Annotated in this window: 49 protein-coding genes and 2 pseudogenes (2 of these 51 only partly in view); 23 read left to right on the forward strand and 28 right to left on the reverse strand. The window is 72.5% G+C overall.

The window, feature by feature from the left end:
• On the forward strand, window positions 1-691 hold the 3' portion of the coding sequence (locus tag AAH991_RS14465; RefSeq protein WP_346226312.1) for an MATE family efflux transporter. It extends 623 nt beyond the left edge of the window; the window shows 691 of its 1,314 coding nt (coding positions 624-1,314); its start codon lies beyond the left edge, outside the window; its stop codon occupies window positions 689-691.
• A gap of 200 nt (window positions 692-891) precedes the next feature.
• Here AAH991_RS14465 and AAH991_RS14470 read toward each other — a convergent pair whose 3' ends face one another.
• The 8 genes from AAH991_RS14470 to AAH991_RS14505 form a co-directional block, all read right to left on the reverse strand.
• A complete protein-coding gene (locus AAH991_RS14470) occupies window positions 892-3,132 on the reverse strand; it encodes a hypothetical protein (protein WP_346226313.1) in 2,241 nt (746 codons plus the stop codon).
• A 14-nt stretch (window positions 3,133-3,146) separates the two neighbouring features.
• Window positions 3,147-12,521, reverse strand: coding sequence for a calcium-binding protein (locus AAH991_RS14475; RefSeq protein ID WP_346226314.1), 9,375 nt, complete (start codon window positions 12,519-12,521; stop codon window positions 3,147-3,149).
• A 262-nt stretch (window positions 12,522-12,783) separates the two neighbouring features.
• Entirely contained in the window at window positions 12,784-13,236 is a 453-nt protein-coding gene (locus AAH991_RS14480; RefSeq protein ID WP_346226315.1) for a hypothetical protein, read from the reverse strand.
• Between the two features lie 234 nt (window positions 13,237-13,470).
• Window positions 13,471-14,388, reverse strand: a complete 918-nt coding sequence (locus AAH991_RS14485) for a TIGR03619 family F420-dependent LLM class oxidoreductase (protein ID WP_346226316.1) — start codon at window positions 14,386-14,388, stop codon at window positions 13,471-13,473.
• Window positions 14,389-14,601: 213 nt separating this feature from the next.
• Entirely contained in the window at window positions 14,602-15,213 is a 612-nt protein-coding gene (locus AAH991_RS14490; protein ID WP_346226317.1) for a hypothetical protein, read from the reverse strand.
• A gap of 185 nt (window positions 15,214-15,398) precedes the next feature.
• Window positions 15,399-15,842, reverse strand: coding sequence for a histone-like nucleoid-structuring protein Lsr2 (locus tag AAH991_RS14495; RefSeq protein ID WP_346226318.1), 444 nt, complete (start codon window positions 15,840-15,842; stop codon window positions 15,399-15,401).
• A 304-nt stretch (window positions 15,843-16,146) separates the two neighbouring features.
• Window positions 16,147-16,503, reverse strand: coding sequence for a nuclear transport factor 2 family protein (locus AAH991_RS14500; RefSeq protein ID WP_346226319.1), 357 nt, complete (start codon window positions 16,501-16,503; stop codon window positions 16,147-16,149).
• Window positions 16,504-16,660: 157 nt separating this feature from the next.
• The gene (locus tag AAH991_RS14505) at window positions 16,661-17,149 is read right to left on the reverse strand and encodes a nucleoside deaminase (RefSeq protein WP_346226320.1); all 489 of its coding nucleotides are present in this window, start codon (window positions 17,147-17,149) and stop codon (window positions 16,661-16,663) included.
• Window positions 17,150-17,192: 43 nt separating this feature from the next.
• Between AAH991_RS14505 and AAH991_RS14510 the strand changes: the two genes are divergently transcribed.
• On the forward strand, window positions 17,193-17,948 hold the full coding sequence (locus tag AAH991_RS14510; RefSeq protein WP_346226321.1) for a DNA-formamidopyrimidine glycosylase family protein: 756 nt from the start codon (window positions 17,193-17,195) through the stop codon (window positions 17,946-17,948).
• A gap of 38 nt (window positions 17,949-17,986) precedes the next feature.
• On the forward strand, window positions 17,987-19,054 hold the full coding sequence (locus AAH991_RS14515; protein WP_346226322.1) for a spore photoproduct lyase family protein: 1,068 nt from the start codon (window positions 17,987-17,989) through the stop codon (window positions 19,052-19,054).
• On the opposite strand, the gene AAH991_RS14520 is transcribed toward AAH991_RS14515, so the two are convergent.
• A complete protein-coding gene (locus AAH991_RS14520; protein WP_346226323.1) occupies window positions 19,042-19,587 on the reverse strand; it encodes a TetR/AcrR family transcriptional regulator in 546 nt (181 codons plus the stop codon). The two genes, AAH991_RS14515 and AAH991_RS14520, sit on opposite strands and share 13 nt — an antisense overlap.
• Window positions 19,588-19,610: 23 nt before the next feature.
• Here AAH991_RS14520 and AAH991_RS14525 point away from each other — a divergent pair.
• Window positions 19,611-20,342, forward strand: a pseudogene (locus tag AAH991_RS14525) (oxidoreductase); the annotation flags it as partial.
• A gap of 40 nt (window positions 20,343-20,382) precedes the next feature.
• On the opposite strand, the gene AAH991_RS14530 reads toward AAH991_RS14525, so the two are convergent.
• Complete coding sequence (locus AAH991_RS14530) at window positions 20,383-21,183, reverse strand: class I SAM-dependent methyltransferase (RefSeq protein WP_346226324.1); 801 nt, start codon at window positions 21,181-21,183, stop codon at window positions 20,383-20,385.
• A gap of 75 nt (window positions 21,184-21,258) precedes the next feature.
• Here AAH991_RS14530 and AAH991_RS14535 point away from each other — a divergent pair, with 75 nt between their 5' ends.
• Together AAH991_RS14535 and AAH991_RS14540 are read left to right on the forward strand one after the other, a co-directional pair.
• Entirely contained in the window at window positions 21,259-21,852 is a 594-nt protein-coding gene (locus AAH991_RS14535) for a TetR/AcrR family transcriptional regulator (RefSeq protein WP_346226325.1), read from the forward strand.
• A gap of 40 nt (window positions 21,853-21,892) precedes the next feature.
• Complete coding sequence (locus AAH991_RS14540) at window positions 21,893-22,447, forward strand: HAD family hydrolase (protein WP_346226326.1); 555 nt, start codon at window positions 21,893-21,895, stop codon at window positions 22,445-22,447.
• Window positions 22,448-22,551: 104 nt separating this feature from the next.
• Here AAH991_RS14540 and AAH991_RS14545 read toward each other — a convergent pair whose 3' ends face one another.
• Window positions 22,552-23,505, reverse strand: a complete 954-nt coding sequence (locus AAH991_RS14545) for a Gfo/Idh/MocA family protein (protein ID WP_346226327.1) — start codon at window positions 23,503-23,505, stop codon at window positions 22,552-22,554.
• A 183-nt stretch (window positions 23,506-23,688) separates the two neighbouring features.
• On the opposite strand from AAH991_RS14545, the gene AAH991_RS14550 reads away from it, so the two are divergent.
• Entirely contained in the window at window positions 23,689-24,258 is a 570-nt protein-coding gene (locus AAH991_RS14550) for an Ohr family peroxiredoxin (RefSeq protein WP_346226328.1), read from the forward strand.
• An 85-nt stretch (window positions 24,259-24,343) separates the two neighbouring features.
• Here AAH991_RS14550 and AAH991_RS40645 read toward each other — a convergent pair whose 3' ends face one another.
• The 3 genes and pseudogenes from AAH991_RS40645 to AAH991_RS14560 form a co-directional block, all read right to left on the reverse strand.
• Entirely contained in the window at window positions 24,344-24,607 is a 264-nt protein-coding gene (locus AAH991_RS40645) for a carbohydrate-binding protein (RefSeq protein WP_507185145.1), read from the reverse strand.
• A pseudogene (locus AAH991_RS14555) lies at window positions 24,596-25,102 on the reverse strand (lytic polysaccharide monooxygenase auxiliary activity family 9 protein); the annotation flags it as partial. The pseudogene AAH991_RS14555 and the gene AAH991_RS40645, both read right to left, overlap by 12 nt.
• A 227-nt stretch (window positions 25,103-25,329) precedes the next feature.
• Window positions 25,330-25,770, reverse strand: a complete 441-nt coding sequence (locus AAH991_RS14560) for a GvpU-like protein (RefSeq protein ID WP_346226330.1) — start codon at window positions 25,768-25,770, stop codon at window positions 25,330-25,332.
• A gap of 91 nt (window positions 25,771-25,861) precedes the next feature.
• Here AAH991_RS14560 and AAH991_RS14565 point away from each other — a divergent pair, with 91 nt between their 5' ends.
• The 8 genes from AAH991_RS14565 to AAH991_RS14600 all read left to right on the forward strand — a co-directional run bounded on the left by AAH991_RS14565 (window position 25,862) and on the right by AAH991_RS14600 (window position 33,782).
• Entirely contained in the window at window positions 25,862-26,266 is a 405-nt protein-coding gene (locus tag AAH991_RS14565) for an ArsR/SmtB family transcription factor (protein ID WP_346226331.1), read from the forward strand.
• Complete coding sequence (locus AAH991_RS14570; protein ID WP_346226332.1) at window positions 26,259-27,380, forward strand: cation diffusion facilitator family transporter; 1,122 nt, start codon at window positions 26,259-26,261, stop codon at window positions 27,378-27,380. The genes AAH991_RS14565 and AAH991_RS14570 overlap by 8 nt, the downstream gene beginning before the upstream one ends.
• 121 nt (window positions 27,381-27,501) lie before the next feature.
• Entirely contained in the window at window positions 27,502-28,335 is an 834-nt protein-coding gene (locus tag AAH991_RS14575; RefSeq protein WP_346226333.1) for a glycosyltransferase family 2 protein, read from the forward strand.
• Window positions 28,323-29,369, forward strand: coding sequence for a glycosyltransferase family 9 protein (locus tag AAH991_RS14580; RefSeq protein WP_346226334.1), 1,047 nt, complete (start codon window positions 28,323-28,325; stop codon window positions 29,367-29,369). The genes AAH991_RS14575 and AAH991_RS14580 overlap by 13 nt, the downstream gene beginning before the upstream one ends.
• Before the next feature lie 63 nt (window positions 29,370-29,432).
• Window positions 29,433-29,927, forward strand: a complete 495-nt coding sequence (locus tag AAH991_RS14585) for a hypothetical protein (RefSeq protein WP_346226335.1) — start codon at window positions 29,433-29,435, stop codon at window positions 29,925-29,927.
• A gap of 252 nt (window positions 29,928-30,179) precedes the next feature.
• The gene (locus tag AAH991_RS14590) at window positions 30,180-30,638 is read left to right on the forward strand and encodes a DUF6220 domain-containing protein (protein WP_346226336.1); all 459 of its coding nucleotides are present in this window, start codon (window positions 30,180-30,182) and stop codon (window positions 30,636-30,638) included.
• On the forward strand, window positions 30,635-32,797 hold the full coding sequence (locus AAH991_RS14595) for a multicopper oxidase family protein (protein ID WP_346226337.1): 2,163 nt from the start codon (window positions 30,635-30,637) through the stop codon (window positions 32,795-32,797). Before AAH991_RS14590 ends, AAH991_RS14595 begins: the two co-directional genes overlap by 4 nt.
• A gap of 196 nt (window positions 32,798-32,993) precedes the next feature.
• Window positions 32,994-33,782 (forward strand): SH3 domain-containing protein, encoded by a 789-nt coding sequence (locus AAH991_RS14600; RefSeq protein ID WP_346226338.1) that lies wholly within the window; start codon window positions 32,994-32,996, stop codon window positions 33,780-33,782.
• A 98-nt stretch (window positions 33,783-33,880) separates the two neighbouring features.
• Here AAH991_RS14600 and AAH991_RS14605 read toward each other — a convergent pair whose 3' ends face one another.
• The gene (locus AAH991_RS14605) at window positions 33,881-34,720 is read right to left on the reverse strand and encodes a GNAT family N-acetyltransferase (protein WP_346226339.1); all 840 of its coding nucleotides are present in this window, start codon (window positions 34,718-34,720) and stop codon (window positions 33,881-33,883) included.
• Window positions 34,721-34,837: 117 nt separating this feature from the next.
• On the opposite strand from AAH991_RS14605, the gene AAH991_RS14610 reads away from it, so the two are divergent.
• Window positions 34,838-36,445: a glycosyltransferase family 39 protein gene (locus tag AAH991_RS14610; protein WP_346226340.1), complete on the forward strand. Its 1,608-nt coding sequence runs from the start codon at window positions 34,838-34,840 to the stop codon at window positions 36,443-36,445.
• On the opposite strand, the gene AAH991_RS14615 is transcribed toward AAH991_RS14610, so the two are convergent.
• The 10 genes from AAH991_RS14615 to AAH991_RS14660 all read right to left on the reverse strand — a co-directional run bounded on the left by AAH991_RS14615 (window position 36,435) and on the right by AAH991_RS14660 (window position 47,632).
• A complete protein-coding gene (locus AAH991_RS14615; protein ID WP_346226341.1) occupies window positions 36,435-37,292 on the reverse strand; it encodes a carbohydrate ABC transporter permease in 858 nt (285 codons plus the stop codon). The two genes, AAH991_RS14610 and AAH991_RS14615, sit on opposite strands and share 11 nt — an antisense overlap.
• On the reverse strand, window positions 37,289-38,215 hold the full coding sequence (locus AAH991_RS14620; protein ID WP_346226342.1) for a carbohydrate ABC transporter permease: 927 nt from the start codon (window positions 38,213-38,215) through the stop codon (window positions 37,289-37,291). The genes AAH991_RS14615 and AAH991_RS14620 overlap by 4 nt, the downstream gene beginning before the upstream one ends.
• A 7-nt stretch (window positions 38,216-38,222) precedes the next feature.
• The gene (locus AAH991_RS14625; protein WP_346226343.1) at window positions 38,223-39,509 is read right to left on the reverse strand and encodes an extracellular solute-binding protein; all 1,287 of its coding nucleotides are present in this window, start codon (window positions 39,507-39,509) and stop codon (window positions 38,223-38,225) included.
• A 359-nt stretch (window positions 39,510-39,868) separates the two neighbouring features.
• Window positions 39,869-40,468 carry a GTP-binding protein gene (locus AAH991_RS14630; RefSeq protein ID WP_346226344.1) on the reverse strand — a complete coding sequence of 200 codons (600 nt, stop codon included), beginning with the start codon at window positions 40,466-40,468 and terminating at the stop codon, window positions 39,869-39,871.
• A complete protein-coding gene (locus tag AAH991_RS14635) occupies window positions 40,449-40,823 on the reverse strand; it encodes a DUF742 domain-containing protein (protein ID WP_346226345.1) in 375 nt (124 codons plus the stop codon). The genes AAH991_RS14630 and AAH991_RS14635 overlap by 20 nt, the downstream gene beginning before the upstream one ends.
• Complete coding sequence (locus AAH991_RS14640) at window positions 40,820-41,242, reverse strand: roadblock/LC7 domain-containing protein (RefSeq protein ID WP_346226346.1); 423 nt, start codon at window positions 41,240-41,242, stop codon at window positions 40,820-40,822. Before AAH991_RS14640 ends, AAH991_RS14635 begins: the two co-directional genes overlap by 4 nt.
• Window positions 41,239-43,491, reverse strand: a complete 2,253-nt coding sequence (locus AAH991_RS14645; protein ID WP_346226453.1) for a sensor histidine kinase — start codon at window positions 43,489-43,491, stop codon at window positions 41,239-41,241. The genes AAH991_RS14640 and AAH991_RS14645 overlap by 4 nt, the downstream gene beginning before the upstream one ends.
• 270 nt (window positions 43,492-43,761) lie before the next feature.
• Window positions 43,762-45,357, reverse strand: a complete 1,596-nt coding sequence (locus AAH991_RS14650; RefSeq protein ID WP_346226347.1) for a prenyltransferase/squalene oxidase repeat-containing protein — start codon at window positions 45,355-45,357, stop codon at window positions 43,762-43,764.
• The gene (locus tag AAH991_RS14655) at window positions 45,354-46,247 is read right to left on the reverse strand and encodes a terpene synthase family protein (RefSeq protein WP_346226348.1); all 894 of its coding nucleotides are present in this window, start codon (window positions 46,245-46,247) and stop codon (window positions 45,354-45,356) included. Before AAH991_RS14655 ends, AAH991_RS14650 begins: the two co-directional genes overlap by 4 nt.
• 17 nt (window positions 46,248-46,264) lie before the next feature.
• Window positions 46,265-47,632 (reverse strand): cytochrome P450, encoded by a 1,368-nt coding sequence (locus tag AAH991_RS14660; RefSeq protein WP_346226349.1) that lies wholly within the window; start codon window positions 47,630-47,632, stop codon window positions 46,265-46,267.
• A 598-nt stretch (window positions 47,633-48,230) separates the two neighbouring features.
• Between AAH991_RS14660 and AAH991_RS14665 the strand changes: the two genes are divergently transcribed.
• Window positions 48,231-49,307, forward strand: coding sequence for a cellulose binding domain-containing protein (locus tag AAH991_RS14665; protein ID WP_346226350.1), 1,077 nt, complete (start codon window positions 48,231-48,233; stop codon window positions 49,305-49,307).
• A 344-nt stretch (window positions 49,308-49,651) separates the two neighbouring features.
• Here AAH991_RS14665 and AAH991_RS14670 read toward each other — a convergent pair whose 3' ends face one another.
• On the reverse strand, window positions 49,652-50,566 hold the full coding sequence (locus AAH991_RS14670) for an SDR family oxidoreductase (protein WP_346226351.1): 915 nt from the start codon (window positions 50,564-50,566) through the stop codon (window positions 49,652-49,654).
• Window positions 50,567-50,683: 117 nt separating this feature from the next.
• Between AAH991_RS14670 and AAH991_RS14675 the strand changes: the two genes are divergently transcribed.
• Entirely contained in the window at window positions 50,684-50,896 is a 213-nt protein-coding gene (locus tag AAH991_RS14675) for an EF-hand domain-containing protein (protein WP_346226352.1), read from the forward strand.
• Between the two features lie 71 nt (window positions 50,897-50,967).
• Entirely contained in the window at window positions 50,968-52,122 is a 1,155-nt protein-coding gene (locus tag AAH991_RS14680) for a PucR family transcriptional regulator (protein ID WP_346226353.1), read from the forward strand.
• Between the two features lie 16 nt (window positions 52,123-52,138).
• Here AAH991_RS14680 and AAH991_RS14685 read toward each other — a convergent pair whose 3' ends face one another.
• Window positions 52,139-53,263, reverse strand: a complete 1,125-nt coding sequence (locus tag AAH991_RS14685) for an NAD(P)/FAD-dependent oxidoreductase (protein ID WP_346226354.1) — start codon at window positions 53,261-53,263, stop codon at window positions 52,139-52,141.
• A 99-nt stretch (window positions 53,264-53,362) separates the two neighbouring features.
• On the opposite strand from AAH991_RS14685, the gene AAH991_RS14690 reads away from it, so the two are divergent.
• Window positions 53,363-54,016 (forward strand): helix-turn-helix domain-containing protein, encoded by a 654-nt coding sequence (locus AAH991_RS14690; protein WP_346226355.1) that lies wholly within the window; start codon window positions 53,363-53,365, stop codon window positions 54,014-54,016.
• 3 nt (window positions 54,017-54,019) lie between these two features.
• Here AAH991_RS14690 and AAH991_RS14695 read toward each other — a convergent pair whose 3' ends face one another.
• Window positions 54,020-54,739 carry a nucleoside/nucleotide kinase family protein gene (locus AAH991_RS14695; RefSeq protein WP_346226356.1) on the reverse strand — a complete coding sequence of 240 codons (720 nt, stop codon included), beginning with the start codon at window positions 54,737-54,739 and terminating at the stop codon, window positions 54,020-54,022.
• Window positions 54,740-54,831: 92 nt separating this feature from the next.
• On the opposite strand from AAH991_RS14695, the gene AAH991_RS14700 reads away from it, so the two are divergent.
• The 3 genes in view from AAH991_RS14700 to AAH991_RS14710 are tightly spaced (at most 38 nt apart) and all read left to right on the forward strand, a layout consistent with a single transcriptional unit that may run on beyond the window.
• A complete protein-coding gene (locus AAH991_RS14700) occupies window positions 54,832-55,998 on the forward strand; it encodes a homogentisate 1,2-dioxygenase (RefSeq protein WP_346226357.1) in 1,167 nt (388 codons plus the stop codon).
• Window positions 55,995-57,086 carry a fumarylacetoacetase gene (gene fahA, locus AAH991_RS14705; protein ID WP_346226454.1) on the forward strand — a complete coding sequence of 364 codons (1,092 nt, stop codon included), beginning with the start codon at window positions 55,995-55,997 and terminating at the stop codon, window positions 57,084-57,086. The genes AAH991_RS14700 and fahA overlap by 4 nt, the downstream gene beginning before the upstream one ends.
• 38 nt (window positions 57,087-57,124) lie before the next feature.
• Window positions 57,125-57,289, forward strand: partial view of a L,D-transpeptidase gene (locus tag AAH991_RS14710; RefSeq protein ID WP_346226358.1) — the 5' end (the start) only. The gene runs 1,068 nt beyond the window's last position; only the first 165 of its 1,233 coding nucleotides appear in the window; its start codon is at window positions 57,125-57,127; its stop codon lies off the right edge, out of view.

The raw sequence follows: 57,289 nt of genomic DNA on the forward strand, positions 1-57,289 counted from the left end.
GCGGGCGCTGGCGGCCGAGGGCGTGCCGCTCGCCCCGGTTCCGTCCGCGATTCGCGCGCAGCTCGGCATGGCGCGTGACCTGGTGGTGCTCGGCCTGGCCTTCCAGACGTGCTGGGTGTCGGCGACCGCGGTCGCCGCCCGCACCTCCGCCGCGGCGGCCGGCGCCCACCAGGTGGTGTTCCAGCTGTGGATGTTCCTGGCCTTCGTCCTGGACGCGCTGGCCATCGCCGCCCAGGCGCTGGTCGGGGCCGCGCTCGGCGCGGACGACGCGGCGCGGGCGCGCCGCCTGGCCTGGCGGGTGACCGGATGCGGGCTGGTCTTCGGGAGCCTGCTCGGCGTGGTGTTCGCGGCGCTGGCCGGGTCCCTGCCCCACGTGTTCACCACCGACGCCACGGTGCTGGCCGAGATGCCGCAGGCGTGGTGGTTCTTCGTCGTCCTGCAGCCGATCGGCGGCGTCGTGTTCGCCTTGGACGGAGTGCTGCTCGGCGCCGGCGACGCGGCCTACCTGCGCACCGCGACGGTGAGCGGGGCGGTGCTGGGGTTCCTGCCGGTGGTGTGGGCGTCGCTCAGATTCGGCTGGGGGCTGGTGGGCATCTGGTCGGGGTTGTCGGCCTTCCTCCTGATCCGGATGGTCGCCTCGCTGGCCAGACTGCGATCCGGCCGCTGGGCGGTGCTCGGCGCCGAACGCTGACCGCCGCGCGTTCGCGACGGTCGTGCGAACCGTCCGGAGACCGGTTTTCCTCGTCCGATCCCCCTGATGCGGCGTGAGTTCGGCGGTCCCGACCGTGACGGCGGGGCCGGCCACCTCTGACCGCTGCGCGAGCACGTGCGCAATGGGAGCGGCGGCCCTCCCCGGGAGGAGGAAGGGCCGCCGCCCGGCTCCGGTGCCGATCAGGTGTGGGTGAGCAGGACGTTCCCCTCGCCGCTCTTCCTGATCACGATGACGGCGTAGACGCCGGTCACCTTCGGGTCCGCGATGGTGATCCGCTCGGCCTTGTTCGGCCCGCCGCTCGCCGAGCGCCGCGCGGCGGATCGTGGCAGGCCCCATCGGCCGGCGTCCGGCGCCATGACGAACAGGTCGAGGTCCTGGCCGTTCCGGGGGAGGACGTTGATCGTCGAAGGCACGCCCTTCTCGATCCAGGTCGTACGGATCTCCACCAGGCGGTCGGCGCCCATCCCGAACTCCATCGGCGTGCCCTTCTCCAGGTCGCCGTCGGGCGCCTTCGCCGCCTCCGTCACGAACTCCTGGTAGTCGGTGTCGGAGGTCACGGCGACGGAGAAGAGCTCGTCCTGCGGGGTGGGCTGCACGGCCACGAAGTCCGGGCCCGAGCTGCCCCACTCGGAACTGGTGACCGCGTCGTTCGGAGCGCCGGCGGGCGTCACCCGCATGTCGACGTCCGCGCCGCCGGCCCCCGAGGTGGCCGTGGCCACCACGGACCAGCTGCCGGCGGTGGTGCGGAAGTCCTGCGTGTACGGCAGGTTGGCGGGCCGGTACGCCGCCGTCCTGTCGTTGAGGATCTCGGAGTAGCCGGGAAGCACGGTGTTGTGGAACAGGACCTCGTCCGCGGCGGGCCGGTCCCGTGCCTCCAGCTGGCCGAGGAACTGGTGGATGTCGTCCGCCGGCGCCTTCCTGAAGGCGGTCACCATACCCGCGGGGCCCAGGCTGGAGGTGTCCCAGTACTTCTCGTTCCGCGTTCCGGAGTCTCCGAGGTCGATGAGGACACCGGCCACCCTGCCCTCGACCGCGTCCGTGCCGCTTCCGCTCGGCCAGCCCTCGGTGAACCAGCGCGGGCTCTCCAGGTCGATCGCGCCATCGGTGCCCCAGCGGTAGTGGGTGTCGCCGTAGACCTGGATCGCCACCCAGTCGGCCCACCCCTCGGTCCAGGCGCACCCCGGGGTGGTGATCTTCTGGGCCCAGTGGTCCTGGCAAAGGGGGCCGATGGGCGGCATGCCGTTGTAGGTGTAGTCCATGATGAAGTGCCCCAGCTCGTGGGCGACCGTCATCTTCCTGAGCTGGGCCGGCGCGCCCAGGTGGAGCTCGAAGCGGTTCGGGCACTCGGCGCCGCCTGCGTACGGGCAGTAGTAGGACCCGCCGGCCGTGTCGGGCGCCCACAGGATCCGCACGGATTGGCAGTTCACCTCGCCGGGCTTCCAGCACTCGTTCCCGGGCACGCCGAGCCAGCCCGTGTACGCCTTCCAGGTCTCGTACGCCGAGGTGAAGACGCGGAACCCGCCCTCCAGCGGGCTGCCGCGCCCGGACTCGTAGTCGATGGTCGTCAGCGTGCCGGCGGGCACGTCCCAGGTCACCTCGCTCACTCCGCTGTAGGAGTCCCCGGTGGCCGGGTTCACCACGTCCCACTCGTTGTTGATGGAGCTGACCTGGATGTAGACGTCCTGCGCGCCGCCGTCCTGGTCGACGCCGGGGAAGCAGATCTTGTAGTCGCCCGCGCCGTCGGTCAGCGTCCAGCCGAGATTGTCGGGGCCCTTCGCGTCGGTGTCCCACGCCTCCACGAGCGTCCTGGGCACGCCCCTGACCGTGCCGTCCTCCGACTGGACGTGCTTGACGCGCCCCTGTACGCAGGTGTCCCCGGCGAGGGACTTCGCCGCGGCCGGCATCCGCGCCTCGCGTACGGGGAGATCGCGCGGCATGCCGAAGATCGACGACCGCTCCCCGATCGTGAGGTAGGCGAGCCCCTCGCTGCCCGGGCCCGGGCGCCCGTCGCGGGCCTGGACGCGGATCGAGGCGGGACCGGGGGCGACGGCGGCGACCACGCCCTCGTACCGGACGGCCTTGCCGCGCCGGGCCCGCTCCGTACGGCTCGCGCGGTCCACGGGGCTGCGGCCGATCGTCGCCGCACCGCGGTCGAGCCCGGCGGGCGGGCGCACCCAGCGCAGCGTCTCCGGCAGCTCGATGACGGTCGTGGCGTCCGGCAGGTCCTCCTTCGCGGTGACCTCGACCGTGAGCGTCGCGGTCTGTCCCACGGCCGGGGCGCGGTCGAGTTTCACGTCGACGGTGAAGCAGTACCCCGGATCACACGAGGGCGGCTTCGCGGGGGCCGCGTGCGCGGCGGGCACGGGGGCCGCGACCAGTCCGGTGGCGACCAGGGCGGCCGCCATCAGTCGGCGTAACATCCTTTTTCTCCTGATCAGCCCGCGCAGGCGACGGGCGAGTCGAAGTGTCCGGGTGAGGTGGGATAGGGCGAGCCGTTGTCGCCGGCGGGGATCGCCAGCTCACGCTCGGCCGAGGGGTCGCCCTGGACACGGCCCGCGCCGGAGCCCCAGGCCACCTTGGCGAGGAAGTCGCGCATCGCGGGCGAGTGCTGGCGGACGATGTTGTGCCCGCCGTTGGCCGGACCACAGTGGGTGTACAGGTTGAACGACCCGTTCCAGTCGATCATCTTGTCGCCCGGGTTGGGCCCGTTCGCGGTGCGGTCGCCCTGCAGCACGTCCCGGCCCTCGCCGCCGTACTGCCAGTCGACGCCCTGGTGGTGCTGGTCGTCGGCGGCGGACGCGTTGTCCTTGCCGGTCATCCGGAACCACAGGCACGGGTCGACGACGGTGGTGAGCGTGCCCTCGGGCATGCGGCCGGGGGCGCAGTCGTCCGGGAAGGAGCCGCGCGGGTTGTAGTCGAGCAGGTCCGCCCCGGCTCCGCCGAAGACGTGGTCGACGAACCGGTCGCCGGTGCCCCGGGCGGCCGGGTCGAACGCGCCGCCGCCGAGGCAGTCGGCGGTCGCCGCGTCCAGGACGGGGTCGCAGCCCTTGCCGCCCCAGATGACGTCCGCGCCGTCGTCGCCGAAGACCTCGTCGCCGCCGCTGTCGCCGTTGATCAGGTCGTCGCCCGCGCCGCCGTGCATGCTGTCGCGGCCCGGCCCGCCGCGCATGCGGTCGTCGCCGCCCTTGGCGAAGCCGTCGTGCGGCATGGCCGCGGTGACCCAGGTGTCGCCGTCCGCGTCGTGCAGCAGGTCGGTACGGCGGTCGTAGGAGCCCGCCGGGAAGCCCCGGTAGGTCTCCTTCGGCGGGGCGTTCAGGCTGACGGTGAAGCCGAGCCGCTGGGCGTCGCCCGCGTCGATGCGCTCGTCGACCACGCCGCCGCGGTCGCCCAGCATGGCGTCCTCGCCGTCGCCGCCGTCCATCTCGTCGTCGCCGAGCTCGCCGAACAGGTCGTCGTCGCCCGCGCCGCCGTACAACCGGTCGTCGCCGTCCTGTCCCCACAGCCCGTCGTCGCCCTCGTCGCCGTACAGGCGGTCGGCGCCGAAGGCCCCCGCCGGCTCGCACGTCGGCTGGGCCTGGGTGCAGAACCGGGTGGAGTCGCCGGGCAGCGCCGGGTCGTGCGTACGGCTGCGCGTGGCGTCGGCCGGGGCCTGGCCCGCCGCGTAGCGCTCGGTGTAGACCCGCTCGGTGTTCCCGGTCAGCGTGCGGACGAGCGAGCCGTTGTCGCCGAGCAGCACGTCGGCCGCGCCGCCGCCCTCGATCGCGTCGCCCTTGTCGGCCGCGCCCGGCGTGGCCGAGCCGCCGATCAGATCGTCCTGGCCGGGGGTGGTGTCGCCCTCCAGCTCCGCTGGCTCGCTCGCGACTCCCTTCCACCCGGGGTCGCCGAGCGGCTCGCTCTCGGTCTGGGTGGACTCGGCCGACAGCGGGAGGTCGCCGCGGATCTGGTCGGCGCCGCCGCCGCCCTCGGCGTAGTCGCCCTGGCCGCCGCCGGAGAGGTGGTCGTCGCCGTCCTGTCCCCACAGCGCGTCGACGCCCGACCCGCCGGAGACGCGATCCTCGCCCGCGCCCTCACCCAGGAGCTTCACCGCCCGCGGGGTCATCGGCGCGCCGGCCGAGCCCAGCCGGACGGTGGCCCGGGTAGGCGTGCCCGCCAGGGTCACCACCGCGTTGTCGCCCGTGACGACGTCGTCGCCGGGGCCGCCGAACAGCGCGTCGGCGGCGTCGTCCGCCGCGACGTGCGAGCCGCCCACCACGTCGTCGTCGCCCCGGTCGCCCTCGACCCAGTCGACGCCCGCGCCTCCCTCGGCATAGTCGTCGCCGTCCTGGCCGCGGAGCCGGTCGGCGCCGCCCTGGCCGAAGATCGCGTCGTTGCCCGCGCCGCCGTCGGCGACGTCCGCGCCGGAGCCGCCGGCGAGCGGCTCCACCCGGTGGGTGTGCGCCTGACCGGGCCGTACGGCGACGGGGGTGGCCGTGCCGGTCGTGCTCAGGACGGCGTTGTCGCCGGCGATCACGTCCGGTCCGTCCCCGCCGAGCAGGGTGTCGCCCGCGTCGGGGTGCGGCCCGGAGCCGCCTCCGGCGAGCTCGTCCTCCCCGGCCTCGCCGAAGACCTGATCGGCGCCGTTGCCGCCCTCCAGATGGTCGTCACCGGCGTCGCCGTGCACCTCGTCGGCCCCGATCCCGCCGAAGGCGGTGTCGTCGCCGTCACCGCCGTGGATCACGTCGGGCCCGCCGGCCTTCTCCGGCGTCCCGTCGAGGTCGGACGAGCCGGTGGCGTCGCCGTTGTCGCCGACCAGGCGGTCGGCTCCGGCGTCGCCGTAGAGCGTGTCGCCCGCGTCGTCCCTGCCCGCCGTACGGCTGCCGCCGACGAGCAGGTCGTCACCGAGGCCGCCGAACGCGGTGTCCTCGCCGGCCTCGCCGACGACCACGTCGTCCTGGGCGCCGCCGTACAGGGTGTCGTCGCCCGGGCCGCCGGTCACCTCGTCGGCTCCGTCGTCACCGTAGGCGGTGTCGTCACCCGAACCGCCGCTGACGTCGTCGTCGCCCGCGCCGCCGTACAGGGTGTCGTCGCCCTTCTCACCGCAGACGCGGTCCCTGCCGCCACCGGCCTCGACCCGGTCCGCGCCCCCGCCGGCCGAGACGGTCTCCGTGCCGGAGCCGCCGAGGACGAGGTCGCGGCCGTCGCCGTCCGCCCCGGCATCCGTGCAGGGCTCGTCGCGCCGCCTGTCGCCGAAGATCGTGGCGCCGCCGTCGCCGCCCACGACGTGGTCGTCGCCGTCACCGCCGACCAGCAGCTTCACCGAGGGCTGCACGCCCGCGGGCAGCGGCAGGTGCCGCACCCGCCTGGCCGGGCCGTAGTCGTCGCGGCCGTCGGCCTCGCTCACGTCGGACGGTTCGGCGATCACCCAGTCGTCGCCGGGGCCGCCGAAGATCTCGTCCTTGCCGTGGCCGCCCGCGAGGACGTCCTCGCCGCCGCCGCCGAGGATCCGTACGGTCTCGCCGGGAGCGGAGTGCCCCGCCACCAGGTCCACCGCCCGGCCGCCGTACACCGTGTCGGCGCCCGCACCGGTGTCGACGTAGTTCGGCCCCGAGTCGGCCGGTCCCGCCTCGTCGGGCCCGAACTCCTCCCGCGGTCCGGTGTGGATCTCGTCGGCGGCCGATCCTCCGGTGAGAGTGTCGGCGCCGGGCCCGCCGACCAGCAGGCTCGGCTGGGCGCGGTAGCGGGGCGACGGGTCGGTCTCGGCGAGAGGGCTGTCGGAGGCGACGCCGATGGTGTCGTTCCCGCCGTTGCCCCACAGCCGGTTCGCACCGAGCCCGGCGGCGATCCGGTCGTCTCCGTCACCCGGGCCGTCGTCCGGCGCGCCGGGCAGGCCGTCGGCGGTCCAGTCGGCCACCTCGGCCGTGCCGACCTTGCGGACGGCGGGAGTCAGGCGGCCGTCGCCGGCGACCCAGCCCCCCGCGCCGCCGATCGTCAGGTAGTCGTCGCCCGGGCCTCCGGCCAGGATGGCGGCCGTACCGCCCTGCTCGTCGTAGGAGTCGCCGCTGGTGATCTGGTCGTCGCCCCTGCCGCCGTCGATCACGTTCTTTCCGGCGCCGGCGAGGATCATGTCGTCGCCGTCGCCGCCGAAGGCGACGATCTTCCGGTCGAACGGGAACGGCGCGCCGGAGTCGTCGGCGTACCCCTGGAAGACGAGCTTGAGGCCGCCCTTGGCGCCGCGGCCGTCGGCCAGCACCCGGTCGAGGCCCGCCGTGTGGTGCTCCTCGCGGACGCCGAGGGCGTTGACCACGAATCCCTCGTCGCCGGGGAGCTGGCTGACCGTCCACTGCTCGGCGTCGTCGCCGGGCTTGGCCGTGCTGCCGCCCCTGGCCGCGCGCATCGGGCCGATGTGCAGCACCAGCGCCTCACCGCTGACCGTGGCCAGCTTGGGCGGGGCCTCGTCGCACTTCGGCTTGGCCGAGAAGTCGAGCAGCGTGGCCTCGACGATCGTCCAGTCGAACCGCTTCTTGAAGATCGAAATGCCGATCTCCACCCAGGCCTTGAGATAGACCTTGAGCTTGCCCTCCATGGTGAACAGGCACAGCGGGTTGCGCAGCAGGACGCCCGCGAACTCGAAGAACCTGAACTTGCCGTCGTTGGTCGGGTCGGCCCAGAGCATCGAGATGCCCAGGGCGATTCCTCCGCTCACGCCCGCCTTGACGAGCAGCAGGTCGACTCCGGCTCCCGCTTCCAGCGTCCCGTACAGGCTGATCGCCGGCAGCGGCCGGCCCCGCTCGTCGGTGGTCTTCAGGTAGAGGCTGTCGAGGATCTGGAGGTCGGCCTTGCCCTGCTCGATGGCCTTGCGGATGCCGTAGGTGTCGAAGCCCGCCCTGATCCGCGCCTCGACTCCGGCGGTGCCGGAGATGACGACCATGATGGGCGGCGGCGCGTAGACCGGGCCGAACGACTGGCTGTAGGTGAAGCCGAGGCGCAGCGGACCGGAGTCGAAGGCGACCAGCTCGACGTCCTTGCCCATGAGCAGGCTGAAGATCGACCGCCCGGCGTTGTCGAGCACGGGGAAGCTGAAACCGGCCTTGCCGGACTGCTGCATCGGGCCCTGCTCGTCCGCGGCGGCCTTCGCGGCGGTGGCGGCCTTGCCCTTGTCGCAGCTCCTGGCGCCCTGGTCGAGCGCCGCGAGCAGGTTGTCCGTGGTGGGCGACACGTCGGCGATCAGCGAGTCCGCCACGTCCGGCGAGTTCTCCGTGGTGAGAGCCCTGTCACCGGCCACGGTGAAGCTGCCGATGGGGATGTGCAGCTCGCCCCGGCAGTCGGGCAGCGAGGTCACCAGCTTGGTGATCTCGATCATCCGCTCGATGAACTGGGTCGTGCTGTTGCCGCCCAGGGTGTTGAACTTCTTGGCGATCGTCATCAGGTTCACGTCGCCGCCGCCCGCGGCCCGGCTGAGGTCCGAGAGCACCGGGATGGGCGCGTAGAGCTGGTCGACGACCGGACGCACCGGGTCGGTGACCCGCTTGACCTGCGTCACCACCGGCCCGAGGACCGTACGGAAGAAGTCGCCGGCCTCCAGGTTGACGTCGGTGAAGGCGATGGACAGGTTCGCGGGGTCGGGCGAGCCGCCCTTCGTGAGGTCCCATGCCAGGTGGAAGTCGCCGAACAGACCGGGCAGCATCGGCGATCCGGGCGTCACGGTGAAGCGCCAGTCGACGGCCGCGTTGGCGTGCAGCGACGTCTCCACCAGGTCGGAGGCGTCGGCGAGCTGCGCCAGCCCGATCTTGCCGACCGGCTTGAGCCCGACGGTGAACGTGCCCGCGAACAGGTCGGGAGACTGCGGCGAGCGGTTCTTCACCGTGACGTCGAGGATGGACAGCTTGGCGTTGATCTCGTCGGGCAGCGACACGTTCACGCCCACGGTGGCCTGCGGCCTCTTGTCGGGCGTCGCGTCGATGTAGAAGCCGTTGACGCGGTCGAGGCCCACGGTCACGTCCACGTGCCAGCCGAGCTCGGCCCGCACGCCCTTGCCCGGGCCCTGCCGCAGCGCGAGACCGGGGACGCCGATGTCCAGCTGCCGTTCGAGGGCCGCGCAGCCCTCCACGCAGCCCTGCCGCGGGTCGACCGTGCCCTTGCCGATGCTCATCGTGAACTTCACGCCGGTCAGCTCGGTGCCCTTGGCGGCGTCGCAGGCGGTGGGGTCCGCGGGCTCCGGCGCCTGCACACAGGTGATCAGCGGTTGCACGCCGGGGCCGACCTTGGGGGCGAGCTCGGCGTTGTACCACTCGCGCAGGTCCTTGCCGGTGGGCACCCGGCCGCCGTTCGGCAGCGTGGCGATCGCCGCCTTGATCTCCTGGCGCTTGGCGCCGACGAAGTCCGCGCCCTGCTGCAGGTCGTCGCCGACCAGGGGCAGTCTGCCGCCGTAGGAGACCGTGCGCATGCCGGCCTCCAGCGCGGTGAGGTAGCGGTCGATGCCGTCGCCGAGGTTGGTCCAGTCGAGCTCCAGCCCGGCGGGCAGGGTGGAGAAGTCGAACTCGGGCACCTCCAGCCGGTCGATGTCGCCCGGCAGCTTCTTCGTCAGGTCGAACATCTCGGCAAGCGGAGCGGCCCTGGGCAGGCGCAGCACGAGCGCGTGCCTGCCGTCCGCGGTGATCGGGCTGCCGTTCACGTAGGCGGGCAGCACCGCGCACAGCGCGAGGTCGGTCTCGTCGCGCCGGGGGTCGCGGTCACAGGTGACCGACTCGGTCGTCTCGTTGAGCGCCAGGTCGAGCCCGGCGAAGAAGTCGGCCGGCGGCACGGCCTCCTGCGACTCGCCGTCGTACCGGAGGGTCACGCCGTACGCGAGCCTGGCCTGCATCGGGTCGTCGTCGTCCGCCTTGCCGACCGAGACGGGCAGCGGGCCGATGTTCGCCTTGATCGCGCCGTCGAGCCGGGCGTTCGCCTCCAGGTCGAGGCCGGAGTCGGTCTCGACGAGCAGGTCGCGGGCGAGGTCGAAATCGCGCTTGAGCGCCACCCGCAGCCCCAGCCGGATCTGCCCGCCGACGGAGGCGTCGAGCGTGCCGGAACCGGAGGCGGCGACCAGGCTGCTGTCCCCGAAGGAGAATCGCAGCGGCTCCTTCAGCGCCGCCTTCTTGTCGTACGCCAGCGACAGGCGCAGCGCGCCGTCCTCGTAGCCGATGCGGACCTGGCCGCCCAGCGCCTTGTTCAGCTCGGCCACCAGCGCCTGGACGGTGTCCGGCGGGGCCGCGGTGAGCCGGTCGATCGCGTCCCTGAGCGGTGAACGCAGCGCGTACGCCGTGCCCGGCTCGGGACGGACCTGCCCGAACTTCGCGGTGAACGCCATGGTGTGCTCGCCGCAGACGGCCGCGACGGTCATCACGCGGGTGCCGATCACGACGCCGCGCCCGATGTGCGCCTGGGTGAACGTCCGCGACGGGTCGGTGACGAAGCCGTTCTCGCTGCCGCAGGCGCCGTCGCCGTACACGACGCCGGGGCCGGAGCCCATCTCGTCGGCGGCGACGAGGTCGGACAGCGAGCGGCCGAGGAGCGGCAGCTTCGCCGTCATCGCCGTGCCGACCGGCCCTTCGGGCTTGACGCGGTCGAGATAGGTGGCCAGCGCGCCCAGCGACTTGACCAGCGCGCCGAACAGCGCCTGCGGGTTGTCGGGGTCGAAGGCGAAGTCCTTGACCTTGCCGATCTGGTCGAAGCCGCGGAAGACCACGGTGCCGGGCGTCCGGACATCCGGCATCTGCACGTCACCGGTGACCTTGCCGCCGAAGAAGTCGGCCAGTCCGGGGACGCCGAGGGTCAGCCTGGCCGTGGCGGTGGCGTCCACCTGGGTGGTGAGGACGTCCGCGGGGTCGCTCGCCAGGCGTTCGAACAGCCGCGTCAGCGGCACGTCCCCGGCGTCCTTGAGCGCGACCTTCACCACGTCGCCACCGGTCTTGCTGCTCATGGACAGGTCGCCGGTGAGCCGTACGCCGAGGTAGCCGACGACGGCGTCCACGTTGACCGAGGTGAGGACCGACACGCGGGCGCCGAACAGGTCGCGGCCGGTACGCAGCATGATCCGGTCGGCGGGCCGGGGCAGCTCGGTGACCACGGTCGCGCTGCCGTCGGGGTTGGTGTGCTTGTAGGGGCACGCCTTCCGCTGCCCGTCCGGGCGGGTGGCGCACGCCTCGCCGGTGGCCGGGTCGCTCAGGTCGAGCACGACCGTGGCGGCGGCGTGGTAGCCGCGCATCACCCCGGCGACCGAGGTGGTCGCGTTGGCCTGGGCGAGGCCCGAGCGGGCCTTGAAGGCGTCACCGAAGGTGATCTGGCCGATCATCGGGTCGGCGGCGGCGATCCGGTAGGCGGTCCCGGCCGCGGGCACGCCGCCGCGCCAGCCGTCGCCGGTCAGCGTGACGACGTCGGCGGTGTTGCCGGCCACCATGCCGGTCGACGTGCCCGCGGTGATCGTGCGGCCGGTGAACTCTCCGGGCGTCCACTTCTGGCCGGCGTGCCTGAGCGTCGTGGCCGTGTAGGTGACGCCGGTGCCCGCGCCGCTGTTCGCCTGCCCGCCGGGGTTGAGCGGCTCGGGCACGGGGTTGACCGCGCGGTCGATCACGAGCGTGAAGGCGATCTTCTTGGTGGCGTCGTCGTAGCCCGCGTCGGCGACCTTGATGATCGCGCCGCCGGGAAGGCCGCGCGCCCTGCCCAGCGCGGCGAACATGTCCTGGATCGAGGTGAAGGTGGGCTGACCGGTGTCGCGGTCGACGCTGTCGGCGACGAACTTGTCGAGCGCCTCGGAGATGCGCACGGCGTCGGCCAGGGAACCCCGCATGAACGGCAGGTCCAGGTCGCCCTGGCCGCCCTGATCCCCCTGGGTGCCCCAGCGGGCCCGCTGCACGGCGGTGATCGCGCCGGACAGATGCGTCAGCCCGTCGAGCAGGTCCTTCGGCGTGAGCGTCTGGAAGCGGTTCAGCCGGTCGAGGTCGGGCTGGCTCACACTCACCTGCGGTCCGCCCGTGGCGAGGTCGGGCCAGCTCACGTCGACGGTCGCGGTGGCGCCCTCGACCTGGGCTCCGGCGAACGGCTGCGCGGTGACCGCGAGCCTGGCGGTCGCCGAGCCCTTCTTGCCGAAGGTGAACAGGCCGGCCGCCGCGCCGTCCGCGCCCAGCTCCCGCAGGTCGAGCCGGCCGTCGCCGTCCGGGTCGGCGGCGGTGGAGGTGAACGTGGAGGTGAAGGAGAGCGACGAGCCCGCGGACAGGTCGACGCCGAGGATGCCGAAGGCGGCCGTGGGCTTGGCCCCCGCCGTCAGCCGCCCGTCGGCCTGCACCGTCACGACGGCGTCCTTGCCCAGCCAGGCCGTCTTGGTGGCGGGGTCGTAGGCGAAGGGCAGCTTCGCGCCCAGCTTCAGCGTGACGTCGACCCCCCCGGAGGTCGTCAGCGAGATTTTGGGCTGTGCGCTGCCGATGGAGACCGGCCGGTCGGCGACCGTCCTGGTCACCTCCAGGGTCAGGTCGAGGTGCCTGACGCCGCCCTGGGTGCTCGCCTCGGCCAGCAACCGGCCGCTGCGCGGACCGGACAGCGGATACTCGTCCTCCAGATCCGACAGGCTGGTCAGGTTCTTGAGCCGGTCGTGGACCGCGACGTCGAACAGGTCGCGCAGGCCCAGGCCGTCCTCCCCGCCGGGTACCAGGCCGACGAGGGGCAACTGCTCGCCCATCGGGCCGAGCGCCGCCATCCCCCTGCCGACGGCGGCGAAGCGTTCGACCGCGGACACGAGCGCGGCGGTCTCCGCGTCCGGTTGCGCGGCCGCGGACGCGGCCTGTGGCAGGCCGGTCACCAGACCTGACATCATCCCCACGACGCACAGCGCGCTGATCAATCGCCGCCTTGACACCGGACCCCCAGAACCGACGGGTTGCATACCGACGGTCTGTTCTAGTGACGGCGACTTGTGATCCGGTTGGATCTGACTTCAGCAGGACGCGTGCGCAGGTCCGGGCAGGTGCCCCTCCACGTACGTCGCGTGGACGCGGAGGGGCACGCCGAGGCGTGCGGCCGCCGCTCCGGCTTCCCGCCGGACCGCGGTCGCGGGAGACGGCCTAGTTGTAGCAGCAGTCGTTCCAGTAGCGGTTGGCCCAGAAGCAGTTCTCCCACCAGCAGTCGTCCCAGTAGGGCGTGTTCCAGGCGCAGTTGTTCGCGTAACCGTCGACGGGGCCGGCGACGAGGTTGTTCGAGACGTTGTTGAAGGTGTTGTTGACACCGTTGTCGAAATAGTTCTCCGTCGGACCGGCGCACCCGTTTCCACACGTTCCGCCGCAGCGGTTGTCACACGGGTTCGTACAGGTGTTACACGGATTGCTGTAGAGGTTATTGCCGGTGTTGTCGAAGGTGTTGTTGTATCCGTTCGTGAACTCGTTCTCCGTCGGGGTGGCATAACCCGAGCCCGTTGGGGCGGTCACCGCGCCCGCCGCCGTGGCGCCCGCGACGAGGGCGCCACCGCCGAGCGCGGTGGAAAGTGCGAGTCCGGCGATGACCTTCTTGAGCTTGGGCATTCTATGTCCCCCTCTAAAGGCTCAACTGCCTAATTTGTGCGGCACGCCGAAGAATGCCGTCTAATGACCGTTAAGTGGCCATTGCCCCGCGACGTCATGTTTTCCAGGCCGGACAAGCGACAAACGGCGATTGAGGGTGTTTAACGACTTGTTTATGGATAAGGGGCGTTAGCTGGGCACTTATGCCGCCTTTATCCCTGAATGTCCGATTTCATCGGGCGGTCGGACATGGCCTCAGCCCGCCCGCACCATGCCGACCAGCGCGTGCGCGACGTCGAGGAACTGGTCACGCGACGAGGTCGTCGTCTGCAGGTCGACGAACGCCTCGTGCGCCCCGGTCTCGGCGAGGGTCAGCAGGTAGTCGGCGACCTGCCGCACGGTCCCCGCGTGCGGCACCTGGTCGGCGGGGGCCGGTGCGTCCGTGATCGCCGGGTTGACGCGCACCACCATGCGCAGCGCGGACGGGTCCCGGCCCGCGCCGGACGCGGCCCGCAGCGCCATGTCCCACAGGCCGGTCAGGTACGGCATGGGCATGGCCGCGCTCAACCAGCCGTCGGCCCGCCGGCCGACCCTCTCCAGCGCCCCGGGCGTGTAACCGGCCAGCAGGATCGGAGGACGCGGCCGCTGGCGGGGCTTGAGGTCGATGTGCGACGGCGGCACCGTCCAGAGCGCGCCCTTGTGCTCGACCACCTCGTCCGTCCAGACGGCCTCCATCAGGTCGAGCGTCTCCTCCAGCCGGTCTCCCCTGCCCCGCCAGGGCACCCCGGTCGCGGTGTACTCGTCGCGCAGCCAGCCGAGGCCGATGCCGACGTCCAGCCGTCCGTCGCTGAGCAGGTCGAGCGAGGTCAGCGTACGGGCGAGCAGCACGGGCGGCTGCCACAGCGCGTTGAGCGTGCTGGTGCCCAGCCGGATCTCACGCGTGCTGACCGCGGCCAGTGTCAGCGCGGTGAGCGGGTCGAAGAACGTCCCGAAGGCCGGCGGAACCGTCCCGTCTCCTCCCGGGTACGGGTCGCTGGGGGCCAGCGGCAGCAGGACGCGGTCGCCCGCCCACAGGCTGTCGTAGCCCATCGCCTCGAGATCCGCGCTCGCCTGCCGCATGAAGTCCGGGTCGGCGAACGCGCCGTACTGGGGAACCGTGTATCCGAGCCGCATGAGTGTCTCCTCGCACTTCGCCATGGCGGAATCGCCCTGTCCGGGCGTCGGCGGAGACGCTAGAAAGGCCCGCTTGCGGAAAACTTGGACCTCTCCAGTGCCGGTACGGAGTCGAAATCGTGCTGTCGCGCGCTCACCCGCACCGGTAGGTCATCTCGTGCGGCGTGCCCGACGGCACCCGGCCGAAACCGAGCGGGCACGCCGCCGTCGCGGTCAGGACAGCTGGATGGCCCTGACGATTCTGCCGAGGTCGGGGACGAGGGGCTCGCTGGCCATCACGGTGATCACGATGCCCTCGCGCTCGACCCAGCCGACGTACTTCCCGTGCCCGAGTGCGCCGTCGCCCTGCCTGCTCATCACCCTGCGGCCGCCGATCTTCTCGATCTTCGTGTTCCACCGGAACGTGCCGATGTCGACCGGGAGCCTCCTGAGCTGCGAGAGCTTGTGCGCGCCCGGCCTGCAGACGACCCGCACCCACAGCGCGCGGTGCTCGGGGTCCACGTCGTCGCGGTCGTCCCACCACGCATAGCCGTACTCGCTCCAGCCCTTGTGCTTCGCCGCGGCCACCCCACCGTGGGCGAGGCCCGTGGGGATGTAGCCGGTGACGAGCCCCTTGACGGCCGTGGAGCCGCGCGGCGGCTGGTCGGCCTTCCCCGCTGTGGACCGCTTGATCTCGGCTTTGGAAGCCGTCGGGCAGGCCGTCTCGGCGAGGACGGAAGCCTGGGCGGGAGAGGCGGCCACAGAGGCGGCCACAGAGGCGGCCACAGCGCTGACCGAGGTGACGACCAGGGAGGAGAGGGCGAGCAGATGCCGGAAACGATTCATGCGCCATTGGATGCGGGGCCGGCGGCATGAGTTCTCCTGGGCGGACCCGTTTCGCCCCGCTTCCCGACGCCGGGGTGTCGTCCGGGAACGGCCACGGGCGAAGGCGCGGAGACGGGCGGAGCCCGGGCCCGGACGCCCGTCACGGCGGGCCGGGCCGGGCGGAGAGTCCGCTCCGAGGCGTCCGTTCAGACGCCGGCCGTCGCCTCCGCGTGCGCGGCGGCCGTCTCCGCGGAGTCCTCCGCGGACTGTCCGGCGGGGTCCTCCTGGCCGGCGTCGGGGGCGGCGTCGGGGTGCGCCGCGACGAACCGCTCGATGACCTCGTCGGCCATCTTCCCGCGCGGGGGCACGTCCAGCCCCTGCTCGCGGGCCCACTCGCGGACGTCCGTCAGGGTGTAACCCCGCAGGCGCGGGGAGGTGTCGGCGGCCTTCTTGGACCGCGACGCCTGCTTCACCTCACGGGCGTTCTCCAGCACTTCCTCGATGAACGCGAGAGCCTCGCTCAGCCGCTGCTGGTTCGCGTCGGACAGGTCGATGGCGAAGGTCCGGTTCAGCAGCGGGAACTCCCGTCGCGCCACATCGTCGCCCTCGGAGTGGTCGAGGTCGTCAACCAGAATCACCTTCTGCGCCACGTGCAGCCCTTCCAGGGTGGATCTCCGTCTAACTGGACCGTGGCATCTTACTGGTGCTCCGCTCACCGGCCCGCCTTCCCCGGTTCCTCCCCCCCGAGCACGAGCGTCACCGCGGCCACGCCGTACGACCGTCGTCAGCGGGGCGGGCGGGAAGCAGCCCGGACCGGAGAAGTCGGGCTGGCCGCCCGCGCTCATGCCCGCCGGAGTCACCGACACCCCCAGGACCAGCCACGGCCATGCTCGGCGGGCCCTCGCCTCATGCGTCACGGCGTGCTCGGACACCGCCGAAGTATCCCCGGACCGATCACTCGGCGCCGTGCGTGCCCCACCCGGAGACGATCAGGTCGTCCTCGAGAACCAGCACCTCGCTGGCGAGTGCCCCCGTCTCCTTCCTGAAGTTGATGACGACACAGTCGATGCCCGCGTAGACGCCGACGACCTCGAACCGCAGATCCGGGTTGCGCCGCAACCCCTCGGCCCAGTAGGCCCGCAGCGCGTCCTTGCCGCGGATCACTCCATCGGAGCCCTCGATGAGCCGCGCCGCGATCGGGGAACGGAACACCACGTCGTCGGCGTAGTGCCGCATGACGCGGTCGAGGTCGTGGGCGTTCCATTCGTCCGCCCAGGTGGCGGCGAACGCGCGGGCCCAGTCGAGATCCATGGTGCCATCCAAGCACTCCCCGGCGCCGCGGCGTCTGCGCCTGCGCCTGCGTCCCGCTGTACGGCCCCGGGCGCCGGGGCGCAGCCGGGCGCCGACCTCACCCAGGTAAGACCGGGCGCGGACGGCACCGGGGAACGGTTCCGATGCGGGAGCAGGTTCAGGAGCCGGTGTGGAGGCGGCGGTGCAGCGCGCGGACCTCGTCGGCCAGCGCGGGCACGGGCCCGGCCACCCGCACGCCGGGCGCGACCTCTTCGACCGGAAGGGTCCGCACCGGCGGGGGTGGCACGTCCCACTCGGCCAGCCACCGCGCGAGCTGCGCCGACGACGCGACGTAGACGATCCGGCCGAGCCCCACCCACCCGTGCGCCGCCGCGCACATCGGGCAGTGCTCGCCGGAGGTGTAGACGGTGGCCTTCGCGCGCTCCTCCGGCGTCATGTTCGCCGCGGCCCAGCGCGCCAGCTCGAATTCCGGGTGCCGCGTGTGGTCGCCGCCCGCCACCCGGTTGCGGTCCTCGGCCAGCACCTCGCCGTCCCCCGCGACCAGCACCGAGCCGAACGGCTCGTCGTCCGCCTCCAGCGCTTCCTTCGCCAGCTCCACACAGCGGCGAAGGTGGCCCATCTCCTCGGGCGTCGGCTCGTAACTCATGATCGATACGGTAACTCCGGACGGGACGGGTAGGGCGAGGGGCATGCCGGAGGGGCATCTGGTCCATCGCTACGCGGACGAGCAGCACGAGGCGCTCGCCGGCCGGGTGGTCAGCGCCACCAGCCCGCAGGGCAGGTTCGACGCCGGCCCGTACGACGGCAGGGTCGTCGAGGGCGTGGAGGCGCTCGGCAAGCACCTGCTCTACCGGCTGGAGGGCGCCCCGGCCATCCACGTACACCTCGGCATGCGGGGTCTCTTCCTGCGCTACGACGACCCGGCGGCCGAACCCCGCAAGGGCACCCGGCTGCGTCTGGCCACCGGAGAGGCGGCGTTCGACCTGATCGCGCCCGCCCGCTGCGAGCCGATGGACGAGCGGGCGCTGGCCGCACTGCGGGCCGCGACCGGCCCCGACCCCCTGCGGGGTGACGTCGGCAGAACCGAGGCCGTACAACGCCTGCTCGCGGCCCACGTCCCGGTCGGCGCCGCCGTGCTCGACCAGGGCGTGTGGTCGGGGATCGGCAACGCCTGGCGGGCGGAGCTGCTCTTCCTCACCGGCCTCGACCCCGGCGCCCGCGACATCGGCGCCGAGGCCGCCGGGCGGCTCTGGGACGCCGCCGTGCGGTACCTCGCGCTGGGCCGCGACGCCGGGCAGGTGGTCAGCGACCCGGAGGCGCCGGACGAGCGGTGGGTCTACAAACGTGAGCGCTGCCGCCGCTGCGGGACCGCCGTCCGGACCTGGACGCTGGCCTCGAGGACGGCGTACGCGTGCCCGGCCGACCAGCACCTCGATGCCCTCTGACCTGGGAAGTCATGCCGTTACGGGCTTGTTATACATAGGTGAACGAAGGCCAGAGACTGCTGGACATCCGCCGAATCTACGTCGAGCCCGCCGCCGCCGGACTGCCGCGCGGCAAGGAGATCCTGGAGCGGTTCCCCGAGGCCGAGCGCATCGAGATCGAGGCCCACCACCGCATCCCCGAGTTGTACGGGGACGAGGCGAACGTGGCCCGCTGGGTCAGGATCAAGACCGAGGCGCTCGTCCTCGGCGTGAAGAAGTCGCTCACCGCGCGGCCCAACGGCCGGTCGAGCGACTTCATCGCGCCCTCCACCGCCAACGGCTGCGCGATGGCCTGCGCGTACTGCTACGTGCCGCGCCGCAAGGGCTACAGCAACCCGATCACCGTGTTCGCCAACATCGACAAGATCACGGGTTATCTCGCCAGGCACGCCGGGCGCCAGGGCGTCAAGCCCGAGCCGAACCAGGTCGATCCGCACGCCTGGGTCTACGACATCGGCGAGAACTCCGACTGCTCGGTGGACGCGACCGTCTCCGACAACGTGCGCGACCTCGTCGGCCTCTTCCGCGGCCTGCCGAACGCCAAGGCGAGCTTCGCCACCAAGTACGTCAACCGCGACCTGCTCGACTGGGACCCGCGGGGCCGTACGCGTGTCCGCTTCAGCCTGATGCCGGCCGCGGACGCCAAGCTGCTCGACATCCGCACCTCGCCCGTCGCCGACAGGATCGCGGCGATCGACGACTTCGTCGAGGCGGGATACGAGGTGCACGTCAACTTCAGCCCGGTCGTCGTCCGTGACGGCTGGCTGGAGGACTGGGCCGAGCTGCTCGGGCAGCTCGACGACGCGCTCAGCCCGGCCGCCCGCGCGCAGCTCGCCGCCGAGGTCATCTTCCTCACGCACAACGACCGGCTGCACGAGGTCAACCTCGGCTGGCATCCCAAGGCCGAGGAGGTGCTGTGGCGTCCCGACCTCCAGCAGCCGAAGCGCTCGCAGACCGGCGGCTGGAACGTCCGCTACAAGACCGGCCACAAGGGCCGCTACGTCACCGCGCTCACCGACCTGATCGCCGAGAAGATCCCGTATTGCACGGTCCGTTACGCCTTCTGACCGCCGTCCGGCAGCGCGGGAGCGCGTACGGCGAGCTCCACCCACCGTCTCCGGGCGCGCTCCGGCGCCCCGGCGTCCGGTGAGGTGGTCAGGAGCAGGGCGACGTCGTCGGCCGTGACGTCGGGCCGCAGCGTGCGGTCCCGGTGGGCGGCGGCGACCAGGATCTCCAGCGAGTGGACGGCGCGCTCCTGGATCCCGCGCAGCGATTCGCCCGCCAGGCCCGCCACCGCCTCACGGAGCAGGCGTTCCTGTCCCATGTCCACCACCACCCGGTGCAGCAGCCCGGCGATCTCGTCCAGGGCCGCGCTCCGGCCGTCGCCCACTCTGCCCACGGCGGCGTCGAGGGTCTCGGCGATGGTCGCGCCCAGCTCGGTCACGATGGCCTCGACCAGGTCGTTCTTCGTGGGGAAGTGCCGGTAGAGCGTGCCCACGGCCACCCCGGCCGCCGCCGCGATGTCGTCCATCCCGGCCTCCGGCCCGTGCGCCGTGATGAGCTCGCGCGCCGCGCGGACGATGGCGGCCCGGTTGCGCACCGCGTCCGCACGGGGCCGCTTGGGCCGCCGGGATCCGCCGCGACGCGCCGCAGGCCACCGTCGACGTGGTGCGCCTGGACCTGGCCTCGCTCGCGTCGGTGCGGGAGGCGGCCGGCGAGATCCGCGCCCGCCACGACCGGATCGACCTGCTCGTCAACAACGCCGGCGTGACCGGGCTCTCGGGCCGCAGGGAGGACGGCTTCGAGATCCAGTTCGGCGTCAACCACCTGGGGCACTTCGCCCTCGCCGGGCTGATGCTGGATCTGCTGCTGACCGTGCCCGGGTCCCGCGTGGTGACGGTCAGCAGCATCGGCCACCGGTTCGGCCGCATCGACACCGACGACCCCGGCTCCGGCGCGGGCGCCTACGCCCGGTCGAAGCTCGCCAACCTGCTGTTCACCTACGAACTGCAGCGGCGGCTGCGGGCGGCCGGCGCGTCCACCGCGGCGCTGGCCGCGCATCCGGGCGGCGCCGCGACGGAGGTGTTCCGCTACTCCTCGCCATGGTTCCGGGTGCCGAACCTGCTGATCGCCCGGCTGTTCGGGCGAACCGCGGCCATGGGTGCGCGGCCCATCCTGCGCGCGGCGACCGATCACGAGGCCGTCGGCGGCGACTACTACGGCCCGGGCGGCCTGTTCGAGATCCGCGGCCATCCCGTGCGGGTCAGGGCGGCGGCCCGCGCCCACGACCGCGGCCTGGGCGAGCGCCTGTGGGAGGTCTCCCAGCGGCTCACCTCCGTGACCTATCCCGTCTGAGCGCCGTCGTCGTCCTCAGGACGATCGCGGCGGGTGACGGTCAGACGCGCGCGGCGGTGACCACCACCGTGACGTAGGACATCGTGAAGCCGCCGCCCATCGCGTCGATCGCGTCCCCGACGCCCGCCAGCACCTCCGCGAGCGTGTCCGGGGGAAGCCGGGTGAGGACGCCCGACGTGGGCATCTGGTCCAGCCACTCGTCGCGGGTGTAGAACCGCTGCCAGCCGTACCGCCACTCCTCGGGGTCGCCGAACGCGCCCGCGTCCCTGATCCCGTCGGCGGCCTTGTCGAACAGCGGCCGGTAGCCGTCGAGGGCCGACCCCGCGGGCCGGTCCTGCGCGGGAAAGCCGGGCATCACCCGCCGGTAGACCTCGGCGTGGGTGTCCGCCACGGCGGGCGGGGGTTCGAACACGTGCCAGAACGCCGCCAGCCGCCCGCCGGGACGCAGTACCTCCGCGGCCTTGACCGCTCCGGCGACGGGATCGACCCAGTGCCAGGCCGTCCCGGCGACGACCGCGTCGAACGTACGGCCGGCGGGATCCCACGCCTCGAAGGTCGCCACCTCCGCATCGATCCCGCTCCGGCGGGCGAAGCCGGCCATCCGCGCGTCGGGTTCGACGCCGAGCACCGTGCAGCCCGCCGCCCGGAACTGCCGGGCCGCGATGCCGGTGCCGCAGCCGACGTCGAGGACGTCGCGGCCGGGGCTCGCGGCGACGATCCGCTCCACCATCGCGCCGGGATAGGGCGGCCGGGTGCGGTCGTAGCGCTCGGCGTCAACGCCGAACGACTCCGCCATCCCTCGCGCCTTGTGCGGTTCGTGTTCGAAAGAGTTGGTGGGCATGCGCCCACTATGAGTGGGCACACGCCCACTCGTCAAACGGGATAAAGTCGGCGGACGGACAGGAGGAACGGAACGGTGCCGACGGGGGTTGCCCTCCACAACGCGCGGGAGCAGTTGTTCGCCGCCGCGGAGCGCGTCCTGCTCAGGGACGGACCGAGCGGGCTGACCAGCCGGGCGGTCACCACCGAGGCGGGCTGCGCCAAGGGCGTCCTGCACCGGCACTTCGCCGACTTCGACGCCTTCCTCGCCGAGCTCGTGCTCGACGGCATCGCGAGGATCGACGCCCAGGCCGCCGCCCTGCGCCGGTCCGCCGGGACCGGCACCGTCGCCGGCAACCTCACCGGCGTGCTCACCGAGCTCTTCGGGTCGGTCGCCGTGGCGGTCGTCGGCCTGATCATCTCCAGGGACGGCTTGCGCGCCCGGCTGCGTCAGGCCAGGCCGGGCCCCGGCCTCCCGCTCCTGACGGAGGCCGCGGCCATGCTCGCGGCCTACCTCGCCGCCGAACGCGACCTGGGCCGCATCGCGGCGGACGCCGACGTCGACACGCTCGCTCCCACGCTGCTCGGAGCCTCGCACCTGCTGTTCGCCGACCGGGACGGCGGCCCGCCGCAGGCCGACGCCGTCCACAGGATGGTGACCACCGTCATCTCCGGCGTCGTACGCGACTGACCGACGAGCGCCGGATGCGCGGCGGGTAGCGTGATCGGATGTGACGAGGCTCGCGCTGTTCGACCTGGACAACACCCTGATCGACCATGACGAGGCCTTCCGCGGGTGGGCCGTGGAGTTCGCGGACGACCGCGGCCTGGGCGCCGTGGCGGTGGAGCGGCTGGTCGCCCTCGACGGGCACGGCTACCTCCCGCGCGAGACGCTCTTCGCGCAGATCAAGGAGGACTTCGGCGTCGAAGGTCACGTCGAGGACCTGTGGGCCGCCTACCGCCGCCGGATGCCTGAGCTCGTCCGCTGTCCCCGGGAGGTGCGCGACGGCCTGACCCGCCTGCGTACGACGGGCTGGCGGGTGGCGATCGTCACCAACGGGCTGGCGGACAACCAGCTCGGCAAGATCCGGCGGACCGGTCTGGACGAGGTCGTGGACGCGTGGGCCGTCTCGGGCGCCGAGGGCGTCCGCAAGCCCGACCGGGGGTTGTTCGAGATCGCCGCGGCCCGCGCGGGCGCCGGCCTCGGTGCGGGCGGATGGGTGATCGGCGATCACCCGGTGCACGCTCCAGCTCGGTCAGCTCGGTGTGGTCGAAGAGGCGGATGACGCCGTCGAGGTCGCACAGCACCGCGTCGTACGGCCGGGGGTTCGCCATCGCCCATGCATACCACGGGTGGCCGCCTCCCGGATGGGTGACCGTCGTCGGCGGGTCAGCGCAGCATGTCGAGGGCGCGGGCGGTCCCGAGGGAGTCGTCGGCCGCCGTGTGCCGGGGCTCGGCCTCCCCGCGCAGCACCTCGTGGATGTGCCGGATGCCCCAGGAGAACGCGGTCCCCTCACCCGGCTCGTGCCGTTCGGCCAGGCGTCCCTCACGCCACACTTCGAGCCCGTCGTCCGGCCCTGGGTGGAACGGGTTGCTCAGCCGGATCTCCCCGCCGGTGCCGACCAGCCGGGTGTACGTCGTGAACGGCAGGTCGAAGCCGCAGCTCATCATCAGGCGGCCGGTGCCGAACTCCAGGAGCCCTGCCGTCTCGATGTCCACGCCCGCCTCGCCCTTGACGACGACGGCGTGGCCGGCGACGGCGTCACCGCCGAACAGCAGCTGCGCGAGCCGCACCGGGTAGCAGCCCACGTCGTAGAGCGCGCCGCCGCCGAGGGCCGCGTCGAGCCGGATGTTCTCGGTGCCCTCCATGGTGAAGTGGAAGGTCGACCAGATCTCCCGCAGGTCGCCGATCGCGCCCTCGGCGAGCAGGTCGCGCAGCCGCGCCGTCTGCGGATGGAAGGGGAAGACGAACGCCTCCCAGAGCGGCCGGGCCGACCGGCGTGCCACCTCGATGACGTCGCCGGCCTCGGCGGCGGTGAGGCACAGCGGCTTCTCGCACAGGACGGCCTTGCCCGCCTCCAGGGCGGCGATCGTCCACGGCGCGTGCAGGGCGTTCGGCAGCGGGACGTAGACCGCGTCGATGCTCGGGTCCTCGATGACGGCCTCGTAGCCGTGTACCGCCCGGCCGACGCCGTTCCGCGCGGCGAACTCCTCGGCGCGGGACAGGTCGCGGCCCGCCACCACGGCGGCCGTGCCCCCGCCGGCCTCACGCAACGCGGGCAGGAACGCCCGCGCGGCGATGCCCGCCGTCCCGAGGACGCCCCATCGGATCGCCCCACTCATACCGAACCCACCCCTCGCCGCCATGACAGAGATTTCACTGTTTACAGGGGAATGCCTGCCGGGACGGTAGCACAGGGACACTGATGGGAACTTTTGCCTCCGGAGTCCGGTATCGGGCCGCTCAGGGGGTACGTGACCGCCGATCCCGACCGGGACGCGACGCGAGCGGACGAGGGATGCGTTATGAGCGAGGAAATACGGCGATTCACCCATATGCCGAGCGATCGGGCGCCCGGGCCCGACTACTCGGGGCCGGGAGTCGAGGCGGAGCTGACCGGGGAGTTACTCGGAGACCAATCCGCGGACCGGCCCGGACGGCAGGCGGCCCGCGAGGGCGGCGAATCCTATGACGACCTGTACACGGCCCGGGCCTCCTCCGCCCTCGGCAAGGTGGCCTCGGACGACGGCATGCTCGACGTCCGCATCAAGGCGCCCGGGGAGCTCGGCGGGCCGGGCGGGGCGACCAACCCCGAGCAGTTGCTCGCCGCGGCCTACGCCTCGTGCTTCCACAACTCGCTCACCCTGGTGGCCGGCCGGCAGGGCGTCCGGACCACCGACGCCACCGTGGACACGGCGGTCACCCTGCGCAAGCGGGGCACCGCCGACGACTACACGATCACCACGGACCTGACCGTACGCCTGCCGGGGGTGGAGCCCGAGGCGGCTCGCAGGCTGGTGGAGCAGGCGCACGGCGAGTGCCCGTACTCGCGGGCCTTCATGCAGGGCGCCGAGGTGCACCTGCACGTCGCCTGACCCCGCGCCGCCCCGGCCGAGGCGTCCGGGGTGAGGGCGGGGAGCGGACCCGCGGCCGCGCACACCACGGGTCCGCCCGCTCATTTCAGATCCTCTGCCACAGCGCGGGGACGTTCGGCGGCTCCCAGCCCACGAGCGCCGTGTGGGCCTGCCAGCACTGGTACGTCGCCCCGCCGTAGGTGACCCGGTCGCCCACCTTGTACGCCGTGCCGGCGGCCCAGGTGCCACCGGCAACGGTCGGGGTGGGCGTGGGGGTACGCGTCGGCGTGGGAGACGGGCTCGGAGTACGCGTCGGCGTCGGGGAGGGAGTCGGCGTCGGGCTGGGCGTCCCGCCCCCGCCGACCTGCAGGTCGACGCAGGCGTAGAACGCGTTGGGGGTGTCGGCCACGTTCCAGATCGCGAGGACCTTCTGCCGGCCCGTCCGTCCGCTCAGGTTCACGGTGTGGCTGACGGTGGCGGGAGGCTGGCGTCCCTGGTCGTCGAAGACGGCGACCCGCGTGCCTCCGATGTAGTACTCCCACGTGCTGGTGGCGTGGCGGGCGGTCAGCGACCAGGTGAACGTGACGGTGCCGCCGACGCTGGTGGCCGGCCACGGCCTGCTCTCGTCGTCGAGCTGGGCGAATCGGGCGTTGCCGCCGCTGCAGCTGCGCAGCCCCTTCGGCCCTTCCACGCTTTGGGGCTCGTAGACGATCTCGCCGCAGTTGGGGACGCGGCCCTGGGCGCACATCGCCTGGCGGCTCGGGGGCGACGAGATGTAGCCGTGCGCCTGCGCCGGTGCGGCGACGAACACCGTGGCGCCGATGGCGATCGCCGCTGTCGCGAGGAAGGTCAGCGTTCTTCGCATGTGTGCTCCTCACTGCTGGGGGGTGGCGCAAATATAAAAGAAAGTTTCCTAACAGTGAAGGCCCAATGACTGCGTCTGTCAGATCGTCGGCGGCGGGATCGTTCCAGCGTGGGAGCTCCGCACGGCCCTGCCCGCGTGAGAGCAAGGCCCCCGCTTCGAGAGAGCACGCCCCCGCCCCCCAAAGAGCACGGCCCCGCTCCCTCGGGGAGCAGGGGCCGTGCGGGACGTCACGCCGTTCGCACGTCCGGCGTGCCGACCTGAGCGAGTGACCAGCCGCTGACGTCTTCGAGGCGGATCCGCCAGGTCGCTCCGGCGCCGCCCGCCGGGCGGTCGCCGGCGAAGGCGTCGACGAGGTGAAGGTAGTCCGGGAGGTCCTGCTCGGAGCCGGAGTCGAAGTCTCCGGCGAGCGCGGCGGCACGGTGGCGCTCCCGGCGCTCCTTCGCGCTCTCGGCGATGCGCAGGAAGAAGCCTTCGGGGCCGCCGCCCGCGGGTACCTCCTCGGCGCGCGACCGGCGGATCTCTTCGATCACCGCGGTGGCGTACTCCTCCGGGGAGACGAGATGGCCGGTGATGATCGTGCCGTTCACGGCGAGGGCGACGCCCATTCGCTCCTTCGCCATGGACACGGCGAAGACCAGGGCCCGCAGTACTGGATCGGTGGTGCTCATGCGCCGATCTTGTCATCCGCCGGACGACGGCCGTACGGGCCACCGGGTGGGAGGCGTTGACATGCGCCGGCCGTCGCCTACACTCTCACACGTGAACGATCGTTCAAGTGTTGTGGATTTCGTGACGGCCGACTCCTGCGCGCTGCCGGTCGTGGACGCGAGCCGGGTGGAGACCGTCAGGGGGGCGATGCCGGCCGCGGAGACGGTGGAGGGTCTGGCGAAGATCTTCGGGCTGCTTGCCGACCCCGGGCGCTTGCGGCTGATCGCGGCGCTGCTGGAGGGCGGCGAGATGTGCGTGTGCGACCTCGCCGCCGCGACCGGCCACAGCATGTCGGCCGCGTCCCACGCCCTGCGCCTGCTGCGTGCCCACAACGTGGTGAAGGTGCGGCGCGCGGGAAGGATGGCCTACTACCGCCTCGCGGACTCGCACGTGCGACTGCTGTTCGACCTGGCGATCACGCACATCGGACATGAGGAGAAGGACCGGGATGGGTGAGACCGGGAGGGACGCGGGCCGCGAGCACGCGCGCGAGCACGGTCACGGGCACGGTCATGGGCACGGGCACGCGGTCAGCGCCGAGGCCGACCGGCGTCTGCTGACCGGCGCGCTGGCGCTCATCGTCGGCTTCATGGCGGTCGAGGTCGTCGTCGGCGTCATCGCGCACTCCCTGGCCCTGATCAGCGATGCCGGGCACATGCTCACCGACGCCATCGCCATCGCCTTCGCGATCGTGGCCATGCGGATCGCCGCCCGCCCGCCGCAGGGCGGCTTCACCTACGGCCTCAAACGCGCCGAGATCATCAGCGCCCAGATCAACGGGATCACGCTGCTGCTGCTCAGCGTCTACTTCGTCTACGAGGGCGTACGCCGCCTGATCGAACCTCCCGAGGTCCACGGCGCCTACGTGGTCGCCACCGGCGTCGCCGGGATCGCGGTGAACCTGGCCGCGACCTGGCTGCTGAGCAGGGCCAACCGTGCCAGCCTGAATGTCGAGGGCGCCTTCCAGCACATCCTCAACGACCTGTTCGCCTTCATCGCCACCACCGCCGCCGGCGCGGTGATCTGGGCGACCGGCTGGGGCCGGGCCGACGCCCTGGCCGCGCTGGTCGTGGCCGCCCTGATGCTCAAGGCCGGGTGGGGCCTGGTGCGCGAGTCCGGCCGGGTCTTCATGGAGGCGGCTCCCGCCGGGATGAACCCGGCCGAGATCGGCCGTAAGGCCGCCGCCCTGGAACACGTCGTCGAGGTGCACGACCTGCACATCTGGGAGGTCACCAGCGGCTACCCCGCCATGTCCGCGCACATCCTGGTCGCCCCCGGCGCCGACTGCCACGCCGTACGGCAGGCGGCGCAGCGGATGGTCCACGACGAGTACGGCATCGACCACACCACCCTGCAGGTCGACCACGCCCCGCCGGAGCTCCTCGCGATAGGCGAGCCGTCTCCCGAAGCCGCCGAGCCGCACTGCACCGACGCGCACGGCCCCGCGCACACCAACGGGCGGTGGCGGCCGGCGGAGGAAACGGCGCCGGAGCGGCGCGCGGCCGGGTGCGCCGGCCGCCGCTACATCAGGTTCGCCACCCCCGGACGCCTCTCCGACCGCCGATCCTGACCGTCCCCCCTCACCGGCGGGTGGACACGAACGGCCACGTCGCCTCGAGCCGGCGCTCCCCGGCCGGGACAGGCGACCGGCGGCTCTGTTTGCCGTATCGCCCCAGGGGTATCAGGCGCGCATGTTCGCCCCGTCCGACCTGGATGTACTCGTGCCCACGAAGGACCGCCCGGGCGCGCTGGGCGTGACGTTGGCGGGCCTCGCGGCGCAGACCGTGGCCGGATTCCGCGTCGTGCTCTCCGATCAATCGGACGCGCCGGTCGCCGACGACCCGCTGGTGGCGGCGCAGCTGCGGATCCTCTGTCACCGCGACAGGCCGGTGACCGTCCACCGTCACCTGCCCCCACGCGGCATGGCGGAACAACGCGCCTTCCTGCTCGACCGGGCCGAGCGGCGGCTGGTGCTCTACATCGACGACGACGTCTGGCTGGAGCCGGAGGCGATCGAGGTCCTGCTGTCCGCGATGAGCGACCTGCGCTGCGGCTTCATCGGCTACGCCCTGCACGGCCTGTCCTACCGCGACGACGTACGCCCCGCCGAGCTGGCGCCGTACGAGGAGTGGACGGACGGCGTGCGGCCCGAGCGGGTGCGCCGGGAGTCACCGGCCTGGCGGCGCCACACCCTGCACAACGCCTCGAACCCGCTGCACCTCGCGCGCGAACACCTGGGCACTCCGGGCCCCGGGGAGTGGCGGGCGTACAAGGTGGCCTGGATCGGCGGCTGCGTGCTGTACGACCGGGAACGGCTGCTGGAGTGCGGCGGCTTCGACTTCTGGCGGTCGGTGCCGCCCCGGCACGCGGGTGAGGACGTCGCGGCGCAGCTGCGCGTCATGGAGAGGTACGGCGGCGCGGGCCTGCTGCCGAGCCGGGCCTACCACCTGGAGCTGCCCACGACGGTCACCGACCGCAGCGCCGAGTGCTACGACTATGTGTTCGAGCCGGCATGGGCGCCCTGATCGAGGACGTTCACCGCATCGCGGTGCTGCGGGCCAACGCCCTGGGCGACCTGGTCCTCGCCATGCCCGCCCTGGAGGCGCTCCGCCGGGCCTATCCGCAGGCCCGGCTCACCCTCCTCGGCACTTCCTGGCACGCCGGGTTCCTGGACGGCAGGCCGGGCCCGGTCGACGACGTCGTCGCCCTGCCGCCGATCTCCGGGGTCTCGTCGGCGGAGAGCGGGCACGAGGCGCCGGAAAGCCTGTTCGCGGAGCTGCGCGAGCACCGGTTCGACCTCGCCGTGCAGATCCACGGCGGCGGGCGCTACTCCAACCCCTTCGTGAAGGCGATCGGCGCCCGGGTGACCGCGGGCCTGCGCGCGCCGGACGCCGAACGGCTCGACCTGTGCGTGCCGTACGTCTACTACCAGCACGAGACGCTGCGCTATCTGGAGGTCGCCGCGCTGGTCGGCGGGACGGCCGAGGTGTACGAGCCCAGGATCGCCGTGACCGGCGCCGACCGCGCCGAACTCGCCCGCGTGTACGGCGAGCCGCCCCGCGGCCTGGTCGCGCTGCATCCGGGGGCGAGCGACCCCCGCCGGCGCTGGCCGGCGCGCGCCTTCGCGGAGGCGGCCGACCGGCTCGGCCGCCCGGTCGTGATCACCGGCATCGAGAAGGAGCGGGAGGTGGTCGAGGAGGTCGCGGCGGCGATGCGGCGGCCCGCCCTCACGGCGGTCGGCACGCTGAGCGTCGGCGGCCTCGCCGCGCTGTACGAGCGGTGCGACCTGGTCATCTCCAACGACACCGGCCCCCGCCACCTCGCCGCGGCGGTCGGAACGGCCACCGTCGGCATCTACTGGTCCGGCAACCTGATCAACGCGGGGCCTCTCACCCGCACCCTGCACCGCCCGCTGATCTCCTGGACCGCGCGGTGCCCGGTCTGCGGCGTCAGCGGGCACGATCCCCGGGCGGGGCGGTGCCCGCACGACGAGTCGTGGGTGGCCGAGGTCCCGGTCGACGACGTGGTCGAACAGGCCGCGGACCTGCTCCGGAGCTGATCGCCGGAGGAGACCAGCGGACGACAAGGAGTCTCCAAGTCGGTGCCCCTAGGGTCGGCGGACATGAGCAAGAACCTCGTCATCGGCGGCCTGCTGGCCGCCGCCTTCGCCCTGGGCCTGCCGGCCGCCTCCGCCCACGCCGCCACGAGCCACACCGGCACGGCTCAGGCCGCCGCGAACCGGGCCGCGGCCGCGCCGCCGATCCACTGGGGTCCGGTGCAGTCCCGGTCCGGCCACCACGGCTACGCCAAGGCCGACGTGTGGACCACCCGTTTCACGGCGGAGACGTTCGTCGTCTCGGGCACGCTGTACGACCGTGACGCGCACAGCGGGCACTGCGCCTACGTCCGGGCCCGCTTCCACTACGTCGGCGGCGGCACCGGATGGGCCCCGCCGAAGACGACCTGCGCGTCCCGCGCTTCCTTCCGGCTGTCGTCCGACGGCCGGATCAAGCGCGTGGACGTCAAGGTCTGCGTGCTCGACCGGCCGCGCCGTACGACCCTGAAGTGCTACGCCGACGCCATCACCCCGGCCATCATCGCGAACTGGCCGCAGTGACCGTACTCCCCTCGCGGTAGCGGCGTACGGCGCTGATCCCACGGCGGTAGGCCCGACAGCCTCCGGGCGTGCGACGACGCGGACGGGCCCCGGCGGCCACCATCGAGACACCGCCAGGGGACGGACGGCGCCCCGGCCCGCGTACTCCCCCAGCGGTAGCCGACGTGTCTCTCGACGAGGGACGCGCCGCAGGCCCACGTGGGACACGATCCCCGTGATCCCCGCAACCGCTGACCGAAGGGAGCAAAGAGCGTGCGCAAGGTCTACGCCGCCATAGCGGGACTGCTGCTCACCGCCGCCGCCGTGCAGATGTACTTCGCGGCCGTCGGCGCGTTCGACAAGCCGCGGGACGACTCCTCGTTCGTCCTGCACAGCATGAACGGCATGATGGTCATCCCCGTGCTGTCACTGGTGGCGGCCGCCGCCGCGGCGGCCGCCAAGGCGCCGGGCCGCCAGATCGGACTGACCGTCCTGCCCCTCGGCCTGGTCGTCGTGCAGGTGCTGATCGTCGAGGTCGGCGGGCTGTTCGACGACAGCACCGGCAACACCACACCCCTTTCCCTGGCGATCCTCGGCCTGCACGCCGTCAACGGCATGGCGGTCATCGGCGCCTGCGAGCTCGTGTTCCGCCGGGCCCGGCAGTTCGCCTGGCCCAAGCCCGGGCCACGGCCGCAGGACGCCTCGGAGGGCCGCCCGGTTCCCGCCTCATGACGACCGACCGGCTCATGGCGCTCGACCTGCTCGTCTCGGTCCTGACCGCGGCGGCGTGGGTGAGCGCGGGCGTGGCCGCCGCGGCCCGCCGTACGAGGACGACCGCGGCCCTGTTCGCCGTGGCCCTGGTCGCGTCCCTGGCCCGGGTCTGGTCCGTCCTCGCGCTGGCCGGCGCCGGCTGGTGGTTCGTGCAGGAGAAGGTCACCGTCGCCCTTCCTCTCCTCTTCGCGGCGGCGGCCGTCGCCACCGCGGTCGCCGGGCCGCGCGTCCTGCGCGCCGCCCGGCGGCCGGACGCGGTCCCCCACTCCGTACGGACGCCGGCGGTGGTGGTCACGCTGCTCGGCGCCGGGTACGCGGCGGCGGCCGGGCTCGTGCAGACCTTGCTGATCGGATATCCGGCGGACCCCGGCACCGCTGTCCTCCTCCTGGCCGTCGTCGCGGGGGCCGTCCTGGTGACCTGGCGGGCGTCCGGCGGGATCGTCCCCGGCCTGCGGACGGCGACGGCGGCGACCGCCGTGGCCGCCGTGCTCGGGGTGGCGCTCACGTTCGTCCCGGCCACGGAGGGGACCGCCGCGGCGCGAACCCCCGGGGAGGGGGCGGCTTCGGCGGGAGCCGGTGCGGCGGGGGCCGCCGGCTCCGCCGCCGGGGCGGACTCCGCTCACGGGGGCCACCCGGCTTCCGCGGACCACTCCGCGGCGCACGCCGGCTCCGGCGGCCACGCCGCCGCGGAGGCGCCGGCCTCCGTCGTGGGCGGGCCGGTCCGCCCGGTGACGGCCCTGCGCGGCCCGGCCGTGCCGCCGCCGGGCGGCGCCGTCCGCCGGTTCACGCTGACGGCGCGTACGGCGACCGTCACGCTGTCGTCGGGCCGGAAGGTGGCCGCGTGGACCTTCGACGGCCGGGTCCCCGGGCCGCCGATCACCGCCGTCCAGGGCGACCTCGTCGAGGTGCGGCTGCGCAACGCGGACATCGCGTCGGGGGTGACGCTGCACTGGCACGGCTACGACGTTCCTTCGGGCGAGGACGGCGTGCCCGGCCTCACCCAGGAGGCCGTGCCACCCGGCGGGGAGTTCGTCTACCGCTTCGTCGCGGCCCAGGCGGGGACGTACTGGTACCACACGCACGAGGTGTCCGACCTCGGCGTGCGGATGGGGCTCTACGGCACGCTCGTCGTCACGCCGAAGGGGGCCGCCGCCACCGGGACGGACCTCACGCTGCCCGTCCACACCTTCTCCGGCACGACGGTGACCGGCGACCACGACCAGCCCCTGGTCCGGCAGGTCGCGCCCGGCACGCCCGTGAGGCTGCGCCTGATCAACACCGACAACACCCCGCACCGCTTCACCCTGGCGGGCACGCCCTACCGGTTGGTGGCCGTGGACGGGACGGATCTCACCGGTCCGGGCACGCTGGGCCGGGCCGGCCTCCGGCTCGCCGCGGGCGGCCGCTACGACCTCGCGTTCACGATGCCGGCGGGCCCCGTCGTCCTGCGGACCGACGACCGGTCCGACGCCGTACGGCTCGCTCCCGGACCGTCCGGCAGCGGCACGGACGCGGGCACGGGCACGGACGCGGGCACGGGCACGGGCACGGGGGCGGGCACGGGCGCGGGCACGGGCACGGGCGCGGGGGCGGGCACGGACGGCGGAACCGCCGCCGGAGGCCGCACGGAGGACTGGCCGGAGCTCGACCTCACCCGGTACGGCACGCCCGCCCCCACGCCGTACACGCCGCGGAGCCGCTTCGACCGTGACTTCACGCTCGTCCTCGACCGGGGGCTCGCGCTCGCCGGGGGGAAGCCGGCCTACGCGCACACGGTGAACGGCCTCGCCTTCCCCGACATCCCCACGGAGGTGGTCAGAGAGGGCGACCTGGTCCGGCTCACCGTGGTCAACCGTGGCCGGGACACCCACCCCTGGCACCTCCACGGCCATCGGGTGCTCGTGCTCTCACGTGACGGCCGCTCCCCCACCGGCAGCCCGCTGTGGCTCGACACCTTCGACGTGCGGCCGGGCGAGGTGTGGGAGGTGGCCTTCCGCGCCGTCAATCCCGGGCTGTGGATGAACCACTGCCACAACCTCAGCCACGCCGACCTGGGGATGATGCTGCATCTCGCGTACGAGGGGGTGACCACCCCCTTCCACGGCGCGCACGGCGGATGACGCCTGCGGTCGGAGCGCGTGCGCGAGGCCGAGGACTGTGAATCATCCCCTTTTCCCTGGTGTGTCGGGTAAAAAATCCGGGCGTGAATTCGACCGAGGTGTAAACGCAGGGTAATCAGATCAGAACTTCGGGTGAGCACCACTGGCCCGGGTCCCCCCGGCCGGGCGTGGGCGATGCCGACCGAAGGGAGAGATCGTGAAAGTCGCCGGAAGCATCGTTCCCGCGCTGGCGGCGTGGGCCGCCACGGGGTGGATCGTCGCAGGTCACCCCACACCGGCGGTCGCGGGCCCGGCCGGTTCCGCCGTGGGGGGCCGGGTAGGTACGGCCGTCGTGGCGGACCGGGTAGGTACGGCCGCCGCGCCCCGGGCCGGCGCGGGTGCCGGGGGCCGCCACACGCCGGGCATCGCGGCCCGCGCGGCGTCGGATGTTCCCGGGCATCCCGCCCCGGGCCTCCCGGCGGTCCGGCCACCCGGCCCCGGCGAACCCTCCACGTCGGGACCGTTCGGGCAGATCGTGCCCGAAGGCAGGCGGGGGCCCGGTGTCGTGTGCACCTACCGGCTCCGGGGCGTGCACCGGGGAGGCTTCCTCAACGTCCGCGAGGGCGCCGGCATCCACCACACGCCCGTCGCCAAACTGCGGCCGGCCGACGGAGGCTTCTCGGGAGCCTGCACCGCCACCGGAGGCTGGATCGCGGTGAAGACCGCCGGCGGGGCGTCGGGCTTCGCCGCCGCCCGTTACCTTCACAGGCTCGACCTCGGCGGGCGGCCCTCGCTTTCGTGCATCTACCGCCTCCGGCATGTGCGCAGGGGCAGCTTCCTCAACGTCCGCGAGGGCGCCGGCGTCCGGCACGCCCCGGTGGGCAGGCTCCGACCGGCCGACGGGAACATCGCCGGAGCCTGCGACGCCACCCACGGCTGGCTGGCCGTCGACACCGCCGCCGGCATTCCCGGATGGGCCTCCGCCCGCTACCTGCGGAGGCTGTGACCCGGACCGGCGGGCTCCGTCCCGCCGCATCCCCCCGGCCGCCGTCCTCGTCCCCGGTGTCCCCCTGGCCGGGGACGGGGGCCGCCGGCCCGCCGCGCCTAGCCGAGGTCGGGGTGCGGGGTGTAGCAGTCCAGCCGCATGAAGTCCTCGCTGGTCATCAGCGTGTCCATGTCGCCGATGTGCCAGCCCGCCTCCAGCAGCAGGGGCAGCAGCGGATGCGTGCCGGGCACCGCCAGAAGCACCCGCCCGGCCCGGGGATGCGCGTTCGCCGCCTCCAGCACGATGTCGGCGCAGTCCTGGGGGGTCGCACCCCCGGCGGGCCCGATGACGACCCTGTCTCCGGCCACCCTGGCGAACGCGTAGCCCGACCCGCTGACGTGCAGGGTCACGCCGGGCAGCCCGGCGTACCACGTCAGCGTCGCGGTCCGGTCCCCGCCGGAGACGTGGGCGTCCATGGCCGCCGCCGCGCGGACCTCCGCCTCCCCCGGCCCGCTCTCCCCCGGCACCGCCGGCCCGCTCTCCCGCGACGCGGGCCGGCCACCGAGCGGCCCCCGCTTGAGGTACAGCAACGGGCAGCGCGGGCGCATCCCGTTCCTGACGTACAGGGCGAGAGCCCTCTTGTCGTTCGACGCGAAGGTGACTTTGGGCGTGTCGCGCGGCAGCAGGCGGGCCAGGATCGCGCGGCCCAGCCCCGACGACTGGTGGTCCGGGAGGACGAACAGGTCGCCGAGGTGCGTGACCGTCCCCCGGCGCAACGTGCCGCCGAAGCCCGCGATCGTGCCGTCCACCTCGCCGACGAGCACCGCGCCGAACTCGCGTTCGGCGTCCACGAAGTCCGGCCGCTCCGGCCACATGCCCAGGAGGCCGTAGTGGCCGGCGACGGCGCGAAGGCCGGGCATGTCGGCCTCGGCCGCGGCACGGACGATCGGTTCCGCCATCGGTGCTCCCCCTGGGCGTTCTCTCCTCGTTCCGTTCACCTTAGGGCGCGTTCATCCTCCCGTTTCTCCCCGGGGCATCGGATGGGGACGTAATCGAGCGGAGCAGGCGGAGGACATGTGAGGATCGGCGTCCCGGCACCGGACCCGTACGGCCGGCGCGACCGGATCGTGCTGGTCGTCCCGGCCCTGGCCGCGCTGGTGGGCGGCCTGTGGGGCATCCGGCGCGGCTCGATGTGGCAGGACGAGGCCACGACGTACGCCGTGGCGGGACGGGACCTGACGGACCTGTGGCGCACGCTGGGAAACGTCGACGCGGTCCACGGCTGCTACTACCTCCTGGTGCACCCTCTCGTCCGGCTCGTGGGCGATGCCGTCCCGGCGGAGGTGGTCATCCGGCTTCCGTCCGTCGTCGCCACGGCCGTCGCGGCGGCCGGTGTCGCGGCCGTCGGCCGGCGGCTGGCCTCGGCCACGGCCGGTCTCTATGCCGGCCTCGCGTACGCCGCCTCCCCTGTCGTCGTCTTCCACGCCCAGGATGGCAGGCCGTACGCGCTGGTCGCGGCGGCGGTGGTGGAGGCGACGCGCCTGCTCGCCACAGCGCTGGGCCGTCCACCGGGCGACCCGTCGGGGCGGAGGACCTGGGCGCGGTACGGCCTGGCGGTCGCCGTCGCCTGCCTGCTCAACCTGTTCGCCGTGCTGGCCCTGGCGGCGCACGCGGTCACGGTGCTCGCCGCCGCGCCCGCACGGAAAGGGCTCGGTGCGGGGAGAGGCGTCGCGCGGCGCTGGGCCGGCGCCGTCGCGGCCGCCCTGACCGCCGTCCTGCCGGTGGCGTGGGCGGCGTTCGGCCAGCGCGGCCAGGTGGCCTGGCTGGAGCGGCCCGGCCTGCCGGAGGTGAAGGCCCTCGTCGCGCGTTTCGCCGGGACCGGCGTTCTCCTCGCGGCGACCGTGGTGCTCGTCGCGCTCGGTCTGGCGAGCAGTCGTGGGGGCGGCCCGGCCGGAAACGGTGGCACGCGCCGGGCGGCCGACGCCGCCGGGCCGGCACCCGGCGACCCGATCCGGCGCGGCTCGCCCGGGATCGCCATGGTCGCCGTGCCGCTCGCGGTCCTGCCGCCCGCCCTGCTGCTCGCGGTGTCGCAGATCCAGCCGCTCTATCAGGACCGCTACGTCCTTTTCTCGGTGGTGGGGCTCGCGCTGGCGCTGGGCGCCGGGCTCGCCCGGGCCGTACGGCTCCTGCCCGGGGCGGCGCCGGGGTGGCTGCGGGCAGCGGCCGCGCTGGCGCTGCCCGCTCTGCTGCTGGCGGCGTCCCTCCCGGCCCAGGCCGCCGTCAGACGGATCGACAGCCGCCGCGACGACCCGGCCGCCGTGGCGCGGATCATCGGGTCGGAACGACGGCCCGGAGACGCCGTGCTCTTCCTGCCCTCGATCCGCCGCCTGGTCGCCGAGGCGTACCCGGACTCGTTCCGGGGCGTCCACGACGCGGCGCTGAGGGCCGGCGGCGCGGAATCGGGCACCCTCGCCGGGCGTGAGCTGCCCGCGGGCCGGATCGCCGCGTCGCTGGACACGGCGCCGCGGGTGTGGGTGGTGAGCCGCCCCCATCCCGCACCCGGCGACCTCTCGTCTCCGCGTGACTCCGCGAAGCGGCTGCTGCTGCGCGAGAGCTACCGCCGGGAGCGAAGCGTCCGCGTGCTCGGCTACGTCGTACGGCTGTACACGCGGGTCAGCCCTTGACGGCCCCCGCGGTCAGGCCGCTGACGAGCTGGCGCTCGGCCACGGCGTAGAAGCCGAGGGCGGGCAGCATCGCGACCACGATGTAGGCCATGACGCGCGCGATGTCCGTCGCGTACTGCCCCTGGAACTGCTGGACGCCCAGCGGGATGGTGAAGAGGCTGTCGTCGCTGAACACCACGAGCGGCAGCATGAACTGGTTCCAGCTGTTGACCACCGCCAGCACGGAGACCGTGGCGATCGCGGGCCGGGCCATCGGCAGCAGGATCCGCCAGAAGAAGCCGAACGACGAGCACCCGTCGAGGATCGCCGCCTCCTCGATCTCCCCCGGGATGGCCCGGAAGAAGCCGCGCAGGATGATGATCGTCATCGGCATGCCGAAGGCCGCCTGCGGGAGGATCACGCCGAGCGGGTTGTCGAGCAGCCCGAACATCCGCAGCAGCACGAACAGCGGCAGGATCGCCACCGCGAACGGGAACATGAGCCCCGCGGCGAACATCGTGAACAGCGCTTCGCGCCCCCGGAAGGCGAACCGCGCGAACACGAAGGCCGCCATCGCGGACACCGCGACGACCACGAGCGTGGTCAGCACCGCGATGTACGTGCTGTTCCAGAGCATGCGCCAGAACGACGCGGAAGCGAGCACGCTCGTGTAGTTCTCCGGCACCCAGGGGTCGGGCAGGCCCAGCGGGTTGCTCGACAGCTGCCGGGTGGTCTTGAAGCCGCCGAGCACGCCGTACAGCAGCGGGATGCCGACGAACAGCGCCGTGATCACGACGATCGCGTGCAGGGACAGGCTGCGCAGCGGACCGCCCGACGTCGGAGACTGCTTGTGACGTTTCGCGCTCATCGCTGGTCCCTCAGCACGGTGCTCGCTCCTTCGAGGTCGCGGCGCATGACGTATCTCTGGTAGAAGAGCGCGAACACGAGGCTGATGAAGAACATCACCACGCTGATCGCACTCGCGTAGCCGACCTGGAAGCGTTTGAAGCCGAACTGGAACATCGTGACGGCCATCGTCTCGGAGGAGTGCGACGGGCCTCCGCCGGTGATGATCCAGACCAGGTCGAACAGCTGGATCGCACCGATGACCGACAGGAACACGCTGATGCGGATCGTCGGGCCGAGCAGCGGCAGCGTGACGTAGCGGAAGGTCTTCCAGCCCGTCGCGCCGTCGATCTGGGCGGCCTCGGTGAGCTCCCGCGGGATGCCCTGGCGCCCGGCGATGTACAGGATCATGTGGAAGCCGAAGTACTTCCAGGTCATGACGATGAACACCGACATCATGACCGTCGACGGGTCGGCGAACCAGTCGAGCTGGTCGACACCGAACCAGCCGAGGATGTAGTTGGCCAGGCCGTCGGTGGGCGACAGGATCATCATGAACAGGACCGCGGTGATCGCCTCGGACAGGACGTACGGGGCGAAGAACAGCAGGCGGAAGAACGCCCGGCCGCGGATCTTCTGGTTCAGCAGCATGGCGATGCCCAGCGAGAGGGGCAGCTGGATCGCCACCGACAGGATGATCAGCAGCAGGCCGCGCCACAGGTCACCCAGGAAGACCTCGTCCGCCAGCACGCGGGTGAAGTTGGCCAGGCCGATGAAGTCCGTCGGCAGCCCGCGCATGCCGTTCCACTTGAACACGCTCGCGTAGAAGGCGAGCAGGATCGGCGCCACGACGAGCCCGAAGAAGAGCACGAGGGCGGGGAGCAGGAACAGGAGGATCGTGGTGAACCCCCGGAGCCTGAGGCTCCGGGGTCTCGTCGTCTTCACGCGACAGTTACTCCGACTTCGCGGTTTCCGTGATGGCCTGCGCCACCTGCTCGGGCGTCTTGGTCCCGGCGATCAGCTGGGCCACGGAGTCGTTGACCTCCTGGCCGACGGCCGGCGGGTACGCCTGGTCGAGGTAGAGCTGGAACCCGGTGGCCCCGGCGAGGTTCTTCGCCACCACGCTCAGGTTCGGGTCCGTGACCGCGTCCTCCTCGCCCTTCAGCACCGGGAGCACGCCGCCGGTCCCGACGGCCTTGCGGTGCTCGGTGCTCTCGGTGAGGAACTTCAGGAACTCGATCGCCTCCGGCGGAGCCTCCGAGCCGATCGCGAAGCCGCCGCCGCCGCCGAACGCGTCGGTGACCGCGCCCTTGCCGCCGTCAACGGCCGGGAAGGGGAAGAAGCCGAGGTCGTCGCCCAGGCCCTTGCCGGCGTCGTTCTGGACCGCGGGCGCCCACTGGCCCATCAGCTCCATCGCGGCCTTGCCGTCACCCATGGTCGCGGCCTGACCACCCGGGTCGCCGTACGTCGCGCCGAGATAGCCCTTCTGGAACGGCTGGAGATCGGCCAGTTCCTTCAGCTTCTGCCCCGCCTGGACGAAGGCCGGACCGGTGAAGTCCTTGCTCTCGCCCGCCTGCTTGAGGGCGTCGAGGCCACCGATGCGCATGGAGAGGTACGCCCAGTAGTAGTGGCCGGGCCACTTGTCCTTGCCGGCGAGGGCGATCGGGGTGACTCCCGCCGCCTTCAGCTTCTTGACGTCGTCGATGAACTCCGACCACGTCGCCGGGGGCTGGGCGATCCCGGCCTTCTTGAACAGCGCCTTGTTGTACCAGAAGCCCACCATGCCGATGTCGTCGGGGATGGCGTACGTCTTGCCCTCGACCTGGTAGGCCGACAGCGCGGCGTCGGTGAAGGTGCCGATCCAGTCACCGGTGTCGGCGCTCAGGTCCTTGACCAGGCCCGCGTCGACCTGCTGGCCGAGCACGCCGCCACCCCAGGTCTGGAAGATGTCCGGGGTCTTGCCGGACTGCGTGAGCGTCGTCAGCTTCGCCTTGAACGCCTCGTTCTCGTACGGAACGCTCTTGATGGTGATGTTCGGGTGCTTGGCCTGGAAGTCCTTGATCGCCTGAGCGCCGTAGCTCTTCAGGGGGTCCGTGGTCCAGATGTTCCAGAACTCGACGGTCACCTTGCCGCCGGCTGAGCTCTTGCTCTCGCCGGCGTCGTTCCCGGTACTACCACATCCCCCGAGGACCAGTGCCGACGCCGCCAGGAGCGCCACACCTCGCCGACTCAACTTCACGGTGGTTTCCCTTCTGGATTCCGACCGAAACTTTCGGCTTTCGTCCGATAGTTTCGCGATGTGGCGTACGTTACAGTGGGGTAAGGCTCAGATCAACGGCTGTTGTCCACCTGTTACGCATGGTCGACGGCGAAGGACGAAGCGATCGGCCTGTGGCACCTAAAAGGGATGAATAGGTAGCAATCAGGCGACATTAACGGACAGCCGAAACCGTGGCGGGTCCCAACGGGGAATGGGCGACGCGCGCGGGCGGGTACGAAAACGCCGCCCGCCGCGAAACGTAAACTCGTGCACAGCAGAAACAAGCCGTGCACGCGGAGGAACCCGGACGCCGCCGGGCGAAGTTGCGACGGAAAACGTCAGCGGACGGTCGCGGTGAGACGCTTTCCGTAGGCGTGCTTGACGAGCTCGATCAGGACTTCCTTGCCCGATTCCCGCTTGCGCGCGTCACACAGCATGATCGGCACGTCCCGGCCGAGGTTGAGGGCGAGCTTGACCTCGTCCAGGTCGAAGATCGGAGCACCCTCGAAGCAGTTCACCGCGACGACGAAGGGCGTGCCGCGACGCTCGAAGTAGTCGACGGAGGGGAAGCAGTCGGCGAGCCTGCGGGTGTCCGCCAGCACGACCGCGCCGAGCGCTCCCCGGGCGAGTTCGTCCCAGACGAACCAGAACCGCTCCTGGCCGGGGGTGCCGAAGAGATAGAGGACGAAGTCCTGCCCGATGCTGATCCGGCCGAAATCCATGGCCACCGTGGTGGTGGACTTCGCCTCGACCCCGGACAGGTCGTCCACGCCGACGCTGCGGTCGGTCAGCGTCTCCTCCGTGCGCAGCGGCCGGATCTCCGACACCGCGCCGACCATCGTCGTCTTGCCCACCCCGAAACCCCCGGCGATCAGCAGCTTGATCGCCGTGGGCAACTTCGGGGGGGTCTGCGGCGAATCAGAGCGCCCGAAGGCCATCGAGCACCGCCTTGTACATCCGCTCGTCGAGCACGTCCGTCTCCGGTTGGGGCTGTTGCACGGCCACGAAACCCCGGTCGAACAGGTCGCCGAGGAGGACCCGGACGATCCCGGCCGGCAGGTCCAGATGGGCCGCGATCTCCGCGACCGACAGCGGCCTGCGGCACAGCCGCACGATCGCCTGGTGCTCGGGGTCCAGCCCGACCTCCGTCCCCGTGGTGGGCCGGATCGTCACCGCCAGCGAGATGAGGTCGAAGCGGTCCTGCGCCTCCGTACGGCCGCGTGCGATCACGTACGGCCGGATGGTCGGCGCGTCGAGTAAGCGCTCCTCGTCCGGGAACCCTCCGGCGTTCACAGGTGGACCTCGCTCCCCGTCGTGGTGCGGGCCGGCGAGGTGAGGTACTGCCCGACGCGCGCGACGAGCATGGCCATCTCGTAGGCCACCAGGCCGACGTCGGCGTCTCCCGTGCAGAGCACGGCCAGGCAGGCGCCCTTGCCCGCCACGGTCACGAGCAGGTAGGCCGACTTCATCTCCACGATGGTCTGCCGTACGGGCCCGCCCTCGAAGCGCTCGCCGACACCGCGCGCGAGGCTCTGCAGGCCGGAGGCGACGGCGGACAGGTGCTCGGCGTCCTCCACCCGCAGGCCCTGCGAGCCGGCCAGCAGCAGGCCGTCCGTGGACAGCACGATGCCGTGCTCCACCTCGCGGATCCGTGCGACGAGGTCGTCGAGCAGCCACGCGAGGTCCGCGGAGGCCCCGGTCTTCTGCGTCACAGGTTGTCCTCCTCTTCGCCGAGCAGCTTCGCGGCTTCGGATCTGCCGCGCCTCGTCCCCGACTGGAACGAGCCCATGATCTTACGGATGTCCTCGGGCGAGCGGTCCTCGTCGTCGTCCGCCGCGCTCTCGCGCCTCGGCTCCTCGGCGAGCGCGGGAGCGAGGTTCGCCTGCGGCACCCGGAACGGCAACCCCGACGGGGTGAACCCCGCCGTGGGCGCGAGCCTGTCCGGCTCGGCACCGCCGGAGGGTGGGACGCTCGGCACGGGCCTGGGCGGCTCGGGAGCCCTCGGCACGGGAACCACCTCCTGCACTGGTTCGGGAACCGCGTCGGGCACGCCCACCAGCGCGATCTTCCGGGCCGCGGGCTCCCGGCGTCCGAGACCGGGACCGGTCTCCTCCTCAGGCGCGACGTTCTCGCCCTCGATGACGAGGTCGCGCGGCAGCAGCACGACCGCGGTGGTGCCGCCGTACGGCGACGCCTTGAGGGACACCTTGATGCCGTGCCGCTCGGCCAGGCGGCTGACGACGTACAGCCCGAGCCTGGCGGTGCTCGACAGGTTGAACTCGGGCGGGTCGGCGATCCGCTGGTTGGTCGCCTCCAGGTCCTCGGCGCTCATCCCGAGGCCGCGGTCCTCGATCTCGATCGCGTAGCCGCTGGCCACCGCCTGGCCGCCCACCTGCACCATCGTGTACGGCGGGGAGAACGACACCGCGTTCTCGATCAGCTCGGCGAGCAGGTGGATGACGTCGCCCACCGCGCGGCCGATGAGCGCGGTCTCCCCCATCGGCATCACGGTGACGCGGGTGTAGTCCTCGACCTCCGCCAGCGCGCCGCGCACGACGTCGACCATCGGCACCGAGCGCCGCCACGCGCGGGCGGGGGACGCCCCGGACAAAACGATGAGGTTCTCCGCGTTGCGCCGCATGCGGGTGGCGAGGTGGTCGATGCGGAACAGGTCCTTCAGCTCGGCCGGGTCCGACTCGCGCCGCTCCATCACGTCGAGCAGCGTGAGCTGACGGTGCACGAGCGACTGCGTACGCCGGGCGAGGCTGAGCAGGATGTCGCGGATGCTCTGCCGGAGCTGGGCCTCCTCGACGGCGGTGCGGATCGCGGTCTCCTGCACGGTGTTGAACGCCGCGCCCACCTGGCCGATGACGTCGGGCCCGAAGTCGAGCGGCGGCGCCTCGGCCTTGACGTCGACCTTCTCGCCCTGGGCGAGGCGGGAGACCACGCCGGGCAGGCGCTCGTTGGCCAGTTCGAGCGCGGCCTCGCGCAGCTTCTCCAGCTGGCGCACCAGCGCCCGGGCCGTGGTGACCGACAGGACGATCGACGCGATGACCGCCACGAGGCCGAGCACACCCGCCAGCACCAGCCGGATGATGACGCCGGCGGCGACGGGGGTCGCCCGATCGACCATCGTCTCGCCCGCGCCGCCGACCACGTCGTGCAGCTGGGTCAGGACGGCGGACGTCGCCGACTGCCACTGCTCTCCGCTCACGGGCGGGCGCAGGCCGGGCCTGCCCTGCTGCGCGACCAGGTCCTCCAGGCTGTGGAGCCGGGCGAGCGCCGCGCTCTTCTGCAGCCGCTGGTGGACGTCGGGAAGCGGCTCCTCCAGGTCGGCCTGCGCGAGGTCCATCACATTGCGCTCGGCACCGACGAGCTGGGTGAACTGGGCGACCTCCGTCTGGCCGAACCTGCCCGTCGCGATGACGCCGGCCAAAAGCGCATCTTCGCGTGAGATGAGTTCTCGGGCCCAGTTGAGGCTGATAAGTGTTCGCGTGTCTTTCGCGAGCTCGTCGTCGTCGAGCGTGGCGAGCGAATAGTAGACCTGGAAGAGGGAGTCGATGGGGTCGTTGTAGGCGTCGATGGCCTTGTTCCGGTCCACCTGGCGCGCGTCCACCGCGTGCCGCGCGGAACCGAGCTGGTCGAGCTGCCGGAACGTGCGGTCGATCCGTCTGCGGAGCTCGTCGGTCGCCGCGAACCGCATGATGTCGGTGTTCGTGAGCCTGCGGAACTCGCCCGCGGCGGCGTCCGTACGGCCGCGCTGCGCGGTGAGGTCGGCGGACGGGACCAGCGCGGGGTTCACCAGGCGGGAGACCGACAGGCGCCGCTCCTTCTGCAGCTCCACCAGCAGGGACTCACTCGGCTGGGCGACGTTGCTGTCGTAGACCGCCACCCACGCGAGGTTGAGACCATCCCGCACGGTCACCCACGCGGCGAAGACCCAAAGGGCCGCAAGCGACACGAGCAAGGCCGTGACTTTGGTCCGCACGCGCGAGTTGCGGAAGCGCATAACACCCACCAAGCGACATATGAAGAGCCGTCATAGCGCGTTTCCCGGCGATTGACCAACAGTTCATCGCTAGGGCGGCGGACATCGCCCAACATTTTATAGCCGCGCCACGCCCCGCCACCTTAGCAATGGACAGAAAATCGCTCAAGGCCGCATTATGTACGCCATTTGGGGCAAATGTACGAATGTATGCCTATATAGCGTGATCAAGCGACCTGATGATCATAGTTGACGATGCCTGTCGACAACAAGTCGACTGGACTGTGCGAGGTGCAGGGCGGCGAGGATCGCCGCCCTGACCACCGCGACCGGCAGGTAGAGGTCCTTGTCGTGCCACAGCGGCGGGTCGTCGGCCTCGCCCGCCCGGAGCAGGTATGCGTATCCTTTGGCGGCCGCCTCCGCGACGAGCCCGTCCTCACGGTGGTCGCGGCTCAGCAGCAGCAGTTGCAGGGCGTAGGCCGTCTCCTCCCGGGTGCCGTCCCAGCGGCCCCAGGATCCGTCGGCCCGCTGGGTCTCCAGCACCCACCGCACGGCCCCCCGCACGGAGGACGCGCAGCCGGCGCCGCCGAACGTGTCGAGCGCCAGCGCGCAGGCGACGGTCGCGTAGTAGGGCGAGGCGTGCCAGCGGTCCTCCCACCAGCCCTCCGGCCGCTGGCGCGCGCGGAGCCAGTTCTCGATCGCGTCCATGTCGGGCCGGTAGCGCTCCGCGGCCTCCGGCCGCACCGCCGCGTACTGCCCCAAGGCGTCGAGGACGTGGGCGTTCACGCTGACCGACGCCCCCTCCTCCCCCTGCCAGGTGCAGAAGTGGGTGTCCGTGCGGAAGGCCCGCAGGCTGTCCGGCTCGTGCGGCATGCCGAGGAGCGCGAGGGCGTACAGGGCGACCGACGTGGTGTCGGCGTCCGGCGGCAGACCGGCGCCGGCGGGCGTGCCGACCGGCTGGATCGCGGCCCGCAGGTCCGCCAGCATCTCCGGCGGCACCTCGAAGGGGATCCCCGCGCGGGCGAGCCAGCTCAGCACCCAGCCGCGTTCGAAGACCGTGATCGGAAGGCCCACGGGGACCGGCCCGCCGTACCGTCGTGCGACCGCCTCCAGGTGCCGCCTGGCCGCGGTGCCCGGATCCGGCAGCGCGCGGTCGCCGAGCCAGGCGGCGGTGGCGGCCGGGGAGGCGCCGACGGTGCCGATCGAGGTCGGCTGGACGCCCGGGGCCCCGTGGGCGGCGGGACCGGCCGTCTCCAGCGCGTGCATGAGCTTCTGCGGCAGTTCCGCGCCGGAGCCGACCCGCGACCTGACCGCGGCGAGCCGGTGGTCGTCCATGCCCGCGGGCAGCCGCAGCCGCGGGCGCCCGGACAGATGGGGCATATCCCGGTCGGCCAGCGTGTCCAGGTGCGCGTTGACCAGCTCGACCAGCGCGGGCACGATCAGCTCGATCGCCGGCATGTCGGGGAACAGCGGCGCGGTGCCCCGCGGCGGCCAGCCGAGCAGCCAGTCCAGCCCTCGGCCGGCCGCCCGCGAGAGCGTCTCCCGATCGGGCTCCCCCCGCGACAGCGCGCACAGGAGCGCCTCGGTCGCGCTCAACGTGGGGACGAGGGCGTACCCGTCCGGCCCGCCCCAGCGGCCGTCGGGCCGCTGGCCGTCCAGCAGGAACCGCACCCGTTCCGCGTGGCCCACCAGCCACGGCGCCAGGCTCACCAGCCGCCCGGTCTCGTACACGGAGGGGGAGACCGTGCCCCACGGCCGGACCATGAGGTCGGCGACCAGTTCGGCGGCCGCGGCCGCCACGTCGACCGCCCTGGGGAAGGTCAGGCCGCCGACGCTCACAGCCCACCCCAGTAGTCGGTGATCCCGTAGAAGCCCATGCTGTACCCGATCTGCCTTTCCAGATAGACCACCTCGTCCGGGCAGACGTCGCGCAGCGGCTCCAGGAGCTCGCCGCACCCGTCCACCAGGACGCCGACGCGTCCGGCGATCTCCTCCCGGCCCGAGCAGAGCATCAGCGCGTTGAGATCGCCCCAGGCGAGGTCCCGCTCGTACGTGGCCAGGTCGTTGAGCAGGCGCAGGACGCGCTGCACCCGGCCGCTCGCGGCCCGCAGCTCGTCGAGCCGGCCGAGCGCGGCCGGGTCTCCGCCCCGGATCCAGTGGGACACGTTGACGAAGGACGAGCCGAAGTTGTCCGCGTTGTCGAGATACTCGTCCAGCGTGGGCGGCGGCGTCCCCTCGCGGGCGGCCGTCTTCCAGTCCCACTCCCGCGCCATCGCCGACAGCATGCGCCGAAGTTCCTCCCGCCAGACGGCCTCCAGCTCGGTGAACGCGGGCGCCGCGGCGAGCCCGTCCCTGAGCTCGGCGAGGAATCCGCCCAGCGGGAAGTCCCGCGGCGGCGGTGCGCCGTCCGCCACCTCCAGGCAGCCGCGGACGAGGCGGTCCACCTCCTCCCGCGACTTCGCCATGTAATCGAGCAGCCAGTCGAGCGCGAAGATCCACAACGCCGTACGGCTCGCGACGCGCAACCGGTCCGCGCTCGCCCACGGCGCGCCGAACGCGTTGGCCTGCGCGACCGCGCTGAACAGCGCCGAGTCGAACGGCCGCGCCGGGAAGAGGGCGGGGTAGGCGTCCCGGCACGCGCGCAGATCCCGCTGGAGCTCGGCGGACACGGCGGCGGCGGCACCGCATTCCCTGGCCGCCCGGAGCGCGTCTCCTGTCGGCTTCGTCATGTGCATGGGTGTCCCGGTCAGGTACGGCGGATGGGGCGCAAGGTGATCTCGACCCGCTGGCGCGGCCGCAGCGAGGCCCCCATCTGGGGCGTCGCCACCTCCGGACTGCAGGAGAGGATCTCGTAGCGGCTGAGGATGCCCGCGATGATCAGCTGGGCCTCCAGCATGAAGACGTGCATGCCGAGACACTGATGAGGGCCCCCGCCGAAAGGGAAGTACGCGTACCTGTGCCGGCCCGTCGACCGGCGCCCGGAGAAGCGGCCGGGGTCGAACTCCTCCGGCCGCTCCCAGAACGCCTCCATGCGGTGGGTGATGAACGGGCTGACGACGATCGTCTCGCCCTTCTTGAGCAGCACTCCGCCGAGGGGCTCCGGCTCGACGACCATCCGGGGGAACAGCCAGCCCACGGGGAACAGCCGCAGGAGTTCCTGCACGACCTGCTTGGTGTACGGCAGGTCCGCCAGATGCGCGGGCCGTACGGGTCCGTGCCCGACCACGAGGCGGATCTCCCGCCGCAGACTCGCGGCCACCTCGGGATGCGCCCCCAGGATGGGCCACAGCCAGGTGAGCGCGCCCGCCGTGGTCTCGGTGGCGGTGGCCAGCATGGCGACCAGGTTGTCGCGCACCCATCGGGCGCTCGGTCCGCCACCGGCCGCGTCCCCGGTCCGGCACAGGACCGAGACGATGTCGTCGCCGTCGCCCGGCCCGTCCTTGTGCCTGTCCACGAGCGGCACCACGACGTCGTCGATCGTCCGCAGGGCGTTCCGGAACGCGCGGTCCCCCGGGAGCGGGACGCGGTAGGGGACGAACGGCAGTAGGTAGCGGAAGATGACGGACGTGCCGACCGTGTCGAACGCCGGGGCGAGCCGCTCGGCGTCCGCCATGCCGATCTTGTCGCCGAAGAAGACCCGCATCACGACCCTGTTGACGATCCGCGCCATCACCGCGGAGACGTCGATGGGGAGGCCGGACTCGGCGGGTGCGGCGAGTTCGTCGATCCCCTCGCCGGCCGCCTCCGCCACACGGTCCGCGAGCGCTTCCACGTTCTTGGCGGTGAACACGGGCTGCAGAACCTTGCGGCTCCGCTCCCACGCGGGGCCGTCGGACATGACGCTCTCTCCGAAGAGCCGGTGCAGCGGCTTCCAGAGGACGCCGTCACGCCGGTAGTTGACGGAGTTGCCGCGCAGGACGTGCTGCAGGTGATCGGGGTGTGTGATCAGGTACGGCCGGAAGGGACCCAGGTTCACCCTGACGACGTCGCCACCGGATTTCCTGCCGATCTCGAGGACGGCGCCGACCGGATCACGGAGGATCGCCGGAAGGACCTGCCGGAGGGGAAGAGTTCTCGCTTGTCGGATCGGGTTCGCGTCAACATCGATCGGCATTCCGGCTTGCTCCCCACCTGACGATCACGCCGTTCGCGAAGTATCACATGATCCACTCCGATTGATCAATGATGCGGCGACTGACAATTTTCGTCCCATGAGGCGAGAGATGCGCCGATGGCGCACTTTGCCCGCATAGTGACGTATGACACGTTTTGCGGGTTTGCCGAGCGGGGAAAAAGAAAGGCCGGGCCTCGCGGCCCGGCCCTTCTCAGGACGTGTCTCAGCCGTGGCTGGTCACCAGCAGCGCGATGCCGACGAGGATGACGACGGGAATCAGCCACACCACGACCTCGCCGAGGAACTCCTTGTACATGGGGACCGATCCTCTCGGTGACGTGCGAAAAGTAGACCGACGTGCAGCATATTCGGTCGTGCGGCCAGGTGGAACCCGGCATCGCCGCAGGCGATGAACCAGGGGACGGCGTGCCCGGAGTGCCCCCCGAGACCGGTCGGGGACGCGACCGCCGCCCGGTCGATTCATCCGTTGAAACGTACATACATCCCCGCTGGTCAGGGCTTTTGCCGCAGCTCGTCCCTGGGCGGGGCGGCGGGCCGCTCTCTACCATCGCGCCGGACAGCACGAGGGAGAGACGCGATGTCGAAGAGAAGTGCGGTGATGGCGGCCCTGCTCCTGGTGCTCGGGCTGCTCGTCGCCCGGCCCGCCGAGGCGGCCACGGTGCGGATCATGCCCCTGGGCGACTCGATCACCGGATCGCCCGGCTGCTGGCGCGCGCTGCTGTGGAACAAGCTGCAGAACGGCGGCTTCACCGACGTCGACATGGTGGGCACGCTGCCCGCGCAGGGTTGCGGGGTGCCGTACGACGGCGACAACGAAGGCCACGGCGGCTTCCTCGTCACGAACGTCGCCGACCAGAACCAGCTGCCGGCCTGGCTCTCGGCGACCCGTCCCGACATCGTGCTGATGCACTTCGGCACCAACGACGTGTGGAGCAACAGGCCCACCGCCACGATCCTCGCGGCGTACGGCAAACTCGTGGACCAGATGCGGGCGAGCAACCCGAACATGAGGATCCTCGTCGCGCAGATCATCCCGATGAACCCGAGCACCTGCCCCGAGTGCGCCCAGCGGGCCGTCGCGCTGAACAGCGCGATTCCGGGCTGGGCCGCCTCGAAGACCACGGCGGCCTCGCCGATCGTGGTCGTCGACCAGTGGACCGGCTTCAGCACGAGCGCGGACACCTACGACGGCGTCCACCCCAACGCGAGCGGCGACCAGAAGATGGCGGACAAGTGGTATCCCGCTCTGTCGGCGCTGCTCGGCGGCGCGCAGCCGTCCCCGAGCCCCGGGTCCCCCAGCCCCAGCCCCAGCGTGAGCCCGTCGGCGTCGCCCTCCGCGCGTCCCAGCCCCTCCGGCTGCGCCGCGACCTACAAGATCACCAACCAGTGGGGCGGCGGCTTCCAGGGTGAGGTCACGGTCAAGAACACGGGCGCCGCCGCGATCAGCGGCTGGACCGTGACCTGGACCTACGCCAACGGGCAGCAGGTCACCCAGGCGTGGGGCGGCAAGGCCACGCAGAGCGGGGCGAGCGTGACGGTCAAGAACGAGAGCTGGAACGGCTCCCTCGGTGCCGGCGCGAGCACGACCTTCGGCTTCATCGCCTCCTGGAACGCCGCCAACGCCGCCCCTGCGCCCGGCTGCATCGCCGCCTAGTCTCGCCCTGCCGCATCGCCTCTTGGAACGCTGCCAACGCCGCCCCTGCGCCCGGCTGCACGGCCGCCTAGTCTCGCGCTGCTGCATCGCCGCGTCGCCGAGCCCGCCGGGCCGCTCTCGGCGTGGCGGGCCGCCGAGCCGGCCGGGCCCGCCGCCTCCGCGACCAGCGGCGGCGTCGCGGACACGGGCGTGACCTGTGACCGGAAGCGGGAGGGGGCCACGGGCCGTGCGCTGGGTGGCGGGCGGCACCGGCGCCGGGGTCCACATCGAGCGGACCCCGGCACCGCCATCTTCGGCACGGGTTCGTGCACCCCACCTGGCGAAGCGGCGCGGCGGCTTCCGTGTCAGCGGTAACCGGTCACGTCGGCGGGGAGGCCGGGGTCCTGCACCTCCACCATGTATCGCCAGCAGTCCGGCCGGCTGCCGTCCACGTCGGTGAAGCCGTACACCTGAGCCAGTTGCCCGCTGGACAGCGACTGCCCGTTCCAGCGGCTCGCCTCCGGGTCGGCGGCCAGGGCCGCCACCGCGCGTCCGACGAAGGCCGGGGTCTCGGAGATGGCGAAGTGCGGCTGCGTGGCCAGCGCGTCACGCCAGTTGGCCTCCGTCACGCCGAAGTGCTCCAGCATGAGCTCCGAACGCAGCCAGCCCGGCGTGAGCGAGACCGCGGTCGCGCCGTGCGGCGCCAGCTCCTTGGCCTGGCCGAACGCCATGCGGTTCACGGACGTCTTCGCGAGATCGTAGAAGAACGAGACGCGGTAGTTGGCGGCGTTGTACTCCGCCGTGCCGTCGGTGACCTCGACCACCAGGCCGCCCGGCTTGCGGATCAGCAGCGGCAGGGCGTAGTGGCTGGTGATGATGTGCGTGTCGATCGCCAGCCGCAGGATGCGCAGGCCGTCGTCGAGCGAATGCTCCCAGAGCCGGTCCTTCCAGCTGAACAGCAGCTCGCCGCCCCAGATGTCGTTGACCAGCACGTCGAGCGCGCCCTGCTCGGCGTCGATCCGCTCGACGAGGGCCCGCACCTGCTCGCGGTCGAGGTGGTCCACCGGCACGGCGATGCCCCGCCCACCGGCGGCGGTGACCAGCTCGGCCGTCTCCTCGATCGTCTCCGGCCGGTTCATCTCCGAACGCCGCTCGCGGGTGCTGCGGCCCGTCACGTAGACCGTCGCCCCCGCGGCGCCCAGCTCGACGGCGATGCCGCGGCCCGCGCCCCGGGTCGCCCCCGCGACCAGTGCGACCTTCCCCACCAGGCTGCTTGTCATGACCGCCATGCTGGCAGACGCCACCGACAGAAACGGCTCCCGCCGGTTGGCCGCGATCTCTGGGGGCAGCGACTGCTTTCAGCTAGTGTGCTGATCGCGATCCCGGAGGAGGACGGCATGAGCGAATATGCGGCGACTTTTCAACTTATCGACGTCGATGGGGACGGGCGAATTTCCGCCGAGGAGCTCGTACGCCTGATGGAGGTGCTCGGCCGGCCGCTCACGCCGGAAGGCGCGCAGAGCGCGATCGACAAGGTCGACGCCGACCGCGACGGCCTGATCGACCTGGAGGAGTTCGGCGCCTGGCTGAGCGGGCACAGCGGACACTGAGTAGGCGCTGAGCGGGCACTGAGCGGGGCGCTGAGCGGACGCTGAAGGGCGACGACGAGTTCTGGGACGCGGTGCCCGCGGGCGTCGCGAGGCTGCTGCGTCCCCGCATGGGCGACGTCGCGGACCGGATGATCGCGGAGATCCAGCGGCGGGTGCCCGAATACGCCCGCCCGGCGGACGAGGTCTACATCAAGGTCCTGCGGCTGTCGGTCAACCAGGCGCTGCGGGGGTTCCTCGAACGCATCGAGAACCCGCGGGCGCCGTGGGATCCCGAGGTCTTCCGGACGATCGGCAGGGGCGAGGCCGCCGAGGGGCGCGACCTGGAGCCCTTCCAGACCGCGATGCGGCTGGGCGCGCGGGTGGCGTGGCGGAGGCTCACCGAGCAGTCCGAGCAGCTGGGCCTCGACCCGCGGACGCTGTACGACCTGGGCGAGGCCATCTTCGTCTACCTCGACCAGCTCGCCGACGCCGCGGCGGAGGGCTTCGCCGAGGCGCGGGCGCACGCCGCCGGCGAGATGGAGCGCCGCCGCCGGAGGCTGCTCGACCTGCTGCTGACCCGGCCCGCGGCCCCGCCGGAGGCCGTCGCCGACCTGGCCAGGGCGGCCGGCTGGCGGCTCCCCCGCACGGTCGCGGGGGTGGCCCTGGAGGAACCCGACGGCGGTCCTCCGCTGCCGGTGCTGCCGCCGGACGTGCTGGCCGGGCTCGACCGCAACTGCCCGTGTCTCGTGGTGCCGGACCCCGGCGGCCCCGGGCGGGTGCAGGCGCTGGAGAGCGCCCTGCGCGGCCGGCGGGCCGCGATAGGCCCCGCCGTGCCGATCGCCGCCGCCGCCGACTCGCTCGGCTGGGCGAGGGAGGCCCTCGACCTCGGCACCCGGGGCGTCCTGCCCCGGCAGGGCCTGCTGCGCTGCGCCGACCACATGGCGACGCTGGTCGTCTTCAAGGACGAGGACCTTGTGGCCGCGCTGGCGGAGGTGCGCCTCGCGCCCCTCGCCCACCTGCGCCAGACTCAGCAGGACCGCCTGGCCGAGACCCTGCTCGCCTGGCTGCGCCACGGCCGGGGCGTCGCCGAGGTCGCCGCGGCGCTCCACATCCACCCGCAGACCGTGCGCTACCGGCTGCGCCAGATCGAGCAGCTGTACGGCGACGCCCTCGCCGACCCCGACGTCCGGTTCGAACTGGAGATCGTCCTGCGCGCCCGGCAGGCCCGGCAGAACCCGCCGGGATAGGGAGTGCCCGCTCTCCCTACGGCATGGTGCCGCCGCTGGTGCGCAGGCCCCGGGCCGCCGGCCGCTCGTGCAGGCCGAATCGCGCGTCCGGCTCCCGCCGGTCGTCGAGGATCTCCGCGACGTAGCCGGCCAGGGCCGGGGCGTGCTTGAAGCCGTGCCCGGACTCGCCGCCGAGCAGCCAGACGCCGTCCTCGATCTCCGCGATGATCCACTCGGCGTCCCCGGTCAGCGCGTACTGGCAGACCTGGCTGAACACCACCGGCGCTCCCACCAGCGAGGGGAACCGCCTGGCCAGGTAGGAGCGCGCCTGCTCCTCGGTGTGCCGCAGCACCCGCCTGCCGCCGGTCTCCGGGTCGTACGGCTCGCCCTCGGCGTCACCGGTGATCTTCATGCCCATGCCGTCCAGGTCGCCGTGCCCGTACGCCGCCAGGTCGTAGTCGCAGAAGGCGGGCAGCGGCGGCGTGGTCCAGTCCCTGGGCACGCCGAAGTGGAAGGTGTCCTGCCGCGTCACCTGGACGTGTCCCGCCTCGTGCGGGAACAGCCACGGCAGCCACGCGCCGCACGCCCAGACCACCCGGTCCGCCGTCAGCACCTCGCCGTCCGCGACGACGCCGGTTTTCCGCGCGTACGGCACGGCCCGGGCGCGGACCTGCCGGACACCGGCGGCGCCGGCCAGGCGCGCGGTCACCTGCGTCGCCCGCCGGGCCCGCAGCAGTCCGGCGTCCGGCTCCCACAGCACGAAGGCGAGGTCGTCGACCCGCAGGCCGGGGAACCGCCGGGCCGCCTCGTCCGGATCGAGCAGCTCGCGGGGGATGTCCAGCCGCTCCAGGACTTCGGCGCTGCGCGTCTCCCAGCCGTCGGGGTCGCGGGCGAACCACATCAGACCGGACTCGACGTACAGGTCCTCGCCGGTCCTGTCCTCCAGTCGCCGCCAGGCGTCGCGGGCCTGCCGGGCCAGCCGGGGATACCAGTCGTCGGAGCCGTGCGCGCAGCGCAGCAGGCGGGTCTCCCCGGCACTTGCCTGGCGCACGTGCCCCGGCGCGTACTGCTCGACGAGCGTCACCCGCCAGCCCTCGTCGGCCAGCCGCAGCGCCAGCGACGCCCCCCAGATCCCCGCCCCCACCACGATCGCCGACTTCATCCACGCTCCCTGATCGCGACCGGAAACCCACCTCGCACGTAGGCTACGTAACTCGCGGGTTCGGGCCGGCGGTGGCCGGGGGCGGCGATAATCGGGTACATGATGGCGGCCGAGTCGGCGCAGACGCTCGAACGTGGCTTACGGCTGTTGCGGCTGCTCGCCGACGCGAACCGGGGCCGGACACCGACCGAGCTCGCCCAGGAGCTGGGCCTGAGCCGGCCGATCGTCTACCGGCTCCTGACGACCCTGCAGGCCGAGGGCTTCGCCCGGCGGGACGCGCAGGGCCGCGTGCATCTCGGTTTCGGGGTGCTCGTGCTGGCCCAGGCCGTGCATCCCCTGCTGCGGGCGGCGGCGCTGCCGGCCCTGCGCGCGCTCGCGGAGCAGGCGGGGGCGACCGCGCACCTGACCGTGGCCGAGGGTGACGAGGGCCTGGCCGTCGCGGTGGTCGAGCCGTCCTGGACCGACCTCCACGTCGCCTACCGCGAGGGCTCGCGTCATCCGCTGACGCGCGGCGCGGCCGGGCTGGCGCTGCTCGCGCTGCGCCGGGGCCGTACGGATCCGGCGGTGCACACGAGCAGGGGGCACCTCCAGGAGGGCGCGCAGGGGATCGCCGCGCCGGTTCCCGGGCCGCCGTGGCTGGAGGCGTCCGTCGGCGTGGTCAGCTTCGCCGACCTCGACGCGGACAAGGTGGGCCCGCTGGTCCTGGAGGCCGCCGAGCGGCTCGCGACCGCCCTTTCCGAGCCTCCGGGCTGACGGTCACCACTTCAGCAGCCGCGGCTCGGTGAAAACCGTGTTGTCGACGACCACGTCGGCCCGCGCCAGCGGATCGGCCTCGGCGATGTAGATGCGCTCGGCGGGCAGATAGCGGTGCAGGTGCAGCGCCTCGGCCTCGGACCCGGCCCAGTCCCGGTCGCGTTCCGCCCCGCGGCGCACCGAGGTCTCCGGCGTCACCTCCATCCAGACGCGCAGGTCCCAGTACGCGTCGATCTCCGGGCGGAACGCGAACACCCCGTCGACGATCGTGATCGCGCCGGGCGCGGCGGTCGTCCGCACCGACGAGTGGTCCACCTGGGTGAGCGGGTCGATGGAGCACAGCGCGACGTCCCCCGAGCCGCCCGGCCCCGCCGGTTCGAGCAGCAGGGCGATCACCGCGTCGTAGTCGTAGGCGTTCCGGTAGTACCCCTCGCCCGACTCCCGGTCGTACAGGTGCCGGTCACGCCACGGCCGCTTGAAGTCGTCGAGGCTCGCCCGCAGCACGGGGCGCCCCGCTCCGGCGAGGTGCCCGGCGAGCTCGTGGCCGAAGCTCGTCTTCCCGGCCGCCGTGAGCCCGTCCACGCCGACGCGCAGGCGGCCCGTCCCGAGCGCCAGCACGCGTTCGGCCACCCGCCGGACCAGCGCCGTACGCGCGGGGGACACGGGCGCCGGCGTCGGCTGCCGCCAGGTCGAGACGGACAGGTGGATCTCCGCTGTGCTCATGACGCACAGCTTGACATTCCCGGCGTCATGGCGAATCGTCGTACATATATAGGACACTGGCGTCCGATTAACGGACAAGCATGGGAGGTGTCATGCCGTACTACCGCATGGTCGGGGAGGTGCCGCGCAAGCGCCACGTGCAGTTCCGCGCTCCCGACGGCGGGCTGTACAAGGAGGAGCTCATGGGAGAGGAGGGCTTCTCCTCCGACTCCTCGCTGCTCTACCACCGCCACGCGCCCACGGCCATCGTCAAGGCCGAGGCCGTGGACGCGGGAGCGCCCGGCCTGACGCCCAACCTGCCGCTCTCCCCGCGCCATTTCCGCACCCGGGACCTGAGGCCGGAGGGCGACCTCGTCTCCGGCCGGATGCTGCTGGCGGGCAACTCCGACGTCCGCATCTCGTACGCCGCGACGGACGCGCCCAGCGAGCTGTACCGCGACTCGATGGGCGACGAGTGCGTCTACATCGCGAGCGGCCGGGCCCGCTTCGAGTCCGCGTACGGCGCGCTGGACGTGGCCGAGGGCGACTACGTCGTGATCCCGACCGGGACGATCCACCGATGGGTGCCCGAGGGCCCGGTGACCGCGCTGGTGGTCGAGGCGGCCGGGCACATCAGGCCGCCGAAGCGCTACCTGTCCCAGTACGGCCAGTTCCTGGAGCACGCGCCGTACTGCGAGCGGGACCTGCGCGCGCCGGCCGAGCCGCTACTCGTGGACGGCGAGGAGGTCCCGGTCCTCGTCAGGACGCGGGGCGGGCTGACCCGGCTGACCTACGCCCACCACCCGTTCGACGTGGTCGGCTGGGACGGCTGTCTCTACCCCTACGCGTTCAACATCGAGGACTTCGAGCCGATCGTGAAGCGCACCCACGCGCCGCCGCCGGTCCACCAGACGTTCGAGGGCCCGGGCTTCGTCGTCTGCTCGTTCTGCCCCCGGCCGCTGGACTTCCACCCGGAGGCCGTGCCGATCCCGTACAACCACCACAACGTGGACTCCGACGAGTTCATGTTCTACGTGGGCGGCGACTACACGGCCAGAAAGGGGTCGGGGATCGACGTCGGCTCGATCTCGCTGCACCCGGCCGGTTTCACGCACGGCCCGCAGCCGGGCGCGGTGGAGGCCGCCGTCGAGGCCGTGCGGAAGGGCCACACCGAGACGACCGAGATGGCCGTCATGATCGACACATTCCGCCCGCTCGACCTCGGCCCGGCCGCCCTCGCGTGCGAGGACACCGACTACGCGTGGACGTGGGCGAGATGAGCTTCGGGCTCGGCAACCTGCCGTACGGCGTGTTCTCCAGGCCCGGGGAGCCGCGCAGGGTCGGCGTCCGGGTCGGGGACCACGTCCTCGACCTGGCGGCCGCCCTCGGCGGGGACGTCTACGCGGCGCCCAGCCTCAACCCGCTGCTGGCCCTGGGCCGTACGGCCTGGCAGGAGACGCGGGCGCGGGCCCGCGAGGCGGCGGCCACCGGCGACCACCTGGTCCCGCTGACGGAGGTGACCCTGCACCTGCCGGTCGAGGTGGCCGACTACGTGGACTTCTACGCCTCGCTCGAGCACGCGTCGAACCTCGGGCGGATCTTCCGCCCGGACGACGAGCCGCTGAAGCCCAACTGGCGGCACCTGCCCGTCGGCTATCACGGGCGGGCGGGCACCGTCGTCGTCTCGGGGACGCCGATCAGGCGGCCGTGCGGGCAGCGGCCCTCGTTCGGGCCGTCACAGCGGCTCGACATCGAGGCGGAGGTCGGTTTCGTCGTCGGGGTGCCGACGCGGCCCGGCGAGCGCGCCGGCGCGTTCGAGGACCACGTCTTCGGGGTCGCGCTCGTCAACGACTGGAGCGCCCGCGACATCCAGGCGTGGGAGTACGTCCCGCTCGGGCCGTTCCTCGGCAAGTCGTTCGCCACCTCGATGTCGGCGTGGATCACGCCGCTCGACGCCCTGGAGGAGGCCAGGGTCGAGGGCCGGTCGCAGGAACCCGAGCCGCTGCCGTACCTCGCCAGGCAGGCGCCCTGGGGGCTCGACCTCACGCTGCGCGTCGACCTGAACGGCGAGACGGTCTCGACGCCGTCGTTCCGCGACATGTACTGGACGCCCGACCAGATGCTCGCCCACATGACCGTCAACGGCGCCAGTCTGCGCACCGGCGACCTGTTCGCCAGCGGCACCGTCTCGTCGGTCGGGCAGCCGGGTTCGCTCATCGAGCTCACCTGGAACGGCGCGGACCCGGTCAAACTGCCCGGCGAGACCCGGACCTTCCTGGAGGACGGCGACACCGTCACGATCACCGCGTGGACCTCGCACGGGATCAGCCTCGGCGAGGTCTCGGGGAGGATCCTTCCGGCGACTTAGCGTGTTCCTGTCGTCACCCCTCGCTATGTTGGGTGCCCGTGAAGCCACGCACCCCGCCTCCCGCCGCCCGTGCCTTGCTCGCCGTCCGTGCCCTGCTCGCCGTCCGTGCCCTGCTCGCGGTGCTGCTCGTGGTCGCCCCGGCGCTTGTCGCGGGCTGCGCCGTGCGCGTGCCCCCCGCACCGCGCATCCTGATCGCCCCGGCC

Origin of the sequence: Microbispora sp. ZYX-F-249, assembly GCF_039649665.1 — a bacterium.
Lineage (GTDB): Bacteria > Actinomycetota > Actinomycetes > Streptosporangiales > Streptosporangiaceae > Microbispora > Microbispora maris.

Bases quoted from the DNA above. Each gene is read 5' to 3' on its own strand.
- AAH991_RS14510 (WP_346226321.1), top strand. From the start codon at position 17,193: ATGCCGGAGGGGCATCTGGTCCATCGCTACGCGGACGAGCAGCACGAG.
- AAH991_RS14480 (WP_346226315.1), bottom strand. From the start codon at position 13,236: ATGCCCAAGCTCAAGAAGGTCATCGCCGGACTCGCACTTTCCACCGCG.
- AAH991_RS14660 (WP_346226349.1), bottom strand. From the start codon at position 47,632: ATGCCGATCGATGTTGACGCGAACCCGATCCGACAAGCGAGAACTCTT.
- AAH991_RS14560 (WP_346226330.1), bottom strand. From the start codon at position 25,770: ATGAGCACCACCGATCCAGTACTGCGGGCCCTGGTCTTCGCCGTGTCC.
- AAH991_RS14615 (WP_346226341.1), bottom strand. From the start codon at position 37,292: ATGAGCGCGAAACGTCACAAGCAGTCTCCGACGTCGGGCGGTCCGCTG.
- AAH991_RS14605 (WP_346226339.1), bottom strand. From the start codon at position 34,720: ATGGCGGAACCGATCGTCCGTGCCGCGGCCGAGGCCGACATGCCCGGC.
- AAH991_RS14695 (WP_346226356.1), bottom strand. From the start codon at position 54,739: ATGAGCACAGCGGAGATCCACCTGTCCGTCTCGACCTGGCGGCAGCCG.
- AAH991_RS14690 (WP_346226355.1), top strand. From the start codon at position 53,363: ATGATGGCGGCCGAGTCGGCGCAGACGCTCGAACGTGGCTTACGGCTG.
- AAH991_RS14570 (WP_346226332.1), top strand. From the start codon at position 26,259: ATGGGTGAGACCGGGAGGGACGCGGGCCGCGAGCACGCGCGCGAGCAC.
- fahA (WP_346226454.1), top strand. From the start codon at position 55,995: ATGAGCTTCGGGCTCGGCAACCTGCCGTACGGCGTGTTCTCCAGGCCC.
- AAH991_RS14700 (WP_346226357.1), top strand. From the start codon at position 54,832: ATGCCGTACTACCGCATGGTCGGGGAGGTGCCGCGCAAGCGCCACGTG.
- AAH991_RS14575 (WP_346226333.1), top strand. From the start codon at position 27,502: ATGTTCGCCCCGTCCGACCTGGATGTACTCGTGCCCACGAAGGACCGC.
- AAH991_RS14655 (WP_346226348.1), bottom strand. From the start codon at position 46,247: ATGACGAAGCCGACAGGAGACGCGCTCCGGGCGGCCAGGGAATGCGGT.
- AAH991_RS14545 (WP_346226327.1), bottom strand. From the start codon at position 23,505: ATGAGTGGGGCGATCCGATGGGGCGTCCTCGGGACGGCGGGCATCGCC.
- AAH991_RS14490 (WP_346226317.1), bottom strand. From the start codon at position 15,213: ATGAATCGTTTCCGGCATCTGCTCGCCCTCTCCTCCCTGGTCGTCACC.
- AAH991_RS14665 (WP_346226350.1), top strand. From the start codon at position 48,231: ATGTCGAAGAGAAGTGCGGTGATGGCGGCCCTGCTCCTGGTGCTCGGG.
- AAH991_RS14630 (WP_346226344.1), bottom strand. From the start codon at position 40,468: ATGGCCTTCGGGCGCTCTGATTCGCCGCAGACCCCCCCGAAGTTGCCC.
- AAH991_RS14530 (WP_346226324.1), bottom strand. From the start codon at position 21,183: ATGCCCACCAACTCTTTCGAACACGAACCGCACAAGGCGCGAGGGATG.
- AAH991_RS14685 (WP_346226354.1), bottom strand. From the start codon at position 53,263: ATGAAGTCGGCGATCGTGGTGGGGGCGGGGATCTGGGGGGCGTCGCTG.
- AAH991_RS14585 (WP_346226335.1), top strand. From the start codon at position 29,433: ATGAGCAAGAACCTCGTCATCGGCGGCCTGCTGGCCGCCGCCTTCGCC.
- AAH991_RS14670 (WP_346226351.1), bottom strand. From the start codon at position 50,566: ATGACAAGCAGCCTGGTGGGGAAGGTCGCACTGGTCGCGGGGGCGACC.
- AAH991_RS14470 (WP_346226313.1), bottom strand. From the start codon at position 3,132: ATGTTACGCCGACTGATGGCGGCCGCCCTGGTCGCCACCGGACTGGTC.
- AAH991_RS14505 (WP_346226320.1), bottom strand. From the start codon at position 17,149: ATGAGTTACGAGCCGACGCCCGAGGAGATGGGCCACCTTCGCCGCTGT.
- AAH991_RS14580 (WP_346226334.1), top strand. From the start codon at position 28,323: ATGGGCGCCCTGATCGAGGACGTTCACCGCATCGCGGTGCTGCGGGCC.
- AAH991_RS14500 (WP_346226319.1), bottom strand. From the start codon at position 16,503: ATGGATCTCGACTGGGCCCGCGCGTTCGCCGCCACCTGGGCGGACGAA.
- AAH991_RS14595 (WP_346226337.1), top strand. From the start codon at position 30,635: ATGACGACCGACCGGCTCATGGCGCTCGACCTGCTCGTCTCGGTCCTG.
- AAH991_RS14550 (WP_346226328.1), top strand. From the start codon at position 23,689: ATGAGCGAGGAAATACGGCGATTCACCCATATGCCGAGCGATCGGGCG.
- AAH991_RS14675 (WP_346226352.1), top strand. From the start codon at position 50,684: ATGAGCGAATATGCGGCGACTTTTCAACTTATCGACGTCGATGGGGAC.
- AAH991_RS14485 (WP_346226316.1), bottom strand. From the start codon at position 14,388: ATGCGGCTCGGATACACGGTTCCCCAGTACGGCGCGTTCGCCGACCCG.